Source organism: Agrobacterium sp. MCAB5 (assembly GCF_052114365.1).
Classification (GTDB): Bacteria; Pseudomonadota; Alphaproteobacteria; order Rhizobiales; family Rhizobiaceae; genus Agrobacterium; species Agrobacterium tumefaciens.
Window position 1 is genome coordinate 512,061 of record NZ_JBFREP010000001.1, and the last position, 57,671, is coordinate 569,731.

46 protein-coding genes, 1 tRNA gene and 1 pseudogene (2 of these 48 cut by a window edge) are annotated in these 57,671 nt (G+C 59.4%); 32 read left to right on the forward strand and 16 right to left on the reverse strand.

Going from position 1 to position 57,671, the window contains the following annotated elements; genetic code table 11:
* A protein-coding gene (locus tag AB4Z23_RS02520) for an NAD(P)/FAD-dependent oxidoreductase (RefSeq protein ID WP_421477864.1) crosses the window boundary here: on the forward strand, positions 1–1,068 show its 3' portion. It extends 114 nt beyond the left edge of the window; only the last 1,068 of its 1,182 coding nucleotides appear in the window; the start codon falls outside the window, past its left edge; it ends in the stop codon at positions 1,066–1,068.
* Positions 1,069–1,178: 110 nt separating this feature from the next.
* Here AB4Z23_RS02520 and AB4Z23_RS02525 read toward each other — a convergent pair whose 3' ends face one another.
* A complete protein-coding gene (locus tag AB4Z23_RS02525) occupies positions 1,179–1,526 on the reverse strand; it encodes a hypothetical protein (protein ID WP_421477865.1) in 348 nt (115 codons plus the stop codon).
* 83 nt (positions 1,527–1,609) lie between these two features.
* On the opposite strand from AB4Z23_RS02525, the gene AB4Z23_RS02530 reads away from it, so the two are divergent.
* Together AB4Z23_RS02530 and AB4Z23_RS02535 are read left to right on the forward strand one after the other, a co-directional pair.
* Complete coding sequence (locus AB4Z23_RS02530) at positions 1,610–2,497, forward strand: LysR family transcriptional regulator (RefSeq protein WP_421477866.1); 888 nt, start codon at positions 1,610–1,612, stop codon at positions 2,495–2,497.
* Between the two features lie 97 nt (positions 2,498–2,594).
* Entirely contained in the window at positions 2,595–2,948 is a 354-nt protein-coding gene (locus AB4Z23_RS02535; protein WP_236735589.1) for a hypothetical protein, read from the forward strand.
* Between the two features lie 66 nt (positions 2,949–3,014).
* Here the strand turns inward: AB4Z23_RS02535 and AB4Z23_RS02540 are convergent, their stop codons facing one another.
* Together AB4Z23_RS02540 and aceA are read right to left on the reverse strand one after the other, a co-directional pair.
* Positions 3,015–3,272: an SMc00767 family acetate metabolism repressor gene (locus tag AB4Z23_RS02540; RefSeq protein ID WP_003515151.1), complete on the reverse strand. Its 258-nt coding sequence runs from the start codon at positions 3,270–3,272 to the stop codon at positions 3,015–3,017.
* An 83-nt stretch (positions 3,273–3,355) separates the two neighbouring features.
* A complete protein-coding gene (gene aceA / locus AB4Z23_RS02545) occupies positions 3,356–4,645 on the reverse strand; it encodes an isocitrate lyase (protein WP_421477867.1) in 1,290 nt (429 codons plus the stop codon).
* A 254-nt stretch (positions 4,646–4,899) separates the two neighbouring features.
* Between aceA and AB4Z23_RS02550 the strand changes: the two genes are divergently transcribed.
* From AB4Z23_RS02550 to AB4Z23_RS02570, 5 genes are all read left to right on the forward strand, one after another.
* Complete coding sequence (locus AB4Z23_RS02550; protein WP_421477868.1) at positions 4,900–6,315, forward strand: helix-turn-helix domain-containing protein; 1,416 nt, start codon at positions 4,900–4,902, stop codon at positions 6,313–6,315.
* 151 nt (positions 6,316–6,466) lie between these two features.
* Positions 6,467–7,564 carry a polyamine ABC transporter substrate-binding protein gene (locus AB4Z23_RS02555; protein ID WP_003515154.1) on the forward strand — a complete coding sequence of 366 codons (1,098 nt, stop codon included), beginning with the start codon at positions 6,467–6,469 and terminating at the stop codon, positions 7,562–7,564.
* Positions 7,565–7,743: 179 nt separating this feature from the next.
* Complete coding sequence (locus AB4Z23_RS02560) at positions 7,744–8,901, forward strand: ABC transporter ATP-binding protein (protein ID WP_441359981.1); 1,158 nt, start codon at positions 7,744–7,746, stop codon at positions 8,899–8,901.
* Between the two features lie 11 nt (positions 8,902–8,912).
* Entirely contained in the window at positions 8,913–9,821 is a 909-nt protein-coding gene (locus tag AB4Z23_RS02565) for an ABC transporter permease subunit (protein WP_441359982.1), read from the forward strand.
* A gap of 4 nt (positions 9,822–9,825) precedes the next feature.
* The gene (locus tag AB4Z23_RS02570; protein WP_003515157.1) at positions 9,826–10,638 is read left to right on the forward strand and encodes an ABC transporter permease; all 813 of its coding nucleotides are present in this window, start codon (positions 9,826–9,828) and stop codon (positions 10,636–10,638) included.
* 311 nt (positions 10,639–10,949) lie between these two features.
* Here the strand turns inward: AB4Z23_RS02570 and AB4Z23_RS02575 are convergent, their stop codons facing one another.
* Positions 10,950–12,608, reverse strand: a complete 1,659-nt coding sequence (locus tag AB4Z23_RS02575) for an ABC transporter permease (RefSeq protein WP_421477869.1) — start codon at positions 12,606–12,608, stop codon at positions 10,950–10,952.
* 85 nt (positions 12,609–12,693) lie between these two features.
* Positions 12,694–16,437: an ATP-binding protein gene (locus AB4Z23_RS02580; RefSeq protein ID WP_421477870.1), complete on the reverse strand. Its 3,744-nt coding sequence runs from the start codon at positions 16,435–16,437 to the stop codon at positions 12,694–12,696.
* A gap of 361 nt (positions 16,438–16,798) precedes the next feature.
* Between AB4Z23_RS02580 and AB4Z23_RS02585 the strand changes: the two genes are divergently transcribed.
* The 3 genes from AB4Z23_RS02585 to AB4Z23_RS02595 all read left to right on the forward strand — a co-directional run bounded on the left by AB4Z23_RS02585 (position 16,799) and on the right by AB4Z23_RS02595 (position 19,410).
* Positions 16,799–16,875, forward strand: a tRNA-His gene (locus AB4Z23_RS02585).
* A 166-nt stretch (positions 16,876–17,041) separates the two neighbouring features.
* A complete protein-coding gene (locus AB4Z23_RS02590; RefSeq protein ID WP_441359983.1) occupies positions 17,042–18,673 on the forward strand; it encodes a Ppx/GppA phosphatase family protein in 1,632 nt (543 codons plus the stop codon).
* Positions 18,670–19,410 (forward strand): RlmE family RNA methyltransferase, encoded by a 741-nt coding sequence (locus AB4Z23_RS02595; protein WP_003515161.1) that lies wholly within the window; start codon positions 18,670–18,672, stop codon positions 19,408–19,410. The genes AB4Z23_RS02590 and AB4Z23_RS02595 overlap by 4 nt, the downstream gene beginning before the upstream one ends.
* Here the strand turns inward: AB4Z23_RS02595 and AB4Z23_RS02600 are convergent, their stop codons facing one another.
* Positions 19,411–20,808, reverse strand: a complete 1,398-nt coding sequence (locus AB4Z23_RS02600; RefSeq protein ID WP_003515163.1) for an MDR family MFS transporter — start codon at positions 20,806–20,808, stop codon at positions 19,411–19,413.
* 193 nt (positions 20,809–21,001) lie between these two features.
* On the opposite strand from AB4Z23_RS02600, the pseudogene AB4Z23_RS02605 reads away from it, so the two are divergent.
* The 5 genes and pseudogenes from AB4Z23_RS02605 (at position 21,002) to AB4Z23_RS02625 (ending at position 26,476) form a co-directional block, all read left to right on the forward strand.
* Positions 21,002–22,003: pseudogene (locus AB4Z23_RS02605) on the forward strand (MBL fold metallo-hydrolase).
* 284 nt (positions 22,004–22,287) lie between these two features.
* Positions 22,288–23,793: an IMP dehydrogenase gene (gene guaB / locus AB4Z23_RS02610; protein ID WP_003515165.1), complete on the forward strand. Its 1,506-nt coding sequence runs from the start codon at positions 22,288–22,290 to the stop codon at positions 23,791–23,793.
* A 114-nt stretch (positions 23,794–23,907) separates the two neighbouring features.
* Positions 23,908–24,309 (forward strand): MAPEG family protein, encoded by a 402-nt coding sequence (locus tag AB4Z23_RS02615; RefSeq protein WP_003515166.1) that lies wholly within the window; start codon positions 23,908–23,910, stop codon positions 24,307–24,309.
* Positions 24,310–24,458: 149 nt separating this feature from the next.
* Complete coding sequence (gene adhP, locus AB4Z23_RS02620) at positions 24,459–25,487, forward strand: alcohol dehydrogenase AdhP (protein WP_003515167.1); 1,029 nt, start codon at positions 24,459–24,461, stop codon at positions 25,485–25,487.
* A gap of 110 nt (positions 25,488–25,597) precedes the next feature.
* On the forward strand, positions 25,598–26,476 hold the full coding sequence (locus tag AB4Z23_RS02625) for a dienelactone hydrolase family protein (RefSeq protein ID WP_019564276.1): 879 nt from the start codon (positions 25,598–25,600) through the stop codon (positions 26,474–26,476).
* Between the two features lie 44 nt (positions 26,477–26,520).
* Here AB4Z23_RS02625 and moaB read toward each other — a convergent pair whose 3' ends face one another.
* The 4 genes from moaB to AB4Z23_RS02645 form a co-directional block, all read right to left on the reverse strand.
* Positions 26,521–27,066, reverse strand: a complete 546-nt coding sequence (gene moaB, locus AB4Z23_RS02630) for a molybdenum cofactor biosynthesis protein B (protein ID WP_003515169.1) — start codon at positions 27,064–27,066, stop codon at positions 26,521–26,523.
* 26 nt (positions 27,067–27,092) lie between these two features.
* On the reverse strand, positions 27,093–27,977 hold the full coding sequence (locus AB4Z23_RS02635) for a 4-(cytidine 5'-diphospho)-2-C-methyl-D-erythritol kinase (protein WP_421477872.1): 885 nt from the start codon (positions 27,975–27,977) through the stop codon (positions 27,093–27,095).
* 6 nt (positions 27,978–27,983) lie between these two features.
* The gene (locus AB4Z23_RS02640) at positions 27,984–29,828 is read right to left on the reverse strand and encodes a tetratricopeptide repeat protein (protein ID WP_013635516.1); all 1,845 of its coding nucleotides are present in this window, start codon (positions 29,826–29,828) and stop codon (positions 27,984–27,986) included.
* 191 nt (positions 29,829–30,019) lie between these two features.
* On the reverse strand, positions 30,020–31,036 hold the full coding sequence (locus tag AB4Z23_RS02645) for a polyprenyl synthetase family protein (RefSeq protein WP_026330625.1): 1,017 nt from the start codon (positions 31,034–31,036) through the stop codon (positions 30,020–30,022).
* Positions 31,037–31,147: 111 nt separating this feature from the next.
* On the opposite strand from AB4Z23_RS02645, the gene AB4Z23_RS02650 reads away from it, so the two are divergent.
* The 10 genes from AB4Z23_RS02650 (at position 31,148) to AB4Z23_RS02695 (ending at position 41,511) form a co-directional block, all read left to right on the forward strand.
* Entirely contained in the window at positions 31,148–31,378 is a 231-nt protein-coding gene (locus tag AB4Z23_RS02650) for a putative signal transducing protein (protein WP_003515173.1), read from the forward strand.
* Between the two features lie 6 nt (positions 31,379–31,384).
* Positions 31,385–32,185: a tRNA1(Val) (adenine(37)-N6)-methyltransferase gene (locus tag AB4Z23_RS02655; protein ID WP_421477873.1), complete on the forward strand. Its 801-nt coding sequence runs from the start codon at positions 31,385–31,387 to the stop codon at positions 32,183–32,185.
* Between the two features lie 87 nt (positions 32,186–32,272).
* Positions 32,273–33,142, forward strand: a complete 870-nt coding sequence (locus AB4Z23_RS02660) for a S49 family peptidase (RefSeq protein ID WP_041694304.1) — start codon at positions 32,273–32,275, stop codon at positions 33,140–33,142.
* A gap of 20 nt (positions 33,143–33,162) precedes the next feature.
* Positions 33,163–33,357, forward strand: a complete 195-nt coding sequence (locus AB4Z23_RS02665; protein WP_003515179.1) for an NfeD family protein — start codon at positions 33,163–33,165, stop codon at positions 33,355–33,357.
* A gap of 100 nt (positions 33,358–33,457) precedes the next feature.
* A complete protein-coding gene (locus AB4Z23_RS02670; protein ID WP_035241643.1) occupies positions 33,458–34,420 on the forward strand; it encodes a glycine--tRNA ligase subunit alpha in 963 nt (320 codons plus the stop codon).
* A gap of 78 nt (positions 34,421–34,498) precedes the next feature.
* On the forward strand, positions 34,499–35,050 hold the full coding sequence (locus tag AB4Z23_RS02675) for a LemA family protein (RefSeq protein ID WP_025592535.1): 552 nt from the start codon (positions 34,499–34,501) through the stop codon (positions 35,048–35,050).
* 84 nt (positions 35,051–35,134) lie between these two features.
* Positions 35,135–36,412: a 3-phosphoshikimate 1-carboxyvinyltransferase gene (locus AB4Z23_RS02680; RefSeq protein WP_421477875.1), complete on the forward strand. Its 1,278-nt coding sequence runs from the start codon at positions 35,135–35,137 to the stop codon at positions 36,410–36,412.
* A 23-nt stretch (positions 36,413–36,435) separates the two neighbouring features.
* Entirely contained in the window at positions 36,436–38,373 is a 1,938-nt protein-coding gene (locus AB4Z23_RS02685) for a DUF2207 domain-containing protein (protein WP_421477876.1), read from the forward strand.
* Positions 38,374–38,471: 98 nt separating this feature from the next.
* Positions 38,472–40,787, forward strand: coding sequence for a glycine--tRNA ligase subunit beta (glyS, locus tag AB4Z23_RS02690; RefSeq protein WP_441359984.1), 2,316 nt, complete (start codon positions 38,472–38,474; stop codon positions 40,785–40,787).
* Between the two features lie 229 nt (positions 40,788–41,016).
* Positions 41,017–41,511: a DUF523 domain-containing protein gene (locus tag AB4Z23_RS02695; protein WP_421477878.1), complete on the forward strand. Its 495-nt coding sequence runs from the start codon at positions 41,017–41,019 to the stop codon at positions 41,509–41,511.
* A 58-nt stretch (positions 41,512–41,569) separates the two neighbouring features.
* On the opposite strand, the gene AB4Z23_RS02700 is transcribed toward AB4Z23_RS02695, so the two are convergent.
* From AB4Z23_RS02700 to purD, 3 genes are all read right to left on the reverse strand, one after another.
* Complete coding sequence (locus tag AB4Z23_RS02700; protein WP_097101590.1) at positions 41,570–43,393, reverse strand: methyl-accepting chemotaxis protein; 1,824 nt, start codon at positions 43,391–43,393, stop codon at positions 41,570–41,572.
* 328 nt (positions 43,394–43,721) lie between these two features.
* On the reverse strand, positions 43,722–44,234 hold the full coding sequence (locus tag AB4Z23_RS02705; RefSeq protein ID WP_026330623.1) for a plant virulence effector HPE1-like domain-containing protein: 513 nt from the start codon (positions 44,232–44,234) through the stop codon (positions 43,722–43,724).
* 157 nt (positions 44,235–44,391) lie between these two features.
* A complete protein-coding gene (gene purD / locus AB4Z23_RS02710; RefSeq protein WP_441359985.1) occupies positions 44,392–45,663 on the reverse strand; it encodes a phosphoribosylamine--glycine ligase in 1,272 nt (423 codons plus the stop codon).
* A 201-nt stretch (positions 45,664–45,864) separates the two neighbouring features.
* On the opposite strand from purD, the gene AB4Z23_RS02715 reads away from it, so the two are divergent.
* The 4 genes from AB4Z23_RS02715 (at position 45,865) to ubiA (ending at position 51,721) form a co-directional block, all read left to right on the forward strand.
* A complete protein-coding gene (locus AB4Z23_RS02715; RefSeq protein ID WP_421477879.1) occupies positions 45,865–48,189 on the forward strand; it encodes a Tex family protein in 2,325 nt (774 codons plus the stop codon).
* A gap of 167 nt (positions 48,190–48,356) precedes the next feature.
* Positions 48,357–49,613: a class I SAM-dependent methyltransferase gene (locus AB4Z23_RS02720; protein ID WP_441359986.1), complete on the forward strand. Its 1,257-nt coding sequence runs from the start codon at positions 48,357–48,359 to the stop codon at positions 49,611–49,613.
* Positions 49,614–49,847: 234 nt separating this feature from the next.
* Entirely contained in the window at positions 49,848–50,648 is an 801-nt protein-coding gene (locus tag AB4Z23_RS02725; RefSeq protein ID WP_003515199.1) for a MipA/OmpV family protein, read from the forward strand.
* 119 nt (positions 50,649–50,767) lie between these two features.
* A complete protein-coding gene (gene ubiA, locus AB4Z23_RS02730) occupies positions 50,768–51,721 on the forward strand; it encodes a 4-hydroxybenzoate octaprenyltransferase (RefSeq protein WP_441359987.1) in 954 nt (317 codons plus the stop codon).
* Positions 51,722–51,799: 78 nt separating this feature from the next.
* On the opposite strand, the gene AB4Z23_RS02735 is transcribed toward ubiA, so the two are convergent.
* Positions 51,800–52,366: a DUF6101 family protein gene (locus AB4Z23_RS02735; protein ID WP_003515202.1), complete on the reverse strand. Its 567-nt coding sequence runs from the start codon at positions 52,364–52,366 to the stop codon at positions 51,800–51,802.
* A gap of 366 nt (positions 52,367–52,732) precedes the next feature.
* On the opposite strand from AB4Z23_RS02735, the gene AB4Z23_RS02740 reads away from it, so the two are divergent.
* Positions 52,733–55,171, forward strand: coding sequence for a DUF1217 domain-containing protein (locus tag AB4Z23_RS02740; RefSeq protein WP_421477881.1), 2,439 nt, complete (start codon positions 52,733–52,735; stop codon positions 55,169–55,171).
* Between the two features lie 78 nt (positions 55,172–55,249).
* On the opposite strand, the gene AB4Z23_RS02745 is transcribed toward AB4Z23_RS02740, so the two are convergent.
* On the reverse strand, positions 55,250–56,200 hold the full coding sequence (locus AB4Z23_RS02745; RefSeq protein WP_003515204.1) for a LysR substrate-binding domain-containing protein: 951 nt from the start codon (positions 56,198–56,200) through the stop codon (positions 55,250–55,252).
* 204 nt (positions 56,201–56,404) lie between these two features.
* Here AB4Z23_RS02745 and AB4Z23_RS02750 point away from each other — a divergent pair, with 204 nt between their 5' ends.
* The gene (locus AB4Z23_RS02750; protein WP_003515205.1) at positions 56,405–56,698 is read left to right on the forward strand and encodes a DUF1127 domain-containing protein; all 294 of its coding nucleotides are present in this window, start codon (positions 56,405–56,407) and stop codon (positions 56,696–56,698) included.
* Between the two features lie 207 nt (positions 56,699–56,905).
* On the opposite strand, the gene AB4Z23_RS02755 is transcribed toward AB4Z23_RS02750, so the two are convergent.
* Positions 56,906–57,671, reverse strand: partial view of a glutamate--cysteine ligase gene (locus tag AB4Z23_RS02755; RefSeq protein WP_013635532.1) — the 3' portion only. It continues 608 nt past the right edge of the window; 766 of the gene's 1,374 nt are visible here — the last part of the coding sequence; its start codon lies off the right edge, out of view; its stop codon occupies positions 56,906–56,908.

The following is a 57,671-nucleotide window of genomic DNA, read 5'->3' on the forward strand; positions in this document are numbered from 1 at the left end:
CCGGGCGAGAAAATCCGCATCTCCGGCGGCGGCCGCTGCAATTTCACCAACATCCACGCCGGGCCGAAGAACTATCTCTCCGCCAACCCGCATTTCGCCAAATCTGCACTTGCCCGTTACACGCCGCGCGATTTCATCGCTCTGGTCGAAAAACATCGTATCGCCTGGCATGAAAAGACGCTTGGGCAGCTGTTCTGCGACGATAGCGCCAAGGACATCATCCGCATGCTGCTTGGCGAAATGCAGGCTGCAAAGGTGAAATTGAGGCTCGAAACCGCTGTTTCTGATGTCGCCCATGATGGCGGCCGGTTTCGCGTGACGACCTCCGGCGGCGTCATCGAGGCGGAAAGCCTTGTGGTCGCAACGGGCGGCAAGTCGATCCCGAAAATGGGTGCGACGGGTTTTGCCTACCAAATCGCCGAGCAATTCGGCCTGTCGCTCATCGAGACGCGCCCCGGCCTCGTGCCGCTGACGCTTGATCCTGCGGCACTGGAAAAGCTGAGCCCCCTTGCCGGTGTTGCCGTGCCAGCCGAAATTTCCCATGGCAAAACGGCTTTCAACGAAGCACTGCTGTTTACCCATCGGGGCCTAAGCGGCCCCTCAATCCTGCAAATCTCCTCCTATTGGCGAGAGGGCGATACGATCCGCCTTAAACTGGAGCCTGCGCGCGATATCGTCGCCTTGCTAAAGGAAGCGAAACAGAAGAACGGCCGCCAGTCGGCCCAGACCGCTCTTGCGGAAATCCTGCCGAAACGGCTGGCGCAGCATGTCGTCGAAAAATCGGGGCCGACCGGCAACCTTGCCGATATGTCAGACAAGGCTCTGGCGACCTTGGCGAATGAGGTGCAGGACTGGCAGATCAAACCCGCCGGTTCCGAGGGGTATCGCACGGCGGAAGTCACGCTTGGCGGCGTGGATACGACCGGCCTCGATTCCCGCAGCATGGCAGCGAAAACCGTGGCCGGCCTCTATTTCATCGGCGAATGTGTTGACGTGACCGGCTGGCTGGGCGGTTATAATTTCCAGTGGGCCTGGGCCTCCGGTCAGGCAGCAGGTGAATTCGCCTGAAACCGCTCGTATTAACACCTTGTTAATGGGCACGGAGTCATCCTGACAGAATGCCAGCAAAGCCGGATCGCATTGTGGTTCCGCTGTACATGATGTCATGCTGGAGGCTCTTAACAGGGCATGGGTCGGTTGAGTTTTTCGTCAGGAGCCCGCGCATGAACAGATCCGCACATCGCCGCCCTCGCGCCATTGCCATCGCCCGCGCCGAAAGCGAGAGCAGGCAGTTGGCCTTTCGCCTGACTGCAATCGCAGCCGGTGCCGTGGCTGCCCTGATCGCCCTTTTTTATTAAGGTCAGGCTCTTCGCTTTCGCCCTTGCAGCAATCGCGGTAAACAGCCGCCACGGCCAGGATGCCTCGGCCATATCGGCATAGAATTTCTCTTCTTGCCGGATGGCTTCCCGCCGCGTGCGCGGCGTCTGGCTTTCGATGATGGCCAATGCTGAATAAAATACGTGCATGTCACTCTCCATGTTGCGGAGGGCCATGATGCACGCCGTTTTTTGTTTTATCTGCGCAAGAAAATGCGCTACGTTTTTCATAAATGAAAAACGTCACTTGGGATTCATACCAACTTTTCCTCGATGTGTCACGCAGCGGCGGCCTTACGGGTGCTGCGGTGCTGACGGGTTTGAGCCCTGCGACTATCGGGCGACGCATGATCGAATTGGAGGAGCGCATTGGCAAGGCGCTGTTCCAGCGCAGCCAGACGGGATACGCGCTGACACCGGATGGCCGCGCGCTGTTTGACCGCCTTCAGGCGATGGAAAACGCGGCAAAGGATATCGAGGGATGGCAAAAGGCGTCGTCGGCCTCTTCCGTCGTGCGCATTGCCGTCGGCACCTGGAATGCCTGGCTGCTTGCAGTAAATTTCTCCGCCATCTGCACGGATCGCGACGATTTCCGCATCGATCTTTTCATCGCCGAACAAAGGGCGTCTTTGGCGCACCGTGAAAACGACATCGGTATTCGCGCTTTCGAGCCCGAGGAACGCAACCTCGCTGCCATCAAGACGGGGGAGGTGGCCTATGCGCCCTACAGGCTGCGCAACGCCGCCGCTTCTGTTGCCGACCGGTGGTTGGCGGTGGCGGAAGAAAACGCCATTTCCGCCTACCTGCGCTGGCCGCATGAAAACCGGCGGGACAATATCGTGGTGACCGTCAACAGGCCAACGGCACTGCTCGATCTCACGCTGGCCGGGGCAGGGGTTGCCGTGCTGCCGTGTTTCGTGGGCGATGCCGATGCGGGGCTGATGCGTGAGGGTGACGAAATCGAAGCGCTTCGTCACAATCAGTGGATCGTCATGAACAATGACGATCGCCACCGCCGTGATATCAGGACGGTGGCGGATCGGATGACCCGTCTAATCAAGGGGCATTCCGATCTTTATGCCGGGCGCAAGAGCCGCCCCATACGAGGGGATTCACCTTAGATTGTGCTACTAATATTTATTTATTTTTAGTTGCACTCCGGCCTGAATGCCTTTAGGTTGTTTTTTGTAAATATAACCCTTTTAGGTTGAGGCCGCCATGATAATTTCATCATCCTATGTAAATGCGATGTCCGCAGCAGGTACACCGGAAGAAGCAGCAAAGCTCTTTTATGCAGCAGTCAGCAAAGGTCTCGCCGCAGTCGTCGCCGATGCTCTTTCGCAATCTGTTACGTCGATTGCGCCGGCAGCAGCGGGAACCAAGATCGCAGGCTGGGAAAAGCTTGTGGGAGGCGTAGCGATGCATCTCGCTTGGGAATCTCCGGCCATTCTCAACCCAATTCCCCTGACGCAACTCGCCTGCTTCGCTCCCTATGCAGCTCAGCTCCAGGGGGGTGCCGAGGCGATGGGCGTCAATGTAAGCATCGGCGTTTCCGTATCGGCAAGTTTCTAAGGACGCCACGTCGTATTGTTTGGATTGAAGACCGGAGCATCGATCTCGATGTTCCGGTCTTTCGTTTCACGCAGCAGCACTTCCCTGCGCGACGATGACCGGGATCAGAAGATCGCCCCAGTTGCCGCCCCCGCCGTGATGGCGGGCTGAGCGGACGAGTTCAACGGAAACACCGGCCTCAACTGCCTTCATGACGGCCTGATTGAGGCGGTGCAGATCGTTGGCCAGCATGCGGATGGCGACCTGTTGATCCTGCGTCATGGCGGAGGACTGCTCCTCGGCGCGTTCCTTGACGTGGGTCTTGATGGGGTTATGGGCATTCATGGCATTTCTCCTCTCTTTATTGGTTGGGGTTCTTGATGCGATTTGCAAGCCCTTCCCGTTCAAGGGAAGGGCAGTTTTCCAGTTTATTCCGCCGCCGGGCGGAACTGGTCGTGCTCGGTGGATTCCTGCATCGCGGTGGTCGAAGACGTGCCGCCCGAGATTGCCAGCGACACGGCGTCGAAGTAGCCGGTGCCGACTTCGCGCTGGTGTTTGGTGGCGGTGTAGCCGTTAACCTCGGCCGCGAATTCCGCTTCCTGAAGCTCGGAATAGGCCGCCATCTGCCGCTCCTTGTAGCCGCGCGCCAGTTCGAACATGCCGTAATTCAGCTGGTGGAAGCCGGCCAGCGTGATGAACTGGAACTTGTAGCCCATCGCCCCGAGTTCGCGCTGGAACTTGGCAATGGTCGCGTCGTCGAGGTGCTTTTTCCAGTTGAACGACGGCGAGCAATTGTAAGCGAGCTTCTTGCCGGGATGCACCTTGTGCACGCCCTCGGCAAACCTGCGCGCCTGCTCGAGATCTGGCTTGGAGGTCTCGCACCAGATCAGATCGCAATAGGGCGCATAGGCCACCGCACGGGCGATGCAGGGTTCAAGACCGTTCTTCACCTGATAGAAGCCCTCGACGGTGCGTCCGGCATCGTAATCAACGAAGGGCTGGTCGCGCTCGTCAATGTCAGAGGTCAAAAGCTTGGCTGCCTCCGCATCGGTGCGGGCGATGACCAGCGTCGGCACGCCCATGACGTCGGCTGCAAGTCGTGCCGCCGTCAGGTTGCGAATATGCGCCGCCGTGGGGATCAGAACCTTCCCGCCGAGATGGCCGCACTTCTTTTCAGATGCCAGCTGGTCTTCATAGTGAACACCGGCTGCACCGGCCTCGATGAATGCTTTCATGATCTCGAAGGCGTTGAGCGGTCCCCCGAAACCTGCTTCCGCATCGGCAACGATCGGCGCGAACCACGTGTCGACCGAAAGGCCCTTGCCCTCTGCCGTCTCGATCTGGTCTGCCCGTTGCAAGGTGCGGTTGATGCGCTTTGCAAGCTCTGGCGCCGCATTGGCGGGGTAGAGCGATTGGTCCGGATACATGGCGGAGGCCGTGTTGGCATCTGCCGCAACCTGCCAGCCGGAAAGATAGATCGCCTTCAGCCCGGCGCGAACCATCTGCATGGCCTGGTTGCCGGAAAGCGCGCCGAGCGCATTGATGAAATTCTCTTCGTTGATCAGCTTCCATAGCCGGTTGGCACCCATCTCGGCCAGCGAATGGCGGATTTCAACGGAGCCGCGCAGCCGCTCCACGTTGGCGGCGGTATAAGTGCGCTCAATGCCGTCGAAGCGTCCCTGCGGTGCGCCCGGAACAAGTTTGTAAAAATCCATCATACTTCTCTCTCCCATGACAAATGCAGTTTCAGAAACGTGCTGTCTTCAACTGTGTGAAGCGCCGTTCGATGTGACTACATTTACATTTTCATGAGTTTGAGCGCCAGAACAAACATAAAAACAGTGACTTGAAAGAGGTTATGCTGTAGTGTGCATGACAGGGTGGAGCTGTAAAATTGTAAATTTTGTAAAAGCCTCATGCCCGGCGATTTTGTAACAGACTTGTATGAGTCTTTCGATGTGAGGTTGAGGCTGTGTCGGAAAACAAGATTTTTGCTGGCCCGCGCGTACGTCGTATTCGCAATGGTCTGGCCCTGACGCAAACGGCCATGGCCGAGGCGCTGGCAATCTCGCCTTCCTACCTCAATCTCATCGAGCGCAATCAGCGGCCGCTGACCGTGCAGCTGCTCTTGAAGCTCGCTTCAGTCTACAAGGTGGATCTGGACGACCTGCAAGGCGAGAGTGCCGGTTCCGCCGGGCAATTGCGCGAGGTCTTCGCCGATCCGCTCTTGGTGGGCGAGGTGCCGTCGCCGCAGGAGCTGATCGAGGTGGCAGATGCCGCGCCCAATGCGGCAAGTGGCGTCGTCAAGCTGTACAGGGCGTATCGGGAACAGGCGCAGCGCCTTTCCGACCTCTCGGATCTTCTGGCGCGCGAAGGGCATGAGACGGCGCTTTCCTCCACCCGACTGCCGATCGACGAGGTGCGGCACGTCTTTGAAAACCGGCCGGCCTATGTCCATTTCATCGATGCGGCGGCAGAAGAACTGCACAGGCAATTGTCGGCGGGCGAAGATCTCGCCGCGGGCCTTCGCGCATGGCTTCAGAAAAACCACGGTATCGTGGTCAGAACTCTGCCGGTCCATGCCATGCCCAATCTGCGGCGGCGTTATGACCGCCATTCCATGCGGCTGTTTTTGTCCGAGCGCCTGTCGCAGCCGGATCAGCTCAGGGAAATGGCGATGGAAACCTGTCTTCTGGCGCTTCGCGACGAGATTGGCGCGGAGCTGGAGACGCTTGGCCTGAAGGGGGAGGAGGCGCGGCGCATCGCCCGCTTCGAGCTGGCGCGTTATGCCGCCCACGCCCTGATGATGCCCTATGGTGCGTTTTTGAGTGCCTCCCAGCGCGCGAAATACGATCTCGATGTCCTGCGGTCGCGCTTCAATGTGTCGTTCGAGCAGGCCGCCAACAGGCTCGTCAGCCTGCAACGGCCGACGGCTGCGGCAATCCCGTTCTTTTTGATGGAGACTGACAATGCCGGTAACCGTTTCCGTCTTGCGGGCGCCGGTGGTTTCCCGAGGGCACGGTTTGGTGGCCTCTGTCCGCGTCTTAATATCCACGCAGCTTTTGCCCAGCCGGGGCAGGTGCTGGTGGAGCCGGTGGAGATGCCTGACGGTGACGCCTTCCTGACTGTGTCGCGCACACTTGAAGGCCCGCAGGCCGGTTTCGGCGAAAGGGTGCGGCGAACGGCAGTGCTTCTGGGCTGCGATCTCGCCCAGGCCGGGGAGACGGTCTACGGGGCTGCCGGCGCAGGTGGGCCGACCATTGCCATTGGTCCCTCGTGCCGGCTGTGTGAAAGGCAGGGCTGTCTGTCGCGGGCGGAGGCCCCGCTGACGAGGCCGCTCGGCCTGGACGAAATGGTGACCGGTCTTAGTGTTTTCGACTTCCAGTAGAGGTTTCGCATCACTTTTTTTCCGGTGGAACACATTCGGTTGAAAATGCTGTGCTGCACATTTCCCGCTTGCTCCCTTTTGTTTTCCTTTCTAGTCTCACTAAAAAAGGGGATCACGCTTCCGTCACGAGGATGCGTTAACAGGAGAAATCATGAAAAACCGTTCGCTCCGTTTCACTTTGGCTCTCACGACGGCGCTCGTTGCTGCAGGCTCGGCAATGGCCCAGGAGAAGGTCGTTCACGTCTTTAACTGGTCGGATTATATCGACGAATCGATCCTCACCGATTTCACCAAGGAAACCGGCATAAAGGTCGTTTACGATGTATTCGACAGCAACGAACTCGTGGAAACGAAGCTTCTGGCCGGCAGCTCCGGCTACGACGTGGTGGTGCCGACTGGCCCCTTCCTCGCCCGCCAGATCAATGCCGGTGTTTTCCAGAAACTCGACAAGTCCAAGTTGCCGAATCTGAAGAACATGTGGCCGGATGTCTCCGAGCGTCTGGCGAAATACGACCCCGGCAACGAGTATGCCGTGAACTACATGTGGGGCACAACAGGCATCGGCTATAACGTCGCCAAGGTGAAGGCGGCTCTCGGTGATGTTCCGGTCGACAGCTGGGATATTCTCTTCAAGCCGGAAAATGCCGAAAAGCTTAAATCCTGTGGCATCAATATTCTCGATGCATCGGACGAGACCTTCGCCATCGCGATGAATTACCTCGGCAAGAACCCGGACAGCAAGGAAACGGCCGATCTGGAAGCGGGCGGTGCCGTCTATTCGAAGATCCGTCCCTTTGTGAAGACCTTCAACTCCTCCGCCTATATCGACGAGCTGGCAAATGGCGACAGCTGCATCACGATCGGCTGGTCGGGTGACATTCTTCAGGCGAAAAAGCGTGCCGAAGAAGCCAAGAACGGCGTCGAGGTGAACTACGTCATCCCGAAGGAAGGCACCTATATGTGGTTCGACAACCTTGCCATCCCGGCGGATGCCAAGAATGTCGAGGAAGCTCACACCTTCATAAATTACCTGATGCGCCCGGAAGTCATCGCCAAGGCGTCCAACTATGTTCAGTATGCGAACGGCAACCTTGCCTCGCAGGCGCTGATGGATCCGTCGGTTGCCAAGAACCCGGCGGTCTACCCCAATGCCGAGACGATGAAGAAGCTCTTCACCATCTCACCCTACGGACCGAAGGAACAGCGTGTCTTGAACCGTGTCTGGACGCAGATAAAGACCGGTAGCTGATAGCTCCGCGCGCTGGTTGAGAAACGGCCGGCGGGCCTGTTTCTCTGATACCTTGCCGGCAGGTCACGCAACCTGCCGGCGCTGCCCGCCTCATGGCATCGGACCGAAAAGTGTGACGCTGTTTTCGGGAAATCCGATGCTCAAATCTACAAAATCAACGGGATTTGAGGGTAGGGTGAATGGCGAAAACTCTGGGGCCGGTCAAACGCAAATTTAGCCCTTGGGACAATCCCGATGCGGTTCCCTTCATCCGGTTTGAAAACGTCACCAAGCGGTTTGGCGATTTCGTCGCCGTCGATAATCTGACGCTCGATATTTACGAACGGGAGTTCTTTTCGCTGCTCGGTCCTTCCGGCTGCGGCAAGACCACGCTGATGCGCATGCTGGCCGGTTTCGAGGAACCGACCAATGGGCGTATTCTCCTTCAGGGCAAGGATATTTCCGGCGTGCCGCCCTACAAGCGCCCGACCAATATGATGTTTCAGTCCTACGCCCTTTTCCCGCATATGTCGGTGGAGAAGAACATTGCCTTCGGTCTGGAGCAGGACGGTCTGCCCAAGGCAGAAATATCCTCGCGGGTCGAGGAAATGCTGCGGCTCGTCAAGCTCAGCGAGTTTGCCAAGCGCAAGCCGAGCCAGCTTTCGGGCGGCCAGCGGCAGCGCGTGGCGCTTGCCCGCTCGCTTGCCAAGCGGCCGAAGGTGCTTTTGCTGGATGAACCGCTCGGTGCGCTCGACAAGAAGCTGCGCGAGGAAACCCAATTCGAGCTGATGGACATCCAGACCAATCTCGGCCTCACCTTCCTGATCGTCACCCATGACCAGGAAGAGGCAATGACGGTGTCGGACCGGATCGCGGTCATGGACAAGGGCATTGTGGTGCAGGTGGCAACGCCTGCCGAAATCTACGAGGCGCCGAACAGCCGTTACGTGGCGGATTTCATCGGCGACATCAATATTTTCGACGCCAATGTCGTCACTAACGCGTCCGATATCGGCAAGCCGGGACTGGTGACACTCGATTGCGACGGGCTGACAGTTGCAGTGGAGCAGGAATGCGCCGCTGTCACCGGAAGCCGGGTGGCTTTCGCCATCCGCCCGGAAAAGGTCCGCATCTCGCTCGATCAACCCACCGACAGCGCCGTCAATTCCGCTTATGGCGAAGTCTGGGATATCGGCTATCTCGGTTACTTCTCGGTGTTCATCGTCAAGCTTGCCGATGGCCGTGTCATCCGTGCAGCGCAGGCGAATGTCTCGCGTCTCGTGGATCGCCCGATCACCTTCGGCGATATGGTGTGGTTGAACTGGAAACAGGATTCCGGTCTTGTGCTAACGCACTGAGGGAGGCTTTTATGGCGATCACCACTCCTGAAAACCGGCAAAGTCCCTGGCGATGGCTGGTCGTCGCCGTTCCCTATTTCTGGCTGATGCTGTTTTTCGCAGCGCCCTTTTTCATCATTTTCAAAATATCGCTTTCGGATACGGCGATATCCATGCCGCCCTATACGCCAGTCTTCGAAGGGTTTTCGAAGCTTGGCGCGTTCTTCTCGCAGCTGGATTTCGAAAACTACCTGTTTCTGACGGAAGACCCGCTCTACATCGACGCCTATCTCTCGTCGCTGCGCATCGCATTCATCTCCACCTTCCTGCTGTTACTGATCGGTTATCCCATGGCTCTTGCCATGGCGCGTTCGCCGTCATCCATCCGCCCGACGCTGGTGATGCTGGTCATCCTGCCGTTCTGGACCTCGTTCCTTATCCGCGTTTACGCCTGGATCGGTATTCTGAAGCCCGAAGGTCTGCTGACGGTGCTGTTCCAATGGCTCGGTTTTCTGGGGCCGGACCAGCAGGTCAATATCTTCCGCACCGAGACGGCGATCTTCATCGGCATCGTCTATTCCTATCTGCCGTTCATGGTGCTGCCGCTTTATTCGGCGCTGGAAAAACTCGACAATACGCTTCTGGAAGCGGCGGCCGATCTGGGTTGCCCGCCCTGGAAAGCCTTCTGGAAGATTACCTTCCCGCTGTCGCTTCCGGGCGTGGTGGCCGGGTCGATGATCTGTTTCATCCCGATAACCGGCGAATTCGTCATTCCTGATCTGCTTGGCGGTGCGCAGACGCTGATGATCGGCAAGACGCTCTGGACTGAATTCTTCGGCAACCGCGACTGGCCCCTGGCATCCGCCGTTGCGGTGCTGCTTCTACTGTTGCTGGTGGTGCCCATCGCCATCTTCCAGAACCAGCAGAAGAAAGTCGGGTGAGGCCATGAAACGCGGAAAATTCGACATCACCGTCCTGACCCTCGGTTTTGCCTTTCTCTACATCCCGATCATCATCCTGATCGTTTATTCCTTCAATGCCTCGAAGCTGGTCACCGTCTGGGGCGGATTTTCGCTGCAATGGTACAAGTCCATGTGGTCGAACCAGGGGCTGATGGATGCAGCCTGGGTGACGCTTCGTGTCGGTATTTTGAGCGCCACCATCGGCACCATCCTCGGAACGCTGGCGGCGCTGTCTCTGACGCGCTTTGCGCGCTTTCCGGGACGCGTGCTGTTTTCGGGCATGATCTATGCGCCGCTCGTCATGCCGGAGGTCATTACCGGTCTGTCGCTGCTTTTGCTGTTCGTGGCCGTCGGGGTGGATCGCGGCTTCTGGACGGTGGTCATCGCACACACCACCTTCACCATGTGTTATGTGGCAATCGTCGTGCAGTCGCGCCTGTTGACCTTTGATCGCAGCCTCGAGGAAGCAGCGCTCGATCTCGGTTGCCCGCCGGTCAAGACCTTCTTCAAAATTACCCTGCCGCTGATCTTCCCGGCCGTCATCGCCGGCTGGATGCTGGCGTTTACGCTGTCGCTCGATGATCTCGTGATCGCAAGTTTCGCCACCGGTCCGGGTGCGACGACGCTGCCGATCAAGATTTATTCGCAGGTTCGTCTTGGTGTCACACCTGAGATCAACGCCATCTGCACGATCCTTATCGGGCTTGTCACAATCGGCGTGATTGTCGCTTCCATCGCCTCAAAACGCACGGAACTCCAGCGAATGAAGGACGAACACGCAGCCGCGCGCAACTGATCGAATATTCCTCTCCGATTTCTACGCGTTACTGTTGAGGCGTCGATAAAATTAGAAACCTGTAATTTAGTTTTTGACTTTTACGGTCTCAAAATAGGAATTATCGTCGGTAATTGATCGATTTTGGTTTTAACCGCTTGTTAATAGGAGTTGGCGGAAAGTAAATCCCAACGCAGGGCTGTCAAACTTTAGATAGCCGGGATTGATAATTTCCATATGGCGAGGTTGTCCCCCTTTCTCTCGTTAAAAAAGCACAACTAATACAGGCGGCCGAGAGGCCGCCTTTCTTTTTGCCGCCCTGCGGGTTGCCTTCAGCGGTTTTCCGGATGATCCATCGATTTCGACACGAGAAGCACGGGGATAAGCCCGGCAATGATGATGATGATCGCCGGCACGGCGGCATCCTGCACCCTTGAGCGGGACGCGTCTTCATAGACCAGCGTGGCGAGCGTGTTGAAGCCGAAGGGCCGCAGCAGGATCGTCGCCGGCAGCTCCTTCATGGATTCGATCAGTACCAGAAGAAAGGCTGTCAGCGCCGCAGGCCGCATATTCGGCAACAGCACCTTGAACAGTGTCTGCAACCGGTTGCGCCCAAGCGTTCGCGAGGCCATGTCGATATGCGGCGAGAGCTTCTGGAACCCGGCATCAAGCGTTCCCTCCGCCATGGTCATGAAGCGCACCGAATGGGCGTAGATGATGGCAAAGGCAGTGCCTGACAGCAGCAGGCCGCTCGAAAATCCGAAATGGGAGCGGACAAACCAGTCGACGTGATTGTCGAGACCGGCCAGGGGAATGAGCACGCCGATGGCGAGCACCGTTCCCGGCACGCCATATCCCATGGAGCCAAGTCGCGCGGCCACCTTTGACGTGCGCGAGCGCTCGGTGCGGATGGCATAGGAAAATACGAAAGCTGCAATCAGAGTGACGAAGGCGGCGGAAAGCGAGACCTCAAGACTGTGACCGAGTGCTTTCAGCAGCTTCGGCGCAAACAGCGCATCCAGCCTTTTTGCGGCGTAACCGCCAAGGACGATGACGGGAATGAGGAAACCACTCGCCACGGGAACGATGCAGAAGAGGCTCGCAGACCAGCGCCGCCAGCCGCGAAGGCTTTTCAAACGGTGGCGTTGTGCCATGGTCGTGGCTTTTGGAGCGGCAAAGCGCTGTTTTTCGCGTGCGTTGCGTTCGATGAAGATCAACGCGCCGACGATGAGCAGAATGACGGCGGCGATCTGTGTGGCATTGGCAAGATTGCTGCGATTGAGCCAGGTCTCGTAAATCGTGAAAGTCAGCGTCTGGACACCGAGATATTCGACAGCGCCAATATCGTTCAGCGTTTCCATCAGAACCAGCGAAAGACCGATGGCGATCGCCGGCCGCGCCATTGGCAATTGCACGGAAAAGAATACGCCAAGCGGTTTCGCACCAAGTGTGCGCGCAGCTTCGGCCGCAAACCGTCCCTGCATGGAAAAGGCGGCGCGGGCCGAGAGATAGACATAAGGGTAAAGCACCGAACTCAGAACCACCACGGCGCCGCCAAGCGAGCGTACGTCCGGAAACCAGTAGTCGCGGATGCTGTGATAGCCGAAGACGGCGCGAAGGGCGCTTTGTACCGGGCCGGTGAAATCGAGGAACTCGCCGAAAGCATAGGCTGCCAGATACGAGGGAATGGCGAGCGGCAGGACAAGTGCCGCCGACAATACCCGCCGCAAAGGGAATTCGAATGTGGTGACGAGCCAGGCGCAGACAATGCCGAACAATGCCGTCGTTGCGGCCGTCATCGCCAGCAGCAGGAAGGTGCGAAACCCGGCGCGCGGCAGAACGTTGGCTAGAAGGTGTTGCCATCCTTCCGTGCTGCCGGTCAGCGCCAGCCAGAAGACCGCCAGAACAGGCATGGCGGCGATGGCTGCGACGATGACCGCCGTGATGGGCAACAATGAAACGCGTCTTGTTGCCGGAATGGAAACCGTCATGGAAATGCCAGCCTGCTGTCCTGCGAAAGCCTCAACCGGCTGTCCGTTTAGCCGGCGGTTCCCGCATTGCTACGCCCGCATGGCCTCAGTTGGCAAGAACCCGCTGCGACGGAAAGGTAATTTCCACCAGCGTTCCCTCGTTCGGTGTCGAGGTGATGGAGAAGTTCGCCCGGTTGGCGTCCACCATCGCCTTGGTCAAGGGAAGGCCGAGCCCTGTGCCATCGCCGCGCACGCGCTTGCCCGATGACGCCACCTGCCGGAACGGCTTCATGGCCTGTTCCAACTCAGCTCGGGTCATGCCGATGCCGGTGTCGCGGATACGCAGCGCGACGCTGCCATTGGCCTCATAGGCAGTGGAAACCACGATCTGGCCGCCTGATGGCGTGAAGCGGATAGCGTTCGACAGGATGTTGAGTACGATCTGCTTGATCGAGCGCAGGTCGGCAACGATCTGTGGAACGGATTGCGAAAGCGCCGTGCGGATGATGACACGCTGATTGTTGGCCTGCGGCTGCACCAGCGAGACCGCCTCGGCCACCGTCTCGTTCAGCGGAACCGCGATGAAATCGACATCCATCTGACCGGCTTCGATCTTGGAGATGTCGAGGAGGTCGTTGACGATATCGAGCACATGCCGGCCCGAACGTCCGATATCATTGGAATACTCCACATAACGCGGATGACCGATCGGCCCGAAACGCTCGGTCGCCATCATGTCCGCAAAGCCGATGATGGCGTTGAGAGGCGTGCGGATTTCGTGGCTGACACGCGCAAGAAAATCGGTCTTGTGTGCATTGGCGGTTTCCGCCGCGCGCTTGGCGTTGCGTAACTCTTCTTCCGTGCGCTTCCACTGGGTGATGTCACGGATGACCACGCAATAGCCGTGCGAGGATTTGAGCCGCCCGATCGTCATGAACAGCGGCAGAAAACCGCCGGATGCCTCGCGGCCAATCACCTCGCGGCCATCGTTCAGCACGCTGGCGACACCGTTATTGGCTAGGCCGGAAAGATAGTCCAGCACCGCGCGCTGGCTCTCATGCGCAAACAGGGTGACGAAGGGCTTTCCTGCGATTTCGCCATTGTCGTAGTTGAATAGCGCACTGGCGGAGCGATTGAGCGAACGGATTTCGCCGTCGTCTCCCAAAAGCACCACGCCATCCGTTGCCGTTTCCAGAATGGAATGCAGTTCTTCGACTTCGCCCTGCAATACGGAAACGCTGCCTGCGTCGGCACTCGCGGTTTCCGCCGCTGACGTATTCTCGTTGGCTGCCGTAACCGGTGCCTGCTTTTCTTCCAGCGGAACCAGCGACAGCATCAGCGCCTTGGTGTCTTCCCAGCGGATGGATTGCAGCCGTGCCTTGACCGGAATGATGTCATTTTCGGCGCTGACGACGACCATGCCGCCTTCGTTATCAGGCATATCCTCAAGCTCCTGCCGTTGCAGCAGGGCTTCCAGTCCACCGACCTCGTCCAATTCATCAAGAGAGCCGTAGCCCGTCAGCCGCAGGAAATCCGGATTGGCATGGATCAGCCTGTCACCGGCATGCACCAGCAGTGCCACGGGCATCTGGTCCAGCGTTTCGGCGCTCAGCGCATCGGCGGGGCGCAGCTGTGGGCTAACCATCACAGCGGCGATATCGGCCGCCGGTACCACCTCGGTGAAGGCGACTGTCTTTTCTTCGATGTGGATTTCATCGGCAGGCTTGTTCGTGGCCGCAGGGCGTTCGCCGCGAACATAGTCCGCGAAGAGATCGTCTTCCTCAGCCGGTTCTGCGGCATTAACGTCTTCTTCCAGCACGGGCGGCAGGTCCACCTGCGTTACCGCGTCGATATCGTCTTGGATATGCTGTGCAGCCGGATCGGTAGAAGGAGCGTCTTCTTCCGCCTTCGGGCCTTCGTCTGAAACGGCATCTACGGGTGCCAGCGTCCGGCCGATTTCGCGGAAGGCGGCCTGCTCGCCTGCGGTCAGGCCCTCGCGGGAGCGCCAGCGGCGCTCTTCCAGATGGACGACCTTGTCGGAGTAGGGCTCCGGCTCTGGTTCCGGGGTCGGTACGATTGCCAAGGCCGGCACTTCGAATTCCGGCGGGCTGTAATCGTGGGGCCGCTCTTCGTCCGAAATCTCGGCTGGCGCATCTTCAGCGGCCGGGATTTCCTCATCGAGCTCATCGAGAAAAGCCAGCAATTCCTCGTCTTCATCCGCGGCAGCCGGCTGCGGCAAAACCTCGGTTTGAAGGATGTCTTCGCCGTGCAGGAAGGTGAGGCCGGTGGCGTGCGGATCCTCTGCGGCATCGGCCAGCCGCACGATGCCGAAACCACGGAAACCGTCAAATTCGCGCGAGCGCGTATAGGTGGGAAGGGCGGCGAGATCGATCGGCACCATGAGAGACGTGCCTTCAACCGGCCAATAGATCGTCTTGCCAGACCAGGTATCACGGCGGCCGAGAAGCTCGCGAATCTTGCCTTCCGGATCGAGATTGAACAGTGCCGCCACATCGGCAAAACTCATGCCTTCGACAGCTGCCGCCTTCGCGCCCACAGCCTCCGCAAATTCGTGCGAGATCGAGCTGAAGCGGCCCTCGGCATCGATTTTCCAGACGAAACGGGATGCACGCGCACCGGCGTTGAAGACAAAAGGCCGGGGTTCGTCGGTCGGTTCCACGGCCGCCGGGGCATCCTCTTCAACGGGTGCAGCGTCCTGCGCCGCTATTGTTTCAGCGACCTCATCTTCCGCCTCTGCGCGCTCCACGTCCGGGGCCTGTTCGGTATGGTCTTCGCTGGAAGCCTGACCAGCTGCCGGAACCTCTGCCTCATCCGCATCCAGTTCGAAGAGATCGGCAATATCGTCCGTCATCGCCGCATTCGCAGCCGTATCGGCATCCTCCAGCGGGACATCCGCCGGAGCATCCGTTTCTTCTTCTGCTGCAAGCAATGGCAGGACGGTTTCCTCATCCTGTTCCACAGTCACTTCGTCTTCGACGTCGGAAGGCAGTTCCGGCACGTCCTCCACATCTTCTATCCCGGCGACGGCGTCGAGCACGGAATCGAACGAGGCAGCCGTTGCGGCAACAGGCGCGGTCTCGGCGACCGGCAAAGCCGGTTGGGCGGCGGCCGGTGCTTCCTGCGGCTTGTCTTCGGCAAAGCCGTTAACGGGATCGAGCGTCCCGAGCGCGGTTTCGACCACGAACAACAGATTGAGTTCTGGCGATGTCGTGATCTGGCCGGCGGCGGCGGGCATGTAACCCTTGCCGGTCGGCACGGGCCGTTTGACGAGGTGGCCAGCCTGACCTGCGGCCATCCTAACCAGCGTCCTTGCCGTATGCGGCGTGATGCCGAGCGACGCAAACTTGGCCGAAGCGGCAACGACCTCGTTATCGCCATTGATGACAGCGATATGGATATCGGGATCGTCAAAGCCTTCAATCATGCGCCTTGCGCATTCCGCCGTGTCGGGTGCGGCCTGATCGGTGAGGGCGGAAAACAGAATAGCAGGCTGGCCCGGTTCGGCCTCGATGATTTCCGCCTTGGCGGTAACGGCAAGGCTGCGGAAGCCGGCATTGATACGAATGGTAAACGGCAGGCTGTCGCCCGTCTTCGAAAGACGCGCCGCCGTCGCGGCCAGCTGCCGGAAGGTCACGTCCTGCCGTTTGGGTCCCTGTTCCAGAAAATCATAGACCATCGGCGTGCCGAACAGCGCTGCACCGCGCCCATTGGCCCAGAGCGCACTCTGAAGATCGAGCGAGAACAAAGCCATCGCCTCGCCGCGCCCGAAACCTTCGCGCACCCGTTCATGCACTGCGATATCGATAAAGGGATACTGGACGGCGGGCATGTCGAAACCTATTCTGGCACTACCGGACCTTGCGAGGCTTTCGGCTTCCTCATGAAGCTGAAACGTAAACCCGCTGAGGCACCACGTTAACAGAATTTTAAATAACTTCACAGGGCGGCGCGGTCCACCGCCGCCTGAATGAATCGCCAAATAGAGTTAACATGAACAGGCCCGGCGAGACCCGTTCTGGCCCCGTTCCAGATTGCAAGCGGTATACCCGGCTATCGACTGTTACCAGCTCTGGCGCCATGAAAACCGCTTGCCTTTCCAAGCCTTTTTTCGCAAAATTCGCTGAAGGACTTGCAAATAGCGAAAACACCTTTTATGTCACCCCCCGTGGCGCCGGTTCGGCGTTTGATGTGCGGTTGTAGCTCAGTTGGTTAGAGCGCAGGTTTGTGGCACCTGAGGTCGGAGGTTCGAGACCCCCCAACCGTACCATCTCCAATTTCCTAAAATTCTTGAAAATCATTGCAGCGATTTCAAACCCGATTTGGGTTATCGCAAACGCATGTCTTTGCTGCGCGTCGACTGTGCGGTTTCCTCCCTTCCAAAAACCATTTGGCTAAAATCTCTTGCGCTGGTATTGTCCGCCCAACGAAACCTTATGAAAGCCAGCAGCATAGCGTCTACGCTTGTGCGCGGCGAAATGGACAAGACAGTGATCGACCCCGGAAACGGCCCAAAGCCGTCGGAACAAGGGGCGTCGGTGGCAAACAAAGGGAAAGCGAAGCGATCCCGTCGTGGCAAGAAAAACAGGCGTGACGGTAAACCCCGTGACGTTGCTGTGCTGTCGCATGATGTTGCCGCGGATGTTCCGGCCGGTTCCCCCTATGTATCGGCTCTCGAGCCGGATGCCGAACCGCGCAAAAGAAAGCGGCGTCGGCGTTCCCGTGGCAAAGGCACCTCCCATCAGACGCCGCCTGCTGCCAGTGAACAGCCAGAGGCTGTCATCGCAACGGATGCCACCAATCCATCCTCCGTGCCGCCTGCCGGTGGTCGCAAGTCGCGTAACCGCAAGCGGGCTCACCGTGATCCGCGCAGCCGCGATCCGCAGGGTCGCCCGCTGGTTCCCTCCCATGCGCCCCGACATGTTGGCAAGCAGAACGGTCGCGCCAATGGGACGGCTCAGGAACCGCACCGGCAACAATCCGAAATGTCCGCCCGTCACGGCGCCCGCCATCAAGAGCATGGCTCCGAATTCGCAACGGACATGTATGCGGCGCTCGATCTCGGAACCAATAATTGCCGACTGCTGATCGCGCAGCCGACACGGCCCGGCCAGTTCCGGGTCGTCGATGCCTTTTCGCGCATCGTCCGGCTGGGCGAGGGGCTGGTATCGACCGGCCGTCTTTCAGACGAAGCCATGGATCGCGCGGTGGAGGCTCTCAAGGTCTGCTCCTCGAAACTTGCTGGACGCCCGATCAGGCGTATGCGCCTCATCGCCACCGAAGCTTGCCGGGCAGCAACCAATGGCGAGGAGTTTCTGGAGCGGGTTACCCGGGAAACCGGGCTCAAGCTTGAGATCATCAGCCGCGAGACGGAAGCGCGTCTCGCCGTTTCGGGTTGCGCTTCCCTAGTCGGGCGTGAAGCCCGTTCGGTGGTGCTGTTCGATATAGGCGGCGGATCGTCGGAAATCGCGGTCATCAAGGTCGGCGAAAACCGTTCCAACCGGCTCGCCAACCACATCACCCACTGGACATCGTTGCCGGTCGGCGTTGTTACCCTCTCGGAACGCCATGGTGGCCGCGATGTGACGCCGGATGTGTTTGCCGCCATGGTGCGGGAAGTCGAAGGCCTGCTGGATGCCTTCCAGTGCCCGCCTCTGGCGCCGCTTGCGCATCACGAGGATTTTCACCTGATCGGAACCTCGGGTACGGTGACGACGCTTGCGGGCGTTCACCTCGACCTGCCGCGCTACGATCGCCGCAAGGTGGATGGCCTCTGGCTTTCAGATACCGAGGTGACGGCGATGCAGGACAAGCTTCTGGCATGGGATTTTGCCGGCCGCGCCGCCAATGCCTGCATCGGTCCTGACAGGGCCGATCTGGTTCTGGCCGGCTGCGCCATCCTCGAGGCCATTCGCCGTCGCTGGCCGGCGCGGCGCATGCGTGTGGCCGATCGCGGGCTGCGCGAAGGCCTGTTGACGGATATGATGGCGGATGACGGCGCATGGCGGCGTAACCGGATAAGGCGCATGCAGATGGCACGGCAGGACAGAACGGAAGGTTTGACATGAGCAAGGCGCCCACAAGCACCAATCGCACCGGCCGAAAGATCGGTCAGAAGGTCAAGAAGACCAAGCTCAAGGCTTCATCGCGCCGCTGGCTGGAACGTCATATCAACGACCCCTATGTGCAGCGCGCAAAGCTTGAAGGCTATCGCGCCCGCGCCGCCTTCAAGCTTCTGGAAATCAACGACAAGCACCAGATCCTGAAGGGTGCCACCCGCATCATCGACCTTGGTGCTGCACCCGGAAGCTGGTCGCAGATCGCTTCTAAGGTTACCGATTCCACCGAGGATGATATCCGCGTCGCCGCTATCGATTTTCTCGAAATCGATCCCATCCCCGGCGTGAAGATCCTGCAGCTTGACTTCCTCGATCCGACCGCACCGGACCAGTTGATGGAGGCCGTTGGCGGCACGCCGGATCTGGTACTGTCCGACATGGCCGCACCAACCACGGGCCACCAGAAGACGGACCACATCCGCACCATGCATCTGTGCGAAGTCGCGGCCGATTTCGCGGTTCAGGTGCTGGCGGAAGGCGGCCATTTCCTTGCCAAGACCTTCCAGGGCGGCACGGAAAAGGCCTTGCTCGACATGCTGAAGAAGAACTTCAAGCAGGTCCTGCATATCAAGCCGGCGTCCTCGCGCTCGGAATCGGTCGAAATGTTCCTGCTCGCCAAGCATTTCAAGGGCCGGACAGCCGAAACGCAGTCCGTTATGCACGTGGATGAGGCGGACGAAGACTAATCACTCTGCCGGTTGCGAGACCTTGCCGCGGTGGCCGGAAACGGCCGCGCCCGCTTGCGCGTCCATGCGGATGATCGGCACGATTGCAAACAGCGAAACGAGCGCCACGATGGTGAAGGCAACGTGGAAATCGGCGAGCTGCAGATGCGAGCCAGATAACATGCTGCTGACTTCCAGGATGGCGGCTGCGAAAGCCACGCCGAGCGCAAGGCTGATCTGTTGCAGCACGGATGCCATCGAAGTTGCCTGACTTGCCTGGCTGTCGTCTATATCGGAATAGCTGAGCGCGTTGGATCCGGTAAAGAAGAAGGAACGGGCAAAGCCCGCCGTGACCAGGCAGATCATGATCAGCGGGTAGGGCGTTTCCGGCGTGAAGAAGCTGTTGGCGAGCGTCGTGAAGGCGCCGACGATGCCGGCTCCGATCAGCGTTGATCTGAACCCCGTTGCGGCAAAGACCCGCTTGGCCATGAATTTCGTGGTGATCGCGCCGATTGCCCCGGCAAAGGTGATCATGCCTGACTGAAACGGGTTGAGCCCGAAACCGATCTGCAACATCAACGGCATCAGGAAGGGAATGGCGCCCGTGGAAATGCGGAAGGCGGTGCCGCCAACGGTGGCCGCCCGGAATGTCGGGTTGCGGAAAATGCGGAAATCCAGAATGGGGGCAGGGTGGTTTGCCGCGTGGCGCACATAAAGAAAGCCGCAGATGAAACCGATGACAGTCGAAGCGATGCCGATGGCGGGCGGCAGTGCAGGAAGGCTGACGACCGACACGCCGAAAACCACGCCCGATGCTGCAAGACCGGATAATACGAAACCCTTGCCGTCCATCGGTGGCGGATTGGTGGTCTCGATTTCCGGCAGGAAGATCGTCGACAGCCAGATGCCGATGACGCCGATGGGCACGTTGATGAGGAAAATCCAGTGCCATGAAAAATAGGTGGTGATGAAGCCGCCGATCGGCGGGCCGGTCAGAGGCCCGACAAGCGCCGGTATCGTCAAAAGCGCCATGGCGGAAACCAGCTCGCTGCGTTGCGTCGTCCGCAGGAGGACGAGGCGGCCAACGGGCGTCATCATCGCCCCGCCCATGCCTTGCAGGAAGCGCGAAACGACGAATTCGAATACCGATGACGAGACCGCGCAGCAGATCGAACCGACGACGAAGACGCCGATGGCGAAACGGAAGATTTTCTTGGCGCCGTATTTGTCGGCCATCCAGCCGCTGATGGGAATGAAAATCGCCAGCGACACCATATAGGCCGTCAGTGCGAGCTTGAGCGTGATCGGACCCACATGAAGATCGGCCGCAATGGCCGGAAGCGACGTTGCGATGACGGTGGAGTCCATCTGCTCCATGAAGAGAGCGACTGCCAGGATCAGGGGAATGATGCGGTTCATGAGGCTGCCTGCGGCTCTCCGCTGCGACAATGGTATCGCAGTTCCTCCTACGCCTGATGGGCCGACTTGCCAACACGTTAATTATCAATTTCTGAAGTTCCGATCAAACCTGCGTGAGGCCGGTTTTCTTGCAACTTTCTCGCTCTATTGTCCGTTGGGCAAAGTGACATTGGCGAGAATCGGGAGAAAAATGATGACTCAATCCTTGAGCATGAGCAGACGCGGCCTTATCGGTGTGGCGGGAGCAAGCGTTCTCGGCGCGCCGCTATTGATGGCGCGCACCGCAACGGCGCAGACGAACCAGCCGCAAACTTCCATGGAGATCAAACACGCCATGCCGCCTGAAACCAATCGCTTCAAGCTTGGTAATTTCGAAGTGCTTGTCGTGAAGGACGGCGCGCGCGCCGCGCCCAATCCGGGCGAGACCTTCGGCACCGATCAGTCGGCGGAAACCGTCGGCAAGCTGCTGGAAGACAATTTTCTGCCGAAGGAGCAATTCGTCAATTCCTTCTCGCCGGTTCTCGTAAATACCGGCACGGACCTCGTGCTGTTCGACACGGGTTTCGGCGAGTCCGGCCGTGGCGCTGGTAATGGCCGTCTTATCGAAGGCATGGCGGCTGCCGGTTACTCTCCTGAAGACGTGACCGTGGTGGTGCTGACCCACATGCACGGCGACCACATTGGCGGATTGATGTAAAAGGGCGCGCCGGCCTTCCCCAAGGCGCGTTATGTTTTCGGCCAGGCGGAATATGATTTCTGGACGGACGAGAAGCGGGTTGGCACGCCTGCCGAAGGCGGCCAGAAGGGCGTCATCGCCAACGTCAAACCGCTGGCGGAAAAGGCGACCTTCATCGGCGACGGCGCTGACGTGGTTTCCGGCATCACCGGCATTGCGGCGTTTGGCCATTCGCCGGGCCACATGATCTTCCGTGTCGAATCGGAAGGCAAGCAGCTGATCCTGACGGCTGATACGGCCAACCATTTCGTCCTGTCACTGCAAAAGCCGGATTGGGAAGTGAAGTTCGACATGGATAAGGCGGCGGCAGCTGCAACCCGCAAGAAGGTCTACGACATGATCGCCACGGACCGGTTGCCGTTCCTCGGCTATCACATGCCTTTCCCGGCTGTCGGTTACGCGGAAAAGCTGGATACGGGGTACCGTTTCGTGCCGAAGTCCTACCAGTTCGACATCTGATGCATATCGCGCAAAAGCGTTAAGCGGTTTTGCGATAACGACATGCGTAAAAACAAGCAGTTAAAGCGCGTCGTGCGGAACAGGGATCCACAGGACGCTGTTTAACGCCTGCTGCAATGCAGCAACAGAATAAGCCCGGAAGGTCATTCCGGGTTTTTTCTATTTCCTTCCTGTCATGAACGTGTTACCAGCCCTCGCCAACTTCCAAGCAATCCTTGCAGGGCGCCGGGGTGAACTTTTCGTTCCGGGACGGCCACGCATTTTCATTATGAAGGAATTTGGTCATGGCACGCATCATTCAAACACCCACTGGTTTGGACGCTCTCACATTTGACGATGTGTTGCTGCAGCCCGGACATTCCGAGGTTATGCCGGGACAGACGAATATCGCCACCCGCATTGCCCGTGATATCGATCTCAACCTGCCGATCCTATCTTCCGCCATGGACACGGTCACGGAAGGCCGCCTTGCCATCGCCATGGCGCAGGCCGGCGGCATCGGCGTCATCCACCGCAACCTTACCCCCATCGAACAGGCCGAAGAAGTCCGGCAGGTAAAGAAGTTCGAGAGCGGCATGGTCGTCAACCCGGTCACCATCGGCCCGGATGCCACGCTGGCAGAAGCACAGGCCTTGATGAAGGCGCACGGCATTTCCGGCATTCCGGTGGTTGAAAACGGCGGTGCAGGTGGCCACAAGAATGGCCGTCTCGTCGGCATTCTGACAAACCGCGACGTGCGTTTCGCATCCGATCCGCAGCAGAAGATCTATGAACTGATGACCCGCGAAAACCTTGTTACGGTCAAGGAAAGCAGCGTCGATCAGCAGGAAGCGCGCCGCCTGTTGCACAAGCACCGCATTGAAAAGCTGCTGGTGGTGGATGGAAAGGGCAATTGCGTCGGCCTCATCACCGTCAAGGATATGGAGAAGTCGCAGCTCAACCCCAACGCCACCAAGGATGCGCAGGGCCGTCTTCGCGCCGCTGCCGCAATCAGCGTCGGTGCCGATGCCATCGAGCGCGCAGAACGCCTCATCGATGCCGGTGTTGACCTTCTGGTCGTCGATACCGCGCATGGCCATTCGCAGCGCGTGCTCGATGCCGTTTCGGTGGTCAAGAAGATGTCGAACTCCGTTCGCATCATCGCCGGCAATGTTGCGACCGCTGACGGCACCAAGGCACTGATCGATGCCGGCGCCGATGGCGTCAAGGTCGGTATCGGCCCCGGTTCCATCTGCACCACCCGTATCGTCGCCGGCGTTGGCGTTCCGCAGCTTGCTGCGATCATGGCCTCGGTCGAAGTGGCCAATGCTGCAGATATTCCTGTCATCGCCGATGGCGGCATCAAGTTCTCGGGCGATCTGGCGAAGGCTATCGCCGCCGGCGCCTCCGCCGTCATGATCGGCTCGCTTTTGGCCGGCACGGACGAAAGCCCGGGCGAAGTGTTCCTCTATCAGGGCCGTTCCTTCAAGGCCTATCGCGGCATGGGTTCCGTTGGCGCCATGGCGCGCGGCTCCGCCGACCGTTATTTCCAGGCGGAAGTGCGCGACACGCTGAAGCTCGTTCCGGAAGGTATCGAAGGTCAGGTTCCCTATAAGGGTCCGGTCTCCGGCGTCCTGCACCAGCTGGCCGGTGGCCTGAAGGCTGCCATGGGTTATGTCGGCGGCGGCACGATCAAGGAATTCCAGGAGCGCGCCACCTTCGTGCGCATTTCCAGCGCGGGCTTGCGCGAAAGCCACGCCCATGACGTGACGATCACCCGCGAAAGCCCGAACTACCCCGGCGCGGTTTGATCTTTCGAACCGAATCCGCAACAACATAGTCTCAGTATTTGGCGCTCCCCGATTCACGCCGGATCGGGGAGCGTTATTGTGATTGGAGGAGAAAGCATGTCACCAACGACCGCAATGTTCTGGCCGATGATAGCCCATGCATTTCTCGTGTTCGTTCTTTACGCCTTACTGCTTTACCGCCGCAAAAAATACACGCTGACGGACCGTGATACCGCGCTTAGATATCGCGATACGGGACAGGAAGGGCGCGAAAGCTATCTGGTCAACCGAAACATTGCCAACCAGTTCGAGCTTCCGGTTCTCTTCCACCCCGTCTGCCTGCTGCTTTATATTACCGACGCGGACAATATCGTTACCGTCGTTCTGGCCTGGCTGTTCGTGATTTCCCGTTATGCGCACTCCTTCGTTCACGTCACCAGCAACCGTTTGCGTTATCGTGCGCCATTGTTCGCGATTGGTTTCGCGCTTCTCGTCTGCCTCTGGGGCTGGCTCGCCATCTGGTTGGCGCTGGAGTGAGATGGCACCGTAAGGTTGCTTCATAAGTGAGACAATCGCGCTTCTAAAATGCTGCGATTTGCGATGGGTCAATTCCGTGACGCCCCATCCCCGGTAGTCTCTGCCTCGCCGTCGACAATTTCAGGCGAGCAGAGATTAGGGAGTATGTCATGGCTAAAACAATGAAGGCCGCGGTTGTCCGCGCATTTGGCAAACCGCTGACCATCGAGGAAGTGGCGATACCGGATCCCGGCCCGGGTGAAATTCTCATCAATTACAAGGCGACCGGCATTTGCCACACGGACCTGCACGCCGCAACGGGCGATTGGCCGGTCAAACCCAATCCACCATTCATCCCCGGCCATGAAGGCGTCGGCTACGTCGCCAAGATCGGCGCTGGCGTGACCGGCATCAAGGAAGGCGACCGCGCCGGCACGCCGTGGCTTTATACCGCCTGCGGATGCTGCATTCCGTGCCGTACCGGCTGGGAAACTCTTTGCCCAAGTCAGAAGAACTCGGGTTATTCCGTCAATGGCAGCTTTGCGGAATACGGGCTTGCCGATCCGAAATTCGTAGGCCGACTTCCCGACAATCTGGAATTCGGCCCCGCTGCACCCGTGCTCTGCGCCGGTGTCACCGTCTACAAGGGTCTCAAGGAAACCGAAGTGAGGCCCGGCGAATGGGTGGTCATATCGGGCATTGGCGGGCTTGGTCATATGGCCGTGCAATATGCCAAGGCCATGGGCATGCATGTCGTTGCCGCCGATATTTATGACGACAAGCTGGAGCTTGCGAAAAAGCTGGGCGCGGATTTCACCGTCAACGGTCGGGCGCCGGATGCGGTGGAACAGGTGCAGAAGGCGACCGGCGGCGTCCACGGCGCGCTCGTGACGGCGGTTTCGCCCAAAGCCATGGAGCAGGCCTACGGTTTCCTGCGCTCCAAGGGCACGATGGCACTTGTTGGCCTGCCGCCGGGCTTCATCTCCATTCCGGTTTTCGAAACGGTGCTGAAGCGCATCACGGTGCGTGGCTCCATCGTCGGCACAAGGCAGGATCTGGAGGAGGCGCTTTCCTTCGCTGGTGAAGGCAAGGTAGCCGCTCACTTCTCCTGGGACAAACTCGAAAACATCAACGACATCTTCCGTCGCATGGAAGAGGGCAAGATCGACGGCCGTATCGTCGTGGACCTTGCCGCCTGAGACAGATGACCAGCGGTGGCGCTCACGCAAAAGTGTGCCGCCGCTTGTTCACCGGGCGGCGATCTGCGCTATCCTCCCTGTGCATCTGCGCGTTCAGGGAGAAGAGAGCGATGGACGACAAGCCGAAGATTACGCAGGCCATGATCGACGCTTACGATGAATATACCCATCTCAGCCTCGATCGCCGCAAATTCATGGAAAAGCTCAGCCTGCTTGCCGGGTCCGGCGCAGCTGCTGCCGCAATCGCGCCGCTTCTTTCGGCCAACAGCGCCCGTGCGGCAATCGTCGCGCCTGATGATGCGGGTATCGTTGCGGAAGAGGTGACGTATCCCGCCCCCGGTGGCGAGATGAAGGGCTATCTCGTCACGCCGAAATCGGTCTCCGGCCCCATTGGCTCGGTCATCGTCATCCATGAAAACCGGGGCCTGAACGACCATATCCGCGATGTGGCAAGACGCGTGGCGCTTGCGGGGTTCAGGGCGCTTGCGGTTGATTTCCTGTCGCCGCAGGGCGGCACGCCTTCGGATGAAGATAAGGCACGGGAGATGTTCAGTGGCCTCGATATGGAGGCAACAGTCGCCAATGCCGAAGCCGGTCGGGTGTGGCTCGCCGCAAGGCAGGGTGCGAACGGCAAGGTTGGTGCGGTCGGTTTCTGCTGGGGCGGCGGGCTGGTCAACCGGTTCGCCACCAAATCGGCAGGCCTGAATGCCGGCGTCGCCTATTACGGCCAGCAACCGCCGGCGGCCGATGTGCCTGCTATCAAGGCGCCCCTGCTGTTACAGTATGCCGGTCTGGATGAGCGCATCAATGCCGGTATCGACGCCTATAAAAAGGCGCTGGAGGAAAACGGCAAGACCTTCGAAATCTTCGTTTACGACGGCGTCAACCACGCGTTCAACAACGATACATCCTCGGCGCGATACGACAAGGCCGCGGCCGATCTCGCCTGGGGCCGGACGACGGAGTTCTTCAAAAAATATCTGGCGTGATGGGGTTTTGGTCCGCTGTGGCGGACAACCCCTGAAATCCCGCTCTAGACGCCGCCAGCCCCGCGTTTCAAATGCTCATCAAGCCGGGGCATGATCTCAACGAAATTGCAGGGCAGGTGGCGGTAATCGAGCTGGGCTTTGAGAATACCGTCCCAGGCATCCTTGCAGGCGCCGGGAGAGCCGGGCAACACGAAGATGAAGGTGGCGTTTGCCACGCCGCCGGTCGCCCGTGACTGGATGGTGGCGGTGCCGATCTTTTCATAGGAAATGCGATGGAAGATGGCAGAAAAGCCGTCCATGCGCTTTTCGAACAGGGGTTCCAGCGCCTCGGGTGTCACGTCGCGGCCTGTAAAGCCGGTGCCGCCGGTGGTGATGACCACATCCACGCTCCCGTTGAGCGTCCAGTCGCGCACGGTGTTGAAAATAGCAGCCTTGTCGTCTGCCACGATGGTGCGGGCTGCGACCTTGTGTCCGGCTTCCTCTATGCGTGCGACCAGCGTGTCGCCGGACTTGTCATTCTCAAGCGTGCGGCTGTCCGAAACGGTCAGAACCGCGATGCCGAGGGGAATGAAGGGTCTTTCGCCTGCCATGGCCTTATCCTCGAATTGTGTTGTCTTCAGATGGTCCGCGTCGCCTGAAAATACCAGCCGGGGCGCTTGTTTCGAAGCGATGTTTCCGCTTTTCGGGCGGCCTCGAAGGAATGAAATAGTCCAAAACAGGTGGCACCCGAACCGGACATGCGCACAAGGGAAGCACCTTCCTGCAACAGCATACCGGCGATTGCGCCGATATCCGGCAGGAGCGCCTTGGCGGGGACTTCCAGATCGTTTCGGCTTTGCGCCAGAAAATCCATCCAGCCGCCTTCTTTCCGCTCCGGCAGGGGCGGGTTGGCCTTGTCGAGCAATCGCCGAAAAATCTCCGGCGTCGAGACCGCTTTCAGAGGGTTGGCCAGCACCAGAAAGAATTCCGGCAGATCGGAGACCGGCTCGATATCCTCGCCGATACCTCGTGCGATGAGTGGGCGGCTTTCAAGGCACATCGGCACGTCAGCGCCAAGCGCAAGCGCGATGTGTGCGAGATTTTCAGGAACAATCCCGGCATTCCAGTGCCGCAACAGCGCCCGCAGTGTCGCTGCCGCATCCGCTGAGCCGCCGCCAATGCCGGAGGCGACTGGCAGGTTCTTTTCGAGATGGATGGCAACCGGGCGTGCCGATTGACCTGCCGCCACAAGCGCATCACGCAAAAGGTCTCTGGCACGGACGACGAGATTGTTGCCGCCATCGCCTGCGCGCAGCAGATCGCCAAACGGGCCGGAGATGGAGAAAGTGTCGGCATCGGCATCGCGAACATGGATCGCGTCGCCTGCTTCGGTGAAGGTCACCAGCGTCTCGAGCAGATGATAACCATCTGCCCGCTGACCGGTTACATGCAGTGCCAGATTGATCTTGGCCGGGGCCGCCTCGGTTGTTTCGACAGCCCCGGTAATGTCATCCGCGCGCATGTCGCGTCAGGATTTCTTGTCCGGGGCAGGGGCAACAGGGGCCGGTGCTGGCGGAGCCGGCGGCTGCGGCGCGGCCTCCTTCTTGGCGGTGTTTTCGGCGTCCTTTTCCAGCGGCGGCAGGCCGTTGGCAATCTTTTCCTTCACCTTGGCCTTGTCCAGATCGTCATTGTCGCCAATCAGCGCGCGGTTCCACTGATACACGGCCTCGATCTTGCGACCGACACGCCAGTAGGCATCGCCCAGATGATCGTTGATGGTCTGATCGCCGGCCTTGAGCTCGATTGCCCGCTCCAGTTCGGTGACAGCCTGGTCAAACGCACCCAGTCGGAAATGCGCCCATCCAAGCGAGTCGACGATATAGCCGTCATTCGGCCGAAGCTCGACCGCGCGGCTGATCATCTTCATCGCTTCGTCGAGGTTGATACCCTTGTCCACCCAGGAATAGCCGAGATAGTTCAGCACCTGCGGCTGTTCCGGGTTGAGTTCGAGCGCACGCTTGAAGTCCGGCTCGGCCTTGTCCCATTCCTTCAGGCGCTCATGGGCGATGGCGCGCTGGAAGAACACGGTCCAGTCCGACTTCTGCGGCACGGCACCGATCACCTCGACAGCCTTGTCGTAGTTTTCGGCCATGGCCTTGTAGTCCTTGGCGTCGGAAAGCACGCTGCCATAGGCGAGGTAAGAACGGATATCCTTCGGATCGGATTGCAGCAGGGATTGCAGGTGGTTGCGCGCTTCCTCCACCTTGCCCGTCTGCGCCAGCGTCAGCCCGAGCTGCAGCTCGGAGATGCGGTGCATCGGCGAATCCTTCGGCACGTCGCGGTAGAAGGCGATGGCGCGGTCGGGCTGTTTCATCGCCTCGGCAAGTCCGCCGAGAAGGATCAGCGTATCGGCGCTTTGCGGATCGAGCGCCCGCGACGTCTGAAGGTAAAGCGTGACGATCTCTTCGGCACCTTCGCGGTTCAGCGCACCCGCGATGGAAAACATCACGGAAGCCGCGCCTTCAACGGCATTGGTGATCTGCTGCGGCGGCTTCTCGCCCTTCTCGATGGATTGGCGAAGCGCTTTGAGCGGCGCATAGTTCGGCGCAAAAGTGTCGCCGACCGCAATTGCGTCCAGCGCCTTCTGCTTGTTGCCGGCTGAAGCCTCCAGCCGTGCAAGCGCCATCACCGCGCGCATATAGGTGTCGGAAGCGGTTGCCCCGCCTTCACGATCCGTCACGGCCTCATTGAGGCTCTTGCGGGCAGCATCTGTGTTGCCGGAGACAAGGGCGATCGCCGCGGCATTGTATTTCTGGAAAATCGAAATCCAGCCCGGACCCTTCATGTTGTTGACGAGGGCCAGCGCTTCCTTGGGCTTGCCTGAACCGGCGCGCGCCCATGCCGTCAGAAGCGTGTTGACCATGCGGTCGAGATCGTTCGGGCCGGTATATTTCAGGATTTTCTCGGCTTTGACGAATTCCTTGTCCTTGATGGCGTCGAGGCCGCGCACGATGGTCGTCACGCGTTCGACGGAGGTATCGTCCTTCATCGAATCGGCAATCTTGGCGCCAGCCTCGAAATTGCCGCTCAACAGTTCGGCGATCATCAGGCGCTGGCGGATTTCCGAATTGGCCGGATCGAATTCCAGCGCCTTCTTGTAGAGCGAAATCGCGGTGGGGTAATCCTGATCGACATCGGCATTGCGCGCGGCAAGGAATGCGCCGGAGAAGGTATTTACCTTGGCAGGATCGAAAGTAACGGCCTTGGCTTCCGTTTTCGTCTCCGCAAAGCCGGGGCTTGCACCCGCGCCAAGTGCGAGAGCGGCGGCAAGAGCCGCGCTGCAGAGAAGACGAAGTGCTGGTTTACGCCGCATGAGGGAACCTTTGCCTTTGTGCAGAAGCACGGAAAAATCAGTTTCCATTGTTTGGTCACGATAGAATGGCTTTTTTGAAGCAACCCCGCAAGAAATTATGGCCCGCGCCACAATCTCCCCTTGCGGGACACCCAGTCCGAAACAGCGGCGGACGGTCTTGTCCATCCGCCGTTTGCCTGAGGCCTCCAGCGTCAGTTGAGACGCTCGATGCAGAAGTCGATGACTTCCAGAAGCGCGTTTTTCCACGGGCTTTCCGGCAGCGGTGCAAGCGCATCGCGGGCAATGGTGCCGTAATGCGTGGCGCGGCCGATCGTATCGCCAAGACCGTTGTATTTGGTGATGAGACCGAGCGCTTTTTCGAGGTTCTCGTCGCTGCTTTCACCCTTTTCGATGGCGTTGCGCCAGAAGGCGCGCTCATCCTGCGTGCCGCGGCGATAGGACAGGATGACCGGCAGGGTTATCTTGCCCTCACGGAAATCGTCACCCGTATTCTTGCCGAGATCGGCGGATTTGCCGCCGTAATCCAGCACGTCGTCAACGAGCTGGAAGGCGAGGCCGAGATTCATGCCGTAGGATTTCAGCGCGCTGCGGCTTGCCTTGTCGGTTTTGGCGACGATGGGGCCAACTTCCGCGGCCGCTGCAAAAAGGGCGGCCGTCTTGGCACGAATCACCTGCAGATAATCGTCCTCGGTCGTTTCCATGTTCTTGGCGACCGAAAGCTGCAGCACTTCGCCCTCGGCGATGACGGAAGCGGCGGTGGACAGCACGTCGAGCGCATCCAGCGAGCCGACGTCCACCATCATGCGGAAGGCCTGGCCGAGCAGGAAGTCGCCGACGAGAACGCTTGCCTGGTTGCCCCAGATGGTGCGGGCGGTGGACTTGCCACGGCGCAGATCGCTTTCATCCACCACGTCGTCATGCAGCAGCGTCGCCGTGTGCATGAATTCCACGCTGGTGGCGAGCTTGATATGGTGGTCGCCCTCATAACCGAACATCGAGGCAGAGGCCAGCGTCAGCATCGGCCGCAGGCGTTTGCCTCCGGACGAGATCAGATGGTTGGCCACCTCAGGTATCATCTGGACATCGGAACCGGCTCTGGAAAGGATAAGCTGGTTCACCCGTTCCATGTCGGCACGGGTCAGGTCGACAAGCGGCTTGACGGATGCGAGTTTGTTTTTGCTTTCTTCAAGCGGTATGACGACGCCCAAGGGACAGGACTCCTGTTCGAATTTGAGTTCGACAATAAAAACTGGCGCCTGTCGCGGCAAGGGGCGAATTGCCGCTAGCCATTCAAAAAAATGGGAATTTGGGGCTTATCCATGCGTGAACTGATCCGTACCAACGATGCCGTGCTGTTATCCTTCGCCGAAAGCCTGATGAAGGACGCTGGCATCCATTGCCTTGTCGCCGATCAGGCAATGAGCATTCTGGAAGGTTCGCTCGGTCTTTTGCCCCGCCGGTTCCTGGTGGAGGAAGACCGCGCCGGTGAGGCCCGCCGCATTCTCGTGGATGCCGGTCTGGGCGACGAATTGCGCAACGAAGAGGCGTAAACGAACGTGGGCGGCGAGATTTCGGAAACTTTGGATGCGTTTCACCGGGGCCGTTTTCACATTCTCCAGCCCAAGGGCAGGGGGCACCGCGCCGGCATGGACGCCATGCTTCTTGCCTCGATGGTGGCGGACGAGCGCGCCTGCCGCATAGCCGATCTCGGCGCGGGGGCGGGCGCGGCAGGTTTTGCTGTCGCCACGCGGCTTGAAAAGGCCGAAGTGACCCTGTTCGAACGTTCGCCGGAAATGGTGGAATTTGCCTGCCGCAGCCTGGCATTGCCGGAAAATGCCGCTTTTTCCGCCCGTGTCAGCGTGCGTGAGGCCGACGTGACACTGCGTGGCAAGGCGCGCGTCGAGGCCGGACTGCCGGACGGGCATTTTCACCACGTCATCATGAACCCGCCCTATAATGATGCAGGCGACCGCCGCACGCCCGATGCGCTGAAGGCTGAGGCCCACGCCATGACGGAGGGCCTGTTCGAGGACTGGATCAGGACCGCAGGTGCGATCACGGTTCCAGGCGGGCAGCTTTCCCTTATTGCACGGCCGCAATCGGTGGCGGAGATCATTGCCGCTTGTGGCAGCCGTTTCGGCGGCATCGAGATCACACTCATCCACCCACGCCCCGGCGAGGACGCGGTGCGCATGCTCGTAACGGCGATCAAGGGGTCACGGGCGCGGCTGTCGTTCCGGGCGCCGCTCGTCATGCACGAGACCGGCAGCCATGCCTTCACGCCCATCGTGGATGACCTGAATAATGGCCGCACCGCCTATCGCCGTAATGTAAAGGCAATCGGGCCTGGCCTATAAATTCGCCGTTCCTCCGGCCGCAAACCATTGTGTTTTGCAGGGCAATACATACATCCGTGACGAACAGGCAAATGCTGCGAGGAGTGAATTGTGGGTTTTCTGAAGTATCTGGTGCCGAAACGCTTTCGCAAAAAAGAACTCGTCATCCCGGTTGTGCGCATGCATGGCGCCATCATGGCTGGCGGCAACCAGTTCCGCCCCGCCCTCAATCTTGCCTCCTATGCACCGCTGCTGGAAAAGGCCTTTGCCGTCAAGGACGCGCCAGCTGTCGCCATTTCCGTGAATTCTCCCGGTGGCTCGCCGGTGCAGGCGCGAATGATCTATAATCGCATCCGCCAGCTTGCCGAGGAAAAGGACAAGAAGGTCCTGATCTTCGTTGAGGATGTGGCGGCCTCCGGTGGCTACATGATCGCGCTTGCCGGCGACGAGATCATCGCCGACCCCACCTCCATCGTCGGTTCGATCGGCGTCGTTTCCGGCGGATTCGGTTTCCCTGAAATGCTGAAGAAGATCGGGGTGGAGCGCCGCGTCTATACCGCCGGCGAGAACAAGGTCATCCTCGATCCCTTCCAGCCGGAAAAAGAGGGCGACATCGAATATCTGAAGTCGCTTCAGGTCGAAATCCACAATGTTTTCATCGATATGGTCAAGATGCGCCGCGGTGCAAAATTGAAGGGCGATGAGACGGTCTTCTCCGGCCTGTTCTGGACCGGTATGCGTGGCCTGGATCTCGGCCTGATCGACGGCTTGGGCGACATGAGGGAAGTTCTGCGCCGCCGTTACGGGACGAAGGTCAAGCTACAGCTCGTCACCGGCGGGCGCTCGCTGTTCGGCAAAAAAGTGCCGGGCGTGAATGCGGCACTCGGCCTCAATGCCGAAAGGCTTGCGGCAGGCGCCGTCTCGGGACTTGCGGAAGTTGCCGAAGAAAAGGCATTGTGGTCACGTTTCGGTCTATGATGTCGCAGGAATAGGGCCTTATGGCGCAGCTTATTACAATTGTTCTTCTGGTGGTGGGATCCGTCATCCTCTACCGCCGCTTCGTTCGCGATGCGGAAAAGCTTTCGGCAAAATCGAAGCAGCGCGAAAAGGAACGCGAAACCGGCGCCATCGGCACGCTGATCAAGGATCCCGAAACCGGCGAATACCGCGTGAAGCGTGAGGATGAGACGTAAGCCGGTGTCTCCACGCATAAATCCTTGACCCCTTCGCCATGCCGTGGCACCAGTCCGCATCCGAAGTAAGTCAGTGCTTACTTATCCTCACAACGCCGCGATGACTGCAATGACCGATATTCCAGACCATATGAACCCCAAGCGTTCCTTTCAGGCGCTGATCCTGACGCTGCACAATTACTGGGCCGACAAGGGCTGCGCGGTATTGCAGCCCTATGATATGGAAGTGGGCGCTGGTACGTTTCATCCGGCAACGACGCTGCGCGCGCTGGGCCCGAAGCCGTGGAAGGCTGCCTATGTGCAGCCCTCGCGCCGGCCTTCCGATGGTCGCTACGGTGAAAACCCCAACCGTTTGCAGCATTATTACCAGTATCAGGTCATTCTGAAGCCCAACCCTTCCAACCTTCAGGAACTGTATCTCGGTTCGCTGAAGGCGATCGGTCTCGATCCGCTGCTGCATGATGTGCGCTTCGTCGAAGACGACTGGGAAAGCCCGACGCTCGGCGCCTGGGGTCTCGGCTGGGAGTGCTGGTGCGACGGTATGGAAGTGTCGCAATTCACCTACTTCCAGCAGGTCTGCGGCATCGAATGCTCGCCGGTCGCTGGCGAACTGACCTACGGTCTGGAGCGTCTGGCCATGTATGTTCAGGGTGTCGACAATGTCTACGACCTCAACTTCAACGGCCGCGAGGGTGAAGAGAAGATCTCCTATGGTGACGTCTTCCTGCAGGCCGAGCAGGAATACTCCCGCCATAATTTCGAATTTGCCGATACAGCCATGCTTCATCGCCATTTCATCGACGCCGAAAAGGAATGCCAGGCGCTTCTCGCCGCCGGTGCGCCGGGTGATGATGACAATCAGCGCCTGCATAAATGCGTGTTCCCGGCCTATGACCAGTGCATCAAGGCAAGCCATGTCTTTAACCTGCTGGATGCGCGCGGCGTGATCTCGGTGACGGAACGCCAGAGCTATATCCTGCGCGTGCGCACGCTGGCAAAAGCCTGCGGCGAAGCCTTCCTGCTCACGGATGCGGGCGGGTTGAACTGGAACAGGGCCGCTTGAACCTTTATGTAAGGCGGGGCAACAGTCTAACGTGCGGGTGCCGTTGCGGCGCTCGCGCCTCTTGAGGAGGGGTCGGGAATGTTCATCACGCTGGCAATCATCGCGGCAATCGCGCTCTATGTCGTCTTCATCTATAACGGCCTCGTCAAGGCGCGGCAGATGAAGGAAGAGGCGTGGTCGGGCATCGATGTGCAGTTGAAACGCCGCGCCGATCTCATTCCCAATCTCATCGAGACCGTGAAGGGTTACGCGGCGCATGAAAAAAGCACCTTCGAGGAGGTGATTGCCATGCGCAACCGGGCCCAGGCCGTACCGGCTGGCGATGTCGAAGGCCGCGCCCAGGCGGAAGGCATGCTGTCGCAGGCGCTCGGCAAGCTCTTTGCGCTCGCTGAAGCCTATCCCGATCTGAAAGCCAACACGAACTTTCTGGAATTGCAGCGCTCGCTGGAAACCATCGAGGGCGAACTGCAGATGTCGCGCCGTTATTACAATGGCGCCGCGCGCGATCTGAACGTCAGGGTGGAAAGCTTCCCATCCAATCTGATCGCCGGCCAGTTCGGTTTTGCCAAGGCACCCTATTTCGAGATCGACAACCCGGCAGACCGCGCCGTGCCGACCGTGAAATTCTAAGGCCACCGTTCCCCGGGTCCAAATCCTCCCGCCGACATTCCTGTATCCCGGCTCTCTGCCGCATTCTTTGACAAGACGACGATCATGATCGAACTGACCATCACCCCGCCCGGCCACCCACTTTCCGGCAAGGTAGAGCCACCCGGCTCCAAATCCATCACCAACCGCGCGCTTCTGCTGGCTGGCCTCGCCAAGGGAAAAAGCCGCCTAACCGGCGCGTTGAAAAGCGATGATACGCTCTATATGGCCGAAGCCCTGCGCGCCATGGGCGTTAAGGTGACAGAACCCGACGCCACGACCTTCGTGGTGGAGGGTACAGGCGTGCTTCAACAGCCGGAAAAGCCGCTTTTTCTTGGCAATGCCGGCACAGCCACGCGGTTCCTGACTGCGGCTGCAGCGCTGGTGGATGGCGCCGTCATCATCGATGGCGACGAGCACATGCGCAAACGCCCGATCATGCCGCTGGTGGAAGCGCTGCGCGCCCTCGGCGTCGAAGCGGATGCGCCGACCGGCTGCCCGCCAGTTACCGTGCGGGGCAAGGGCATGGGTTTCCCGAAGGGCAGCGTCACCATCGATGCCAACCTCTCCAGCCAGTATGTGTCGGCACTTCTGATGGCGGCCGCCTGCGGCGACAAGCCTGTCGATATCATCCTCAAGGGCGAGGAAATCGGCGCGAAGGGTTATATCGATCTCACAACATCAGCCATGGAAGCCTTCGGCGCAAAGGTGGAGCGAGTTAGCAACGCCATCTGGCGCGTGCATCCGACCGGCTACACCGCGACCGATTTCCACATCGAACCGGATGCATCCGCCGCCACCTATCTCTGGGGTGCGGAGCTTCTTACCGCCGGTGCGATCGACATCGGCACGCCCGCCGACAAGTTCACCCAGCCGGATGCCAAGGCCTACGAGGTCATGGCGCAGTTTCCGCATCTGCCCGCTGAAGTCGACGGTTCGCAGATGCAGGACGCCATTCCGACCATCGCCGTTCTCGCCGCGTTCAACGAAACGCCAGTACGTTTCGTCGGCATTGCCAATCTGCGCGTCAAGGAATGTGACCGTATCCGCGCCGTCTCGCTCGGCCTCAACGAAATCCGTAACGGTCTGGCGCATGAGGAAGGCGACGACCTGATCGTGCATGCCGATCCGGCGCTCGCCGGTCAGACGGTCGATGCCTCCATCGATACTTTTGCCGATCACCGCATCGCCATGAGCTTTGCGCTGGCGGCGCTGAAGATCGGCGGCATCGCCATCCAGAACCCGGCCTGCGTTGGCAAGACCTATCCGGGCTACTGGAAGGCGCTCGCCTCGCTCGGCGTCGACTATACCGAAAAGGAAAGTGCTGCCGAGCCGCAGCACTGAAACCGGCTGGAGGAGACCGCCCCGTGAAGACCATCGCCGCAAGACTTCTCGCGCTGCTTGTCTTCCTGGGCGCGGCATGCCCGGCCTTTGCGGAAGAATTCATCCGCTCCTATCATTCCGTCGTCGAGGTTGCGAAGAGTGGCGAACTGACGGTGACGGAAACCATCACCGCCCGTGCTGAAGGTCAGAACATCAAGCGCGGCATCTTCCGCGATTTCCCGCTTTATGCGCTGGATGCGAATAACCGACGCACCAAGGTGGATTTTAACGTCGTATCGGTGGAGCGAGACGGCGCGCCGGAGAACTGGCGCACCGAGAATATCGATGGCGGCATCCGCATTTATACCGGCAGCGCCGACCGTTTTCTTCCGACCGGCGAGCATATCTTCCAGATCACCTACACCACCGCCCGGCAGATCCGTTATTTCAGCGACTATGACGAACTCACCTGGAATGTCACCGGCAATGGCTGGCAGTTTCCGATGAGTGAGATTTCCGCCACCATCACTTTGCCACAGGGCGTGAAGGCCACCGATACTGCCGTTTTCACCGGTCCACTCGGTGCCAAGGGCAAGGATGCGCGCATTTTGAGCGAAGGCAACGAGGTGTTTTTTGCCTCTACCCGCCCGTTTTCAGTGGGCGAGGGCATGACAGTTGCCGTGAAGTTACCGAAGGGCGCCATTGCCGCCCCCGACTCCTCCCAGGAGGCAGGTTGGTGGCTACGTGACAATCTCGCCATCCTGCTTTCGGGCGGCGGGCTTTTCGCAGTGCTGCTCTATTATCTGCGAGCATGGTTCGCGGTCGGCCGTGATCCGGCCAAGGGTGTAGTCGTGCCGCGCTGGGATGCACCGGAGGGGCTTTCGCCGGCTCTGGTCAATTACGTTGATAACAGGGGTTTTTCCGGCGCAGGCTGGACAGCGCTGTCCGCCTCGGCACTTGATCTGGCGGTCAAGGGTTATGTCGTTCTGGAGGATCTGAAGAACTCCATCGTCATCCGCCGCACGCAAAAGCAGGCTGGGGCGGAGTTGCCGAGCGGGCAGAAGACGCTGTTGTCCTCCATCGGTGGTCCGGGCGAGACGCTCACCATCGACAAGGCGCATGGAACGGAAGTCGAAAAGGTCGGCAAGCAGTTTCGTGCGGCGATAGAGAAAGAGCACCGCGGCAAATATTACCGCAGCAATGCCGGTTACATCGTTTTCGGCATCTTCTTCAGCGTCGCCATCATCGTCGCGACGCTGGTGTTCGGTGATCTTGATGAAAGCGCCATTGCCGCCGTGCTGGTCTTCGGCTTTTTCGCCTTCTTCTTCAGCATCCTGTCGATCGGCATCGGTCGACAGTTCTCGCGTGGCGCGTCGTTGAGCAAGCGCATCGGCGGCATCGTCATGCTGGCCTTTGCCGGTTTTGTGGCTTTTTCGGTCATTGGCGGCATTGCCACGCAGATCCTGCTGGATGTGACGCATGACACCAAGTCGCTGGCGCTGGCCGCCATCGGCGGCATCGTGCTTACCAACGCGCTGTTCCTGTTCCTGATGGGTGCGCCGACGCCGCTCGGCCGCAAGCTGATGGACGGCATCGAGGGCCTCAGAACCTATCTGACGCTGGCGGAAAAGGACCGGATGAATATGGCGGATGCCCCCGCCATGTCGCCGCAGCATTTTGAGACATTGCTGCCCTATGCGGTCGCGCTCGGCGTGGAAAAACCCTGGAGCCGCACCTTCGAGACCTGGCTTGCCACGGCTGCTGCCGGTGCCGCCGCGGCAAGTTATGCGCCCGGCTGGTATTTGGGCAGCAATTACGGCAGCTTCGGAGACCGGATTGGTGGGTTCTCCACTTCCATGGCGAATACAATCGCTTCCACCATTCCCCAGCCTGTCAGCTCATCTTCCTCCAGCTTTTCAGGTGGCGGTGGCGGTGGTTCTTCCGGTTCGGGCGGCGGCGGCGGTGGTGGTGGCGGCTGGTAACGTCCACCGGCGGTAATTTAACCGATAGCTGATGACTTTTGCCGCTGGTCTTGCTAAGTCCGCGACACTCTTTTGCAACAGATTAAAGTCTTTATCCCATGCCCGATCTTCTGCTTGAACTTCGCTCCGAGGAAATCCCCGCACGCATGCAGCGCAAGGCGGCGGGCGATCTGAAGAAACTCGTCACTGACGCCTTGGTGGAGAGAGGGCTGACCTATGAGGGTGCGCGCGAATATTGGACGCCGCGCCGCCTCACGCTGGATATTCGGGGCCTCAATGCCCGCTCCGCCGATGTGCGTGAGGAAAAGAAGGGTCCGCGCACCGATGCAAACGAAAAGGCGATTGAGGGCTTTCTGCGCGGCGCTGGCCTTAATGATGTCTCCGAGGCTCAGGTCGTTTCCGACCCGAAGAAAGGCGATTTCTACATCGCCATCATCAACAAGCCCGGCCGCGCGGCGGAAGAGATCATCGCCGAGGTGATGCCCGGCATCATCCGCTCCTTCCCCTGGCCGAAATCCATGCGCTCCGGCCCGGCCTCCATGCCGAAGGGTTCCAGCTATGCCGGCATCGAAGGCAAGGGCTCGGAGAGTCTTCGCTGGGTGCGCCCGCTGCAATCCATCGTCTGCCTGTTCGGCCCCGAACATGACGAAACCCAGGTCATTCCCTTTGTCATCGACGGCATCGTCGCTGGCAACGTCACCTATGGCCACCGTTTCCATGCGCCGGGTCCGATCACCGTGCGCCGTTTCGAGGATTATGTCTCCAGCCTTGAAAAGGCGAAGGTCATTCTCGATGCCGACCGCCGCAAGGATATCATCCTGCACGATGCCAAGGATCTGGCATTTGCCAACGGCCTTGAGCTGGTGGAAGACGAAGGCCTGCTGGAAGAAGTCTCCGGCCTCGTTGAATGGCCGCAGGTGCTGATGGGCACTTTCGAGGAGGATTACCTGCAAATCCCGGCGGAAATCATCCGGCTGACCATCAAGACCAACCAGAAGTGTTTCGTCACCCGCAATCAGGGTGCGGAAGAGGGTCTTTCTAACCGCTTCATCCTGATCTCGAACATCGAGGCAAGCGACGGCGGCAAGGAAATCATCCATGGCAACGGCAAGGTCGTCCGCGCCCGCCTGTCGGATGCCCGCCATTTCTGGAACCGTGACCAGGGCGATCTGCCCGATCTGGAGACGCTCAAGGATTCGGCTGCGAAATTTGGCCTCGATCTCAAGAAGCCGCTCGACCAGCGCATGGCCAAGCTCGATGCGCTGAACGTTACCTTCCATGCCAAGCTCGGCACTCAAGGGCAGCGTGTGGCCCGCATTCGCGAACTGGCCAAGGCTCTGGCCCCCGTCGTCGGGGCAGATGAGACGCTGGTAGACCGCGCCGTGGTGCTGGCCAAGGCTGACCTGCGCACCGAAGCCGTCGGCGAATTCCCCGAGCTTCAGGGCCTGATGGGCCGAAAATACGCAACCTTGCAGGGCGAAAACGAAAGTGTCGCCGCGGCGATCGAGGATCACTACAAGCCGCAGGGTCCCTCCGACCGCCTGCCAGCCGACAAGGTGGCGATCACGGTTGCTCTCGCCGACAAACTCGACACGCTCGTCGGCTTCTGGGCCATCGATGAAAAGCCTACCGGTTCGAAGGATCCCTTCGCACTGCGCCGTGCGGCGCTGGGCGTGGTTCGTATTCTGCTTGAAAAGAACGTGCGGCTTCCATTAGTGCCTGCCATAACGGATATAAATTTGGCGTTTTATCCTTCGGAAGCGAGGGAATCTGCAGAGAAACTGCTCCGAACCATCAATCCTGTTCGAGGGGAGTTTGAAGAGACCGAGTTGTTCAAGAACCTGCAAGAAGATGAAGCCTTCCACAATGGTCTCTTTGTTGCTCGTCCGTCCGTTTTTTCGCTGCTCTCCTTCTTCCACGACCGCCTGAAGGTCTATCTGCGCGATCTTGGCGCCCGCTACGATCTGATCGATGCAGTCCTGACACCGGAATCTGACGATCTGCTGATGATCGCCCGCCGTGTCGAGGCGCTGACCGCCTTCATCACCGGCGAAGATGGCCGGAACCTGCTGGCCGGTGCAAAGCGCGCCACCCAGCTTCTGGCCGCAGAGGAAAAGAAGGGCACCGTGGTTGCGAACAGCGTTTCAGAAGAACTGCTGAAGCTCGACGCCGAAAAGGCGCTTTACGCGGCGATCAAGACCGCTTCCGCCGATGCCGCAAAGGCCGTCGAGACGGAAGATTTCCGCTCCGCCATGCAGGCGCTTTCGACGCTTCGCGCGCCCGTCGACAAGTTTTTCGAGGATGTGCTCGTCAACGATGAGGACGCGGCCATCCGCGCAAACCGTCTGGCGCTGTTGAAGGCCATTCGTGAAGCCACCGGAACGGTTGCGGATTTCTCGAAGATTACGGGGTGAGGGGATTGGGTGAAAGGGGCACGGCGATTTGCTCGGTTTACCCCCCTCTGTCCTGCCGGACATCTCCCCCTCAAGGGGGGAGATCGACCAGCGGGGGCCTACCAACTACATTGAACGTCGCGGGAAGAGCGGGGAGCATGCCTCTTGCCGATCTCCCCCCTTGAGGGGGAGATGCCCGACAGGGCAGAGGGGGTAACTCAGGCCTCCACTCGTGCAGGATGATTTTAGATTGACCAACACGCCTCCCAAAATCCTAATCAGCGCCTGTCTCCTCGGCCAGGCGGTCCGCTATGACGGCAATGGCAAACCTCTCGTCCACCCGGCGATAGACCGCTGGCGGGATGAAGGCAGGCTGGTGGCGATCTGTCCGGAAATGGCGGGTGGCATGTCCGTGCCGCGCCCGCCGGCGGAAATTGAGAATAGCGCCTCCGGTCTCGATGTGCTGGAAGGCCGCGCCCGGGTGCTGGAAGTAACCGGCGGCGATGTCACGGCGGAATTTATTGCCGGTGCGGAAAAGGCGTTGGCCCTTGCTAAAGCCAATGGCTGCACGCACGCGCTGTTGATCGACGGCAGCCCGTCCTGCGGATCGGTCGCGATCTATGACGGCTCGTTCTCCGGCATCAAACATGCGGGCAATGGCGTGACGGCGGCGCTGCTTGAAAGAGCGGGAATTACGGTCTTTTCGCCTGTCGATATCGACCGGCTGGATACTCTGACACGTTGAAACAAAAAACGCCGGAGTTTCCTCCGGCGTTTTCGTTTATCCATCACCTCAGCGTCTATCACCCCGCCATGCGCATCTGCTCTGCCATGCCGTGCAGCTGGTGGCTGGAGGAAACGCGGAAGCCGCGGATGAGGTTCAGCAGCTCTTCGGTATCGACGGCCAGCGCTTCCGCCGAAGCCGTGGTCTCTTCCGCCATCGCCGCATTGTGCTGGGTGGCGACGTCGAGCTGGTTGAGCGATGTGGAGATAGAGCGCAGCGTCGTGTCCTGTTCGGCCGCCGAATGGGCGATCTTGCCGACGATCTCGTTGGCGGATTTGATCTGGTCAGAGATGCGTTTCAGCGCGTCACCGGCTTCGCCTACAAGACGCACGCCGTTTTCCACCTGGTTGGAAGAGCGGGCGATCTGGTCCTTGATCTCCTTGGCGGCGGCGGCAGATTTCTGCGCAAGTTCGCGCACTTCCTGTGCCACCACGGCAAAGCCCTTGCCCGCTTCCCCGGCACGCGCCGCTTCCACGCCCGCATTCAGTGCCAGAAGATTGGTCTGGAAAGCGATGTCGTCAATCACGCCGATGATGTTCGAAATCTGATCGGAAGATTGTTCGATGCCGCTCATCGCCGCAATCGCTTCTTCCACCACCCGGTCGCTGCGCATCGCTTCGGAACTGACTGTCGTGACGCGCTTGGCGGCGTCGGCTGCACCTTCAGCCGTCTGGCGTACCGCAACCGTCAACTCGTCGAGCGCGGCAGAGGTTTCCTCTAGATTTGCCGCCTGCCGTTCGGTGCGCTGCGAAAGCTCGTTGGAGGCCTTGCGGATTTCCTCCTTCGAGCCGCCGATATCGATGCTCTTGGAATTCACCTTGGCCATGGCGGCGTCGAGATGGGTCAATGCCTCGTTGAAGTTGTCGCGCAGCGCGGCGTAACGGTTGCCGAGATCGGCGCAACGTACGGTCAGATCACCGCCGGCGAGTTTTTCCAGCGCCTCGCCAATGGTGGTGACGACACGTGCCTGCAATGCGGCCTCGTCGCGCTGCATGTCGAGGTTGTTCTGGCGCTCGGCGTTGAGCTGCTGCTGCTGTTCTTCCTCTCGGCGCTGCATGGCGTGGCGCTCCCGCACCTTGTCCTGAAGCGAGGCCGTGGCCTTCGCCATCATGCCCACCTCGTTGGTCAGCCCGGTATGGGGTATGGTGAGCGAGACGTTCTCATTGGCGACTTCACCCAGCGCCCTGTGAATGTCGCCGAGCGGCTTCGAGATCCCCCGGATGACGTAGAAGGCGGCGGCAAGTGCCAGCACGAAGATGGCAGCACCGATGGACAGCGCCCTCATCACCTCGCCACGAACCTGGGCATTCAGATCATCGATGTAAACGCCGGTCACGACCACCACCTGCCAGGGCTCAAAAGCAAGGGCGTAGGAGCTTTTGGCGTAGTCATTGCCTTCCATGCCGGGCTTCGGACCGTAGAAATCTGTCTGGCCGCCACCGTTGCGGCCAAGCCGTACGAGCTCGTCACGATACTGGAAGCCCTTGCTGTCCGGCTTGCCCTTGTAGTTCTCGCCGACACGCTTCGCGTCGGGATGGAATTTCATCGTCACGTCGTAGTCGTAACCGAACAGATAGCCATCCGGGGTGAACCGCATGGCGCTGACGGTGGCGAAGGCCTGCTTCATGGCGTCTTCGCGTGAAAGTGTCCCGGCCTTTTCCTTGTCGTGGAAGGATTGCAGGATGGAAATGGCGGATTGCACCTGTGTCCGCAGCATGCCGTAGCGTTCTTCATAGATCGCGTCGGTGGCGGATTTCAGCTGGTAAAACGTTGCTGCTGCGAAGGCGGCCATAAGGGCCACCACGAGCACGATCAGCTGACGGGAAATGGAAAGATTCTTCATGGGCGCTCACAAGCTTTTGCGTCGCGAGCCGGAAAAAAGCCGCGCGCTGCCGAAGTTTCGAAAATGGGAAGGCGCCTGATGCGCTGTGATCAGCCTGAAAGCGAAAGTCCGCTCCAAGCCCTCATGTCGTGCTGCATCGCACTATAAGGTCACTTAGCGGCAAAAAATTTGAATAAATATTTAATTAGCAAAAGCTTTATGAGCGTGCTTGGCAGAATAATGGATGCATAATTTATTATTCACCGGATGGTTGCCGTGCACTTCGAAAAATGCAGCGATGACGCGATTATTTGACTTTTGTCATCAAAGACGCCGCCGACACTGTCGGTCAATTGCCGCGCAATTTGAAATCCTGGAAATCGGGTGCCGCCATTGCTGATGCGCTTGACGGTGCCGTGGCATTGGCCGCCGAAATTGTCTTCGTCGCTGCCGTGGTCGCGGTCATGTCTATGCCTGCTGGCGTGGCTGCCGTTTCCTCGGGGGGAGTGCCAGCTTCACCCTCATCATAGGTGGCAATTGCGGTGCCGGGGGTTTCCTGCGGCATCCAAGCGGGATTGGTGCTGACGAAGGTGACGGGCGCGCCGCCAAGCCAGGCTTCGGTGCGCACCAGCGTGCGCTTACCCTCGATTTCACGCATTTCCGTGTGCTGCGTGCCCGGCTCGATGGAGGGGATGGCAAAGCCCTCGGGGGCAGTGTTGTCCTTTACGGGCTGGCAGCGGGCGCAGTCGAGACGAACGAAGCTGCCATTGCTGGTGTGGGTGCCGTTTACATATTCGATGGAAGACGCCATCGCAGACCCGCCGGTCAGCGCGACAACCGCTGTCAAAAGAAGACGACGCATCGAAAAACCCCCGAAATGACGGCGCAGCCTCACGATCGAGACAGAATGCGCCCTTCAATGTTCGGCAGATATTATCGGTCTTTCGTTTCCATCAGGTCAGCAAACTTGGTAAAAATTGAGCGAAATCTGCGCTCCGGCCGCTGTATGCCTTGAATGGTCAGACTTTTTCGCGCGCCACGGCCTGCCAGCCGATATCGCGACGGCAGAAGCCGTTTTCCCATTCCACCTTGGCCGCTAGCGCATAGGCGCGCGCCTGCGCTTCCGTCACGTTCTTGCCAAAGGCGGTGACGTTCAGCACGCGTCCGCCCGTCGCCACCAGTCTGCCGTCCTTCAGCGCCGTCCCGGCATGGAACACCTTTGCCTCTTCGCTGGCATCGGGAATATGGGCGATGGGCGTGTTCTTGTCGTAGGCACCGGGGTAACCCTTGGAAGCTAGAACAACCGTCAGCGCCGCATCGTCGCGCCATTCCGCTTTTACCTTGTCCAGCGTGCCGGTAGCAGTGGCGTAGAGGATCGGCAGCAGGTCGCTCTTGAGGCGCATCATCAGCACCTGACATTCCGGATCGCCGAAACGCACATTGTATTCGATCAGCTCGGGGCCTTTGGCGGTGATCATCAGACCGGCGAAAAATACGCCGGAGAAGGGATTGCCGTCTTTCGCCATGCCAGAAATCGTCGGTTCGATGATTCCTTTCATGGTGCGCTCCACCATGGCTGGTGTCATCACCGGGGCGGGGGAATAGGCGCCCATGCCGCCGGTGTTGGGGCCGGTGTCGCCATCACCCACGCGCTTGTGGTCCTGGGCTGTTGCCAACGCCAGCGCGGTTTTGCCATCGGAAAGGCAGAAGAAACTGGCTTCCTCACCGTCGAGGAAAGCTTCCACCACAACCTCGGCGCCGGCAGCGCCAAAAGCGCCGTCGAAACAGTCGTCGATGGCGGCAAGCGCTTCCGCCTCGCTCATGGCAACCGTTACGCCCTTGCCGGCGGCAAGCCCGTCGGCCTTGATGACGATGGGTGCGCCCTGTTCACGGACATATTGCTTTGCGGGTTCGGCGGTCTTGAAACGCTGATAAGCCCCGGTCGGAATATCGTAACGGGCGCATAGATCCTTCGTGAACCCCTTGGAACCCTCAAGCTGAGCGGCTGCTTTCGAAGGCCCGAAGGTGGCAATATCAGCCGCACGCAGATCATCTGCCAGACCGGCAACCAGCGGCGCTTCCGGTCCGACGACGACGAAGTCGATCGCCTTTTCCCTGGCAAAGGCGATAACGGCGGCGTGGTCTTCCACGTCAAGCGAAACGAGTGTCGCATGGTCGGCGATGCCGGGATTGCCGGGAGCGGCATAAAGTTCATCGAGCAGGGGAGACTGGGCGATTTTCCACGCCAGCGCATGTTCGCGTCCGCCGGAACCGATCAACAGAACTTTCATGGTCAACACCCCTGCAAATTCGCCTGTAACCTTGTTTGAGGGGCGTTAAGGGCAGGGGGGCGAAAGGTCAAGGAGAAAGCGCCTCAAATGCCCGTCTTTCCCTCGAACTCAGCCTTTCCTGTGGAATCGTTGCCGCCTCTTGTTGTCACGCCACAATCAGACATTATGTTCGCCGCTCCAGATGTGACATCAGAGAACCCCATGACCGCAGATAATGCCCGCCTCGCCACGCTCATCGCCTCCGAAATCAACGCCCGCGCCGATCAGGTGAAGGCGGCAGTGGCGTTGCTGGACGAGGGAGCGACCGTGCCCTTCATCGCCCGTTACCGCAAGGAAGCGACGGGAGGGCTGGATGATACCCAGCTTCGAACGCTTGCCGAACGCCTCGTCTATCTGCGTGAACTCAATGCGCGCCGCGCCTCCATTGTTGATACCATCAACGGTCAAGGCAAGATGACGGACGCCCTGATGGTCAAGATCATGCAGGCGGGCACCAAGGCGGAGCTGGAAGACCTTTATCTGCCCTACAAGCCGAAGCGCCGCACCCGCGCCGAAATCGCCCGCGAGCGCGGTCTCGGTCCGCTGGCCGAAGCGATCTGGGCAAACCGCGCAGCCGATCCGGCAAAGCTTGGCGAGGCCTATGTGCAGGGCGAGGTGGCGGACGTGAAGGCAGCGCTTGAAGGCGCGCGCGACATCGTGGCGGAAACCATGACGGAAAACGCCGATCTTCTTGGACGCCTGCGCGACTATATGCGCCAGAACGCCATTTTCCGCGCCAAGGTGGTCGACGGCAAGCAGGCGGCAGGCGAAAAATTCTCCGATTATTTCGATCATTTCGAGCGCTGGGCGACAGTGCCGGGACACCGCGCGCTGGCCATGCTGCGCGGCTGGAACGAGGAAATTCTGACGCTGACCATCGATGTCGATGCGGATGATCCCTCTCCGGTCAAACCCGCGCAGCGTACCGTCGCGGCCGCCTTCGATATCCGCAATGCCGGCCCCGCCGATCAATGGTTGATGGAAGTGGCAGGCTGGACTTGGCGGGTGAAGCTCTCCATGTCGCTTTCGCTCGATCTCATGCGCGAATTGCGCGAACGTGCGGAAGAAGAGGCGATCAATGTTTTCGCCCGCAATCTCAAGGATTTGCTGCTGGCCGCACCGGCGGGCTCACGCGCCACCATGGGGCTCGATCCGGGCATCCGCACCGGCGTCAAGGTGGCCGTGGTGGATGGCACCGGCAAGCTGCTCGACACCACGACGGTCTATCCCTTCCAGCCGAGGAACGACGTGCGCGGCGCGCAGGCGGAACTCGCCATGCTCATCCGCAAGCACAATGTCGAGCTGATCGCCATCGGCAACGGCACGGGCAGCCGTGAGACGGAAAAGCTGGTCGCCGATCTGCTGACACAGATGCCGGCTTCGGCTTCCGGCGCAAAGCCCACCAAGGTCATCGTTTCGGAGGCGGGCGCATCGGTCTATTCCGCGTCGGAACGGGCGGCGGCGGAATTCCCCAATCTCGACGTGTCCCTGCGTGGCGCGGTGTCCATCGCCCGCCGCCTTCAGGACCCGCTGGCCGAACTGGTGAAGATCGAGCCGAAATCCATCGGCGTCGGGCAGTATCAGCACGATGTCGATCAGGGCCGTCTTAGCCGTTCACTCGACGCGGTCGTGGAAGATGCGGTGAATGCCGTCGGTGTCGATCTCAATACCGCCTCCTCGCCGCTTCTGGCGCGGGTTTCCGGCCTCGGTGCTTCGATTGCCGATGCCATCGTCGCACACCGCGACCAGACCGGCCCCTTTGCCAGCCGCAAGGAGCTGTTGAAGGTGCCGCGCCTTGGCCAGCGCACCTTCGAGCAATGCGCCGGCTTTCTGCGTATTCCCAACGGCAAGGAACCGCTGGATTCGTCCTCCGTGCACCCCGAAGCCTATGGCGTTGCGAAAAAGATCGTTGCCGCCTGCGGTCGCGACCTGCGCACGCTGATGGGTGACAGCGCCACGCTGAAGGGGCTCGATCCGAAGCGCTTCATCGACGAGCAATTCGGCCTGCCCACCGTCAAGGACATCATCGCCGAACTGGAAAAGCCCGGCCGAGACCCGCGCCCAAGCTTCAAGACGGCGACCTTTGCTGACGGCGTGGACGAGATCACCGATCTGAAACCGGGCATGTTGCTGGAAGGTACCGTCACCAATGTCGCCGCCTTCGGCGCTTTCGTGGATATCGGTGTGCATCAGGACGGGCTCGTGCATGTCTCGCAGCTGGCCGACCGTTTCGTGAAAGACCCGCATGAGGTCGTGAAAGCGGGTGATGTCGTCAAGGTCCGTGTCGTGGAAGTGGATGTGAAGCGCAAGCGTATTGCCCTCACCATGCGCAAGGACGGCGGCGAGGCGGCACCCCAGCCAATGCGCGAAAAGGGCAATGCGGGCGCCATGCGCCACGCGAATTCCAAACCGCAGGGACACAACGAAGGGTCGCAATCCGGTGGTGCTCTTGCTGCGGCTATGGCCGAAGCGATGAAGCGACGCTGACCTCCGGTTGAAATAATTTCTATGGAAAAGCCCTGCCGGAAACCCCGGTGGGGCTTTTTGCTTGATGAAATCGTTCAATTTTTTTGAAATAAGACTATCTTGAAACTTGTGCCGAAAGGAATACGGTCAGAAAAATTGATAAGTGAGACTTAGCAATTGGGGGTGCCATGGCGTCGTCTCTGCATGTTCTTCTCGAAAAGATAATCAAGAACGGTAATCTTGTCGTCAATAGCCCGGGTGGTAGCCGTACATTTGGTAACGGTATCGGAACAAGGGTGGTTCTGAATTTCACCGACGAAGCTGCCATGCAGGAGATCGCTGCCGATCCTGCGCTGAAACTCGCCGAAATTTATATGGAAGGACGTATGCAGGTCGTCGAGGGCGACATCTACGACTTTCTGGCGCTGGTTAAAAGCAACACGCTAAGCGAGGCGCTGTCCTTCGGCATGGTGTGGCGTGGTATGGCCCGCATCATCGCCGCCCGTATCAGGATGCATCTGCCGGTAAACCACAACAAGAGCAACGTCGCCCATCACTATGATCTGAGCGCCAAGCTGTTCGACATCTTCCTTGATGAGGACTGGCAATATTCCTGCGCCTATTTCAATCCGCCGGGCATCAGCCTTTATGAGGCGCAGGTCGCCAAGAAGCGGCACATCGCCGCCAAGCTGATGACGGAGCCGGGCCAGAGCGTACTGGAGATCGGATCCGGCTGGGGCGGCATGGCGATGTATATTGCCGAAAGTGCAGGTGCCGATGTGACCGGGATCACGCTCAGCGAGGAGCAACTGCGCGTTTCCCGCGACCGTGCAGCAAAACGTGGGCTTGCCGGCAATGTTCGTTTCGAATTGCAGGACTACCGTTACCTGCCTGCCTCGAAGAAATTCGACCGTATCGTCTCGGTCGGCATGTTCGAACATGTCGGGCCGACCCATTACCGCGATTATTTCGACAAGGTGGCGGAGGTTCTGGACGACAAGGGCGTAATGGTGCTGCATTCCATCGGCCAGCCCAGTCCGGCACTTGCAACCAATCCCTTCATCGAAAAATATATTTTCCCCGGTGGTTACATCCCCTCGCTTGCCGAGGTGCTGCCGGCCATCCAGAAGTCTGGGCTGCTGGTGAAGGATATCGAAATCCTGCCCATGCATTATGCGCATACGCTGCGGCACTGGCGCGAACGTTTCGTGGCGCGCAAGGCCGAGGCGGTAGCACTTTATGACGAACGTTTCTTCCGCATGTGGGAATTTTATCTGGCGGGGTCCGAAATGGCCTTTACCCACGAAAATTTCCATATTTTCCAGATCCAGCTCGCCAAGGATCGCGACGCCGTTCCGCATAATCGCGATTACATTGCCCGCAACGAGGAAAAGCTGCTGGAGTTCGAAAAGACGCGGCCGCCGCTTGAGAAGGTTATGTTCTAAGGCTTGTCCATTCGCCATCGTCAAGCCGGACCTGATCTGGCATCCAGCCAGCCCAAGTCCTTGGGCTGAAAGAAGGCTTCCTGCCGCGCAGGCGCGCGACGTCTGAATTCCGGCTCAGGGCCGGAATGACGGAAGAGCTAATCGCCGCCTTCTCGCGCTGGTTAATGGAATGGAAACGGAATCCCTCTAATTCTACGCTTACCTGTTTGTATTGCGTTTCCTGGGGTTATTTTCATGTTCAAGCCATCAGCGGCCGTCGCCGCTTGTGTTTTATCGCTTTTTGCCGTCGGTAACGCCCATGCCGATGGCTGGTTTTCCGGCGACTGGTATTTGAAGCTCGGCGGTTCGGGTTTTTCTGCGCCGAAATATCAGGGCGACAACAAGAACGAATTCGGCTTTTCGCCCATCATTTCTCTCGGCCGTCAGGGTCAGGGCGCGCGTTTCACGTCGCGCAACGACAGCGCCTCGATCTCGCTGCTGGACAATGGCCCGATCAGCATGGGTCTTGCGGGAAAGCTGGTGTCTCCGCGTGACCAGAAGGATTCGGCCGATCTGAAAGGCATGACCCGCATCAAGCGCGGCGGCGAGCTTGGCGGTTTCGCCGAGGCTTATCCCACCGACTGGCTGCGTATTCGCGGCGAAGCCCGTCAGGGCATCCGCAGCCATAGCGGTGTGGTCGCCGACCTCTCGGCCGACGTCTTCACTGATATCGCCCCCGGTATCCAGATTTCCGCCGGCCCGCGCGCCACATGGGTCAGCAGCAAATACAATGAACGCTATTACGGCGTAAGCGCCGCGCAGACAGCGGCCGGCGCGCCATCGCCCTACAGCCCCGGCGGCGGCCTGCATTCCGCCGGCGTCGGCGCCGCCATCACATGGAAGGTCACGGAAGCCGCTGAAGTTGGTTCCTTCGCCGAATATCGCCGCCTGACGGGCGATGCCGCCGACAGCTCGCTGGTGCGTGAGCGCGGCTCCAAGAACCAGTTCGTCGTCGGCGTCCAGGCAAGCTACAAATTCGGCTTCACGCTGCCCTGAGGCGGGCGAGTATGCCCACCCCAAGCCCCGCCGCGAAAGCGTTGCGGGGCTTTTTTGTGTCTGCGGCCAAGTGCTGAAATCGATTCCGATTCGCCTGCCGATGCTGTAGAACCATCGCCATGGTTCACCACAGCGATTTGTCAGACCGCGTCTCCGACGCACCATCCAACAACTGGGTCTATCGGATTTTGCCGAGACCCCTCTGGCCCTATGCGCAGCTGGCAAGATGGGACCGCCCCATCGGCTGGCAATTGCTGATGTGGCCGTGTTTCTGGTCCGCAGCACTCGCGGCCAATGCCGCGGTAGCAAGCGGCGGTTTTTCCTGGGGCACGCTGATCTGGCAGTTGGCGCTGTTTTTCATCGGATCGGTGGCGATGCGCGGTGCAGGCTGCACCTATAACGATCTTGCGGACCACAAGATCGACATGGCCGTTGCGCGCACGCGCTCGCGGCCGCTGCCATCTGGTCGCGTGAGCAGGGCGCAGGCGAAGGTCTTCATCGTGTTGCAGGCGCTCGCCGGACTCGTGGTGCTGTTGCAGTTCAACGGATTTGCGATTGCCACCGGCATATTCTCGCTGGTCTTCGTGGCAATCTATCCCTTCGCCAAGCGCTTCACCAACTGGCCGCAATTTTTTCTCGGCCTTGCCTTTTCCTGGGGTGCGCTGATGGGCTGGGCCGGGCAGTTCGGGTCCATCGCCTGGCCAGCTGTCCTGCTTTATGTCGGCTCCATCGCCTGGACGATCGGTTATGATACAATCTACGCCCATCAGGACAAGGAAGACGACACGGCTGTGGGCATCGGTTCAACTGCCCTGCTGTTTGGAGACAACACACATCGCTGGCTGGTTTTTCTTTATGGCACAGCCCTTGTCATGATCGCCCTGTCCTTCTGGGGAGCGGGCGTTAACCTGATCGCCTATAGCGGCCTTGCCGCCGCCGCCATCATGCTTTTCCGGCAGGTCTGGGTGCTCGATATCGACGACGTGGCGCAATGCCTTGTGCTGTTTAAATCCAACAACCGCGTCGGCGTGCTGATTTTCGCCGGCCTCATTCTGCCGCTTCTGTTGGCGTGAGGTTGTTGAAAGGCAAGATGCAAAAAAGCCCGGCCGCGATATCCGCGCCGGGCTTTTTATTGTTTTGTCTGAAGATTATCAGCTGCGAGCGATGATTTCCTTGCCCTCGATCTTCATGCTCATGCCGAGAGAACCGGTGGAGCGGCGCACGAGGAAGCGCGGGCGACGATCCGCGAAATAGGAGTGCCGGCGACGGGGGCGGCTGTTCTTGGTGCGCACCTTGCCGAGATGTTCTTCCAGCGGACGGGCGACGCCATCGGCCTCCACCATCAGCATCGGAATACGATAGGCCTCGGACCAGCTGCGCCAGTCGGCGGCGATGTCGCAAAGATCATGGGCGACGAGAAGCGGAACGCAAAGTTCCGGATCGTCGTGGTGAAGCTCCAGCGTCACCGTCACCTGTCCATCACCATGGTCGATGGCGCGGGCGGCAACGCCCTTGAAAGCGCGGGCTGGCAGGGCGAAGGACAAAGGCAGGCCGGAAGAGGACAGGACCTTTCGCAGAACGGCGCCCCGTTCATCGAGCGTGACGGCAACATCGGTTGCGCCATTGCCCCTGCCATAGGTGACCTGTTGCGGAAAACGTGCCGGGTCGAGTCTGAGTGTGGCGACGGCCCAGTCGGGCTTCAGAACGGTCTTGGTCATGTTTATTCTACCCTTGTTTTACCTGAGAGCCGGTTTCCGGTCTTCTCATCGGGACTTTTCGTCCTCTGATGTCAGGAGAATATCCGCCGCATGTTCGAGACTGCTTAAAAATCGCGGTTAAGAAAACTTTGCATTCCCAAATGGTTAGCAAAACCCACCGTGGCATGGTTTCGCTGAGGTAAAGCCGATTGAGACAATGCGATTTTTCTCAGTCCCGAAACTGTGCTCTTTCAAGCTCCGGGCAAGGCGCGTCATGCACAGTCGCGCCAAGGCCTGCCGTGCGTCCGGATGGAGGTGTGGTCGGCGAATTCAAAACCGGAGCCGGCCGTATCCAGCGTGATGCGCGGTGCTCCAGGGGGCATTCGCATGGTATCGACTTTTCTGAGCTACGACCTCATCAACCGCGATATGAAGGCAAGCATTTCACGCGTGTCGCAGCAGGGGATCGTCGAGCGGCAGACGAAATATTACAAAGAAAACATCGGCAATGTAAAAAGCGTCGACGAGTTCCTCAATAACTACCAGCTTTATTCCTATGCCATGGATGCCTTCGGTCTCGGCGAGATGACCTATGCCAAGGCCTTCATGAAGAAGGTGCTGGAAAGCGACCTGAACGACCAGAACAGCTTTGCCAACAAGCTGACCGATGAACGTTATCGCGAATTTGCCGCATCCTTCAACTTCACGCAGTCCACGACCACGGTGCAGACGGAGGCGCAGCTCGACAAGATGATCGGGCTTTACGACACCTCGATCACCAACCTCGATGACAGCCTGTCCGAAGAAACCCGTTATTATAAGGCGATCATCGGAACGGTCACGAACGTCGACCAGCTTCTTCAGAACGATAGAACCCGCGCCTACATCTTCGAGGTCTTCAGCATTGATGAGAAGACCTACAGCTATTCCCACATCAAGGGATTGATGACGAGCGATATCGATGACCCGAACAGCTATCTGAACCAGAAGTTCGGCGCGGCCTATTCCGCTGCCGTGGAAAAGCTTACGACCAAGGGCAATATCGAGTTGCATGGGGATGTGACGGATCGGATAACGGCCATCGATACCGCGCTGGCTGATACCACGCTGACCGCCGAACAGCGAACCGCCCTTGAAACAGAGAAAACCACCCGGCAGGATCAGCTCACCCAGCTTGAAGCCGTGCTGCCGCCGAAGGACCAGTGGGCGGCGACCCTTGCCTCCATCACGGCGGAGCAGACCCAGCTCTCGAATACCGTCTCGCAATATAATACGATGGCGCAGATGGCCCAGGCTTTCGAATTTGCCAATGACGGTAGCGTTGCGGCCGGCCAGGCGCAGACGGCCGACAACGTCAAGATCCTGACCCAGGCCTATGTCGGCAGTGCCCCGCGTGTGACCCCGACCGTTGCCACCTTGAACAGGGATTATTTCGAATCGAAGATCGGTTCGATCAAGACCGTCGATGAGTTAATGGCAGACCCGCGTCTGGTGAATTACATCAAGGTCGCATTCGACCTGAATGACTTGACCATAGTCAATGCGACGATCGAGAACATTTTGACCAGCGATCTCAGCGATCCCAACAACTATATCGCCAAGTTCGGCAATGGCGACAAACGTTACATCGCATTGCGTGAAGCGTTCAATTTCAAGGCGGATGGAACGCTGCCGGACGGTACGGCACCACAGACGACGACCCAGACCGTTACCACGACCAACGGGTACATGAACCATTATAACGACAAGGACGAAGCCGCTGACGAAAACGCTTTGAAGCTGTTCAAGAGCGATATTGCCAACGTCAAATCCGTTGCGGACTTCCTGGAAAGCAGCGCGGTCTACACCTATGCGCTCAAGGCGGTCGGCCTAGATCCGGCGAAGGTGAATATTGCGGACGTTCGTAGAGCCTTGACCAGCGACCTGCTGGACAAGAAGAGCTACGTTTATGCGCTGAAAGACGACCGTTACGTCAAACTCGCTGAACTCTTCAACTTCAAGTCTGACGGATCGCCAGGCTCTCCGGTTCTTGCGCAGTCCGAACTTGAAATTCAGAGCATGTCGGTCGACTACATCAAGAAGAAATCAGCCTTCGGAACAGACCAGGAAAAGGAAGCCGCCAAGAAGGAGGCGGAATTTTTCCGTTCGGAGCTACAGAAGGTCAAGACGCTCAGCGATTTTCTGGGGAATGATCGCCTGACGAAATTCGCGATGGAATCGCTTGGCATCGACCCGACGAAGGTCACCAAGGACCAGCTGCAAAAAATGTTCACGTCCAATCTGGATGACAAGGACAGCTATCTAAACAAGGAGATGGACCCGGCTTTTCGCCGTCTCGTCACCGCGTTCAATTTCGACACGGACGGTAATATCCTGCGCGAGGATCGAAGCTCCATCCAGACTCGTCGCGGCCTCTACGAGACGCTGGACAATTATCTGACGCAGACGCTGGAGACGCAGGCAGGTGAAGAAAATGCGGGCGTGCGTCTGGCGCTCTATTTCAAGCGAATGGCGGCGGGAACAACGTCCTATTACTCCATTCTCGCCGACACCGCGATCCAGAACTTCATCACGACCACCTTTGGCATTCCCGATGAACTCGGCAATGCCGGGGTCGATACGCAGGTGGCGATGATGAAGAAATATTTCGACATCGAGGACTTTCAGGACCCCGATAAGGTCAAGAAGCTGATCGCCCGTTTTACCATCATGTACGACGACAAGCAGAACACCACCAACCCGATCATGATGCTGTTCAACGGCAGCGGCTCGGTGGGCATCAGCGGCGACACGCTGCTGGCTGTCGCATCGCTGCGTGCGCGGTAAGCTGGAACGCGAAGACGGACAATGGAAAGGCCGAGCTTACCCGGTTAAGGCGTCTCACACCCGCATTTGCGGACCCATTCACCAGCCCGGCAGCATGTGCCCGGCGCGCAGGCGCGGCATCTTCGGGTAGGTCTTCACATCGTTATCCAGCTCATCGGCGACGTTCATCGGAGAGATGTTGTCGAGGCAGGCGGTGATGTGGTCTGTAATGGCGTTCACCAGCGAGGGCGACAGGCCGGGCCGTTTCATCAGGCCGATCTGGACCGGCGGCAGCGGTGGGAAACCGTCCGAGGCGGTCAAAACCTTCATGCCGGTACGCAGCGCCGATTCCGGCAGCACGGAAACCGCCATGCCTGCCAGCACGGCGGCGGCTACCACGGTGGAAGACCAGCTGGTGAACAGCACCTGATAATCCCGCCCGTCGGCATCGAGCGCCGAGCAGGCAAGTTGGCGCCAGTGACAGTCGCGTCGGCCGACAGCCAGCGGCACTGGCGCATCATCCTTCAGCGGATGGTTCGCGGAGGTGACCCAGCAGAGTGGCTCGGTGCGCACGACATCGGAGGAGCGGGCGCGGGGATTGTGGGTGACGAGTGCTATATCCAGCTCGCCGCGCGCCATTTTTTCGGCAAGGCTCACCGAAGGTTCGCAGACGATGTAAAGCTCGACATTCGGATGCGTCTTGGCGAAACGCCCGATGATCTCTGGCATGTAGCGGTCGGCATAGTCGTCCGGGGTGCCGATACGCAACGTGCCCTCGAGCCTGTTGTCATCGAAGGCCGCAATCGCCTCGTTGTTAAGGCGAATGATGCGGCGGGCATAATTCATCAGTTTCTCGCCCTCGGCCGTCAGGCGGTTGCCGCGCCCGTCCTTTGCAAAGAGCTGTTTGCCGATCCGCTCCTCAAGTCGCCGCATCTGCATGGATACGGCGGATTGCGTCTTGAAAACGCGCTCAGCGGCCTTGGTAAAGCTGCCGGTATCGACAATGGCGATGAAGGTGTGCAGCTGGTCTATGTCGAGAGGTGCGGACATTGATACTCATCCATCAGAATGATTGATGTCTCACATTAGAAACATTCGTTGGACTGATCAATAGTCTTGCGACATTTTGACACCCAGCAAATCAATCTCAACCCCGGGGCGGGCACATCGTCAGGCCCCCAACCCAAGGCAGCTTCCCGCGCACGGTGCGTCGGGAGCGGTGCCGCATCGTGCCGTTACGGAAGGATCATTGTTATGCGCACGGCAGAACGGAAAATGGAACTGGAATTCGCAACCGGCCAGCAGAGCGACACCCTGCGTCGCATCGCTTTCGGTGTTGCTTCCACCGTGAAAACGTTTGTGCAGCGCATCTACAATCGTATCGTCGCAAATGGTCTCACGGAGCTTGACGATCGCCTGCTCGCCGATATCGGGCTGGCGCGCTCGGATGTGACCAACGCGCTCAATACCGGCTTGCTCGAAGATCCGACCGCCCATCTGACCCGCGCCGCACGCACGCGCTCAGTCACGCGGTTCAAGACGCTCTAGGCTTGTGTTCGTGCAATTCCGGCGTACCTCCAGACGCCGGGATTGATTGCGAACCGATAAGGTTTTCCCCGCAGGGTGATTTGCCAATAACCCTGCCTTTGCCCGGTGTCAGGCCCCTCGGCCGCACCGGGTTTTTTTATGGCAACGCCTTGCCTGTTTTGCGCATTGTCCGGACGTAAAGCCGCTGCGCAGTTTCAGCGGAATGTTTTAATACTGATATTCATCGAATACTGGCAGCACCGATCCACCCCAGCGGCCGTTATAGAGCGCAAGCAGGTCTTCGGCGAGCGTGGTCTTCTTGGCAAGAACCTCGTCCAGCGAGGACAAGAACACGGTTTCGTCCTGGCCTTCGCCGTTCAGCCGGTTGCGGTTCTTGAGGCCGGTGCGGGAAATGTCGAGCACCTCGCGGGCGAAACCGAGAAGCGGCTTGCCGGCGATCTCCGCGGCGAGCCCCTTGGCCGGCACGGTATTGCGAAGGGCGATGACCTCATCAAAACTCCAGTCGGCTGTCAGCGCATCGGCTGCGTCAAGCGCTTCCTGATTATAGAGAAGGCCGACCCAGAAAGCGGGCAGGGCACAGATGCGTCTCCATGGGCCGCCATCGGCACCGCGCATTTCCAGAAAGCGCTTCAGGCGCACGTCGGGGAACAGCGTGGAGAGATGGTTCGTCCAGTCACCCATGGTCGGTTCCCATTCAGCGATTTCACCCTTTAACGCCCCGTTCATGAACTGGCGGAAGGTGACATGGGTGCAATCGTGATACTTGCCGTCGCGCACGATGAAATACATCGGCACATCCAGCGCCCATTCGACATAATCCTTGAAGCCGAAATCGTCATTGAAGGTAAAGGGCAGCACGCCGGAGCGGCGATTGTCGGTGTCGCGCCAGATATCGCCACGCCAGGAAAGCAGGCCGTTCGGCTTGCCTTCGGTAAAGGGCGAGGATGCAAACAGTGCGGTTGCCAGCGACTGG

What these genes read in the sequence shown, in the direction of transcription:
- AB4Z23_RS02525 (WP_421477865.1), bottom strand. Translation starts at nt 1,526, where the DNA reads ATGCACGTATTTTATTCAGCATTGGCCATCATCGAAAGCCAGACGCCG.
- AB4Z23_RS02530 (WP_421477866.1), top strand. Translation starts at nt 1,610, where the DNA reads ATGAAAAACGTCACTTGGGATTCATACCAACTTTTCCTCGATGTGTCA.
- AB4Z23_RS02535 (WP_236735589.1), top strand. Translation starts at nt 2,595, where the DNA reads ATGATAATTTCATCATCCTATGTAAATGCGATGTCCGCAGCAGGTACA.
- AB4Z23_RS02540 (WP_003515151.1), bottom strand. Translation starts at nt 3,272, where the DNA reads ATGAATGCCCATAACCCCATCAAGACCCACGTCAAGGAACGCGCCGAG.
- aceA (WP_421477867.1), bottom strand. Translation starts at nt 4,645, where the DNA reads ATGATGGATTTTTACAAACTTGTTCCGGGCGCACCGCAGGGACGCTTC.
- AB4Z23_RS02555 (WP_003515154.1), top strand. Translation starts at nt 6,467, where the DNA reads ATGAAAAACCGTTCGCTCCGTTTCACTTTGGCTCTCACGACGGCGCTC.
- AB4Z23_RS02560 (WP_441359981.1), top strand. Translation starts at nt 7,744, where the DNA reads ATGGCGAAAACTCTGGGGCCGGTCAAACGCAAATTTAGCCCTTGGGAC.
- AB4Z23_RS02565 (WP_441359982.1), top strand. Translation starts at nt 8,913, where the DNA reads ATGGCGATCACCACTCCTGAAAACCGGCAAAGTCCCTGGCGATGGCTG.
- AB4Z23_RS02570 (WP_003515157.1), top strand. Translation starts at nt 9,826, where the DNA reads ATGAAACGCGGAAAATTCGACATCACCGTCCTGACCCTCGGTTTTGCC.
- AB4Z23_RS02575 (WP_421477869.1), bottom strand. Translation starts at nt 12,608, where the DNA reads ATGACGGTTTCCATTCCGGCAACAAGACGCGTTTCATTGTTGCCCATC.
- AB4Z23_RS02580 (WP_421477870.1), bottom strand. Translation starts at nt 16,437, where the DNA reads ATGCCCGCCGTCCAGTATCCCTTTATCGATATCGCAGTGCATGAACGG.
- AB4Z23_RS02590 (WP_441359983.1), top strand. Translation starts at nt 17,042, where the DNA reads ATGAAAGCCAGCAGCATAGCGTCTACGCTTGTGCGCGGCGAAATGGAC.
- AB4Z23_RS02595 (WP_003515161.1), top strand. Translation starts at nt 18,670, where the DNA reads ATGAGCAAGGCGCCCACAAGCACCAATCGCACCGGCCGAAAGATCGGT.
- AB4Z23_RS02600 (WP_003515163.1), bottom strand. Translation starts at nt 20,808, where the DNA reads ATGAACCGCATCATTCCCCTGATCCTGGCAGTCGCTCTCTTCATGGAG.
- guaB (WP_003515165.1), top strand. Translation starts at nt 22,288, where the DNA reads ATGGCACGCATCATTCAAACACCCACTGGTTTGGACGCTCTCACATTT.
- AB4Z23_RS02615 (WP_003515166.1), top strand. Translation starts at nt 23,908, where the DNA reads ATGTTCTGGCCGATGATAGCCCATGCATTTCTCGTGTTCGTTCTTTAC.
- adhP (WP_003515167.1), top strand. Translation starts at nt 24,459, where the DNA reads ATGGCTAAAACAATGAAGGCCGCGGTTGTCCGCGCATTTGGCAAACCG.
- AB4Z23_RS02625 (WP_019564276.1), top strand. Translation starts at nt 25,598, where the DNA reads ATGGACGACAAGCCGAAGATTACGCAGGCCATGATCGACGCTTACGAT.
- moaB (WP_003515169.1), bottom strand. Translation starts at nt 27,066, where the DNA reads ATGGCAGGCGAAAGACCCTTCATTCCCCTCGGCATCGCGGTTCTGACC.
- AB4Z23_RS02635 (WP_421477872.1), bottom strand. Translation starts at nt 27,977, where the DNA reads ATGCGCGCGGATGACATTACCGGGGCTGTCGAAACAACCGAGGCGGCC.
- AB4Z23_RS02640 (WP_013635516.1), bottom strand. Translation starts at nt 29,828, where the DNA reads ATGCGGCGTAAACCAGCACTTCGTCTTCTCTGCAGCGCGGCTCTTGCC.
- AB4Z23_RS02650 (WP_003515173.1), top strand. Translation starts at nt 31,148, where the DNA reads ATGCGTGAACTGATCCGTACCAACGATGCCGTGCTGTTATCCTTCGCC.
- AB4Z23_RS02665 (WP_003515179.1), top strand. Translation starts at nt 33,163, where the DNA reads ATGGCGCAGCTTATTACAATTGTTCTTCTGGTGGTGGGATCCGTCATC.
- AB4Z23_RS02670 (WP_035241643.1), top strand. Translation starts at nt 33,458, where the DNA reads ATGACTGCAATGACCGATATTCCAGACCATATGAACCCCAAGCGTTCC.
- AB4Z23_RS02675 (WP_025592535.1), top strand. Translation starts at nt 34,499, where the DNA reads ATGTTCATCACGCTGGCAATCATCGCGGCAATCGCGCTCTATGTCGTC.
- AB4Z23_RS02680 (WP_421477875.1), top strand. Translation starts at nt 35,135, where the DNA reads ATGATCGAACTGACCATCACCCCGCCCGGCCACCCACTTTCCGGCAAG.
- glyS (WP_441359984.1), top strand. Translation starts at nt 38,472, where the DNA reads ATGCCCGATCTTCTGCTTGAACTTCGCTCCGAGGAAATCCCCGCACGC.
- AB4Z23_RS02700 (WP_097101590.1), bottom strand. Translation starts at nt 43,393, where the DNA reads ATGAAGAATCTTTCCATTTCCCGTCAGCTGATCGTGCTCGTGGTGGCC.
- AB4Z23_RS02705 (WP_026330623.1), bottom strand. Translation starts at nt 44,234, where the DNA reads ATGCGTCGTCTTCTTTTGACAGCGGTTGTCGCGCTGACCGGCGGGTCT.
- purD (WP_441359985.1), bottom strand. Translation starts at nt 45,663, where the DNA reads ATGAAAGTTCTGTTGATCGGTTCCGGCGGACGCGAACATGCGCTGGCG.
- AB4Z23_RS02715 (WP_421477879.1), top strand. Translation starts at nt 45,865, where the DNA reads ATGACCGCAGATAATGCCCGCCTCGCCACGCTCATCGCCTCCGAAATC.
- AB4Z23_RS02720 (WP_441359986.1), top strand. Translation starts at nt 48,357, where the DNA reads ATGGCGTCGTCTCTGCATGTTCTTCTCGAAAAGATAATCAAGAACGGT.
- AB4Z23_RS02725 (WP_003515199.1), top strand. Translation starts at nt 49,848, where the DNA reads ATGTTCAAGCCATCAGCGGCCGTCGCCGCTTGTGTTTTATCGCTTTTT.
- ubiA (WP_441359987.1), top strand. Translation starts at nt 50,768, where the DNA reads ATGGTTCACCACAGCGATTTGTCAGACCGCGTCTCCGACGCACCATCC.
- AB4Z23_RS02735 (WP_003515202.1), bottom strand. Translation starts at nt 52,366, where the DNA reads ATGACCAAGACCGTTCTGAAGCCCGACTGGGCCGTCGCCACACTCAGA.
- AB4Z23_RS02740 (WP_421477881.1), top strand. Translation starts at nt 52,733, where the DNA reads ATGGTATCGACTTTTCTGAGCTACGACCTCATCAACCGCGATATGAAG.
- AB4Z23_RS02745 (WP_003515204.1), bottom strand. Translation starts at nt 56,200, where the DNA reads ATGTCCGCACCTCTCGACATAGACCAGCTGCACACCTTCATCGCCATT.
- AB4Z23_RS02750 (WP_003515205.1), top strand. Translation starts at nt 56,405, where the DNA reads ATGCGCACGGCAGAACGGAAAATGGAACTGGAATTCGCAACCGGCCAG.